Genomic DNA, 56,868 nt, shown 5'->3' on the forward strand with positions numbered 1-56,868 from the left:
CTTATAAATTTACGCAAAAGATTGAGGAAGACAGTACAGCCAGCCGGCTGCATCAGCTTTACAAAGAAAAATAGCGGAGTAAACAGCGTATGAATGGTTTTGACTCAGGCAGAAGACTTCCCCTTGTTGCCGGAGGTGCGTGTGAATGACGACAATAAAGATTGGGCGAAAAGCTTATACCTGCAGGACCATTCTGGTCATGCTTGCCCTTGTGCTGCTGATTTTTTTTGAATTGCGGGGCGGAAGAAGCTCCTTTGATGAAATCCTTGGGCTTTTGGCTATGGGATATGTGGGGACGCTGTGCATTCTGCACAGGCTGACAAAAGATGATTTGATCTCTGTTTTGTGTATGGCGGCAGCCATTCTGATAGGGCTTCTGTCAAATCTTGTAAGCGGCCTCAGTCATTCGGTATTCTCAATCTGCATTGATATCATAGCCGAGACAAAGTTTTTATGGTTTTATTTTGCACTGCGCTATTTTATAAATAAAAGAGTAAAGACAGAAATTGTAAATCTCATCAGGCCTTTTGTCGGTTTCTTTATTATTGGGGCGTTTGTTTGCGGGTGTGTCTCTCAGGTCGTCAGTATTGGCATGACAGATGGGGAAGGAAGCAGCCGCTACGGTCTAAAAAGTTTTCGCTTCTTTTTCCCGCTGTCGTTTCAGTTTTTAGCCGTTATGCTGGTTATTCTGGCGGTGCTGGTGTCTAGTGAGCAGATCAAACGAAAACGGTGGCTGTACCTGCTGGCCTGTGTAAGTTTATGCCTTACAACCAAAAGTTCCCCCATTCTGTTTTCGGCGATCTTTATCTTCTTGCTGTTTTATTTCAGGCGGAGAGAGAGGCTGAAAACCAGTACGGTCATGGTCCTTGCGGCGCTTGTTATTTGTTTAGGGACCTTTCAGATAAAAACATACTTGCTGAACGAAAACGCGCCCCGGTACTTATTCTTTTCTTATGGGGCAAAGACGGCAAATACCTACTTTCCCCTTGGTTCAGGATTTTCTACCTTTGGGTCAGACCAGGCCGCAAGGGTGTACTCGCCGTTGTATTATCAATATGGATTTCATCGGTTATTTGGAATGAATACAAAAGATGGTTCCTTTTTGAGTGATACCTTTTGGCCCATGGGCATTGCGCAGTTTGGTTGGATTGGATTTGTGCTGTATACAGCGGTGTATGTACGCATTTTCCTTTCCTTCAGAAAAACAGCTCTTGGCAGGGACGAAAAAGCCTTTGTTTATGCCGCATATTTGCAGTACATGGTCCATGCAGTGGGTTCGGCAATTTTATCCAGTGCGGCGGGAATGATTGGCGTTGTCGGGATTGCGCTGGTCATGTATTCCAGGCAAAATCAAAAGGCGGTGCAGCCCGGCAGCATTTAGGAAAACCATACGCGGCCGCTCTAGCGGCACTTTGCAGACAGGGGGTGTACACGTGGAAAAGTACAGATACCTGCTGAAAAATGTCGGCCTTATGACGATCAGCAGCTTTGGCAGCAAAATTCTTTCTTTTTTGCTTGTGCCGTTGTACACCAGTGTGCTCACTACTGCAGAGTACGGCACCTATGATTTTTGCGTGGCAACGATGTTTTTGATAGAGCCCCTGCTGTGCTCGAATATCGCGGAAGCGGTCGTGCGCTTTTCACTGGATAAAGACAGTGACCAAAGTGCTGTTTTTACGGTTGGCCTGAAAATAGACTTTCGGGCATGCCTGCTTTTTTCACTGGTCGTTTTTTTGAATTGGAAGTTCGGCCTTATTAGGGCCTTTGCCCCCTATTCCGGCTTCCTTGTCCTTTACTTCACATCAATGCTGTTTTCCGACCTGATGACCCAGCTTGCGCGGGGAAGTGAGCGTATGCTTGACTGCGCAGTTGCCGGCATTCTCGCTTCCGCCACCGTGCTCGTTTTGAATCTTCTTTTGCTGCTGGTCTTTCATGCGGGCCTCAGGGGATATTTTATCGCAAATGCGTGTGCAATGCTGCTGTCGGCGGCATATCTGGCTGTGCGGCTGAGGGTGTGGAAAAATATTCATTTCAAGGTTTCCGTAAAGTCTTTGCAGCAAAAAATGCTGCAGTACAGCCGACCTCTGGTCTTAAACAGCATTGGGTCGTGGATCAATAATGTTTCGGACAGATATGTGGTGACCTGGCTGTGCGGAGTTGCCGCAAATGGGGTTTATTCGGTCGCTTACAAAATCCCGGCTTTTTTAAATGTGTTTCAGACCATCTTCAATCAGGCGTGGATTTTATCTGCTGTCAATGAATTTGACAGCGGTCATACTGAATTTTATACAAGGATATACAATCTTTATAACGCTGGCATTGTTTTGCTGTGCTCTCTCTTGCTCTTGCTTGATAAAGGCATTGCGAAAGTGCTGTTTGCAAACGCCTTTTATGCGGCATGGAAGTATGCGCCTTTTTTGCTGATTTCCGTAGTATTTAGTTCTTTGTCCGGGCTGATTGGCGGGGTCTTCATTGCGGCAAAAAAGCCGAAGATCCTTGCAAAGACAACGGCGGTGGGCACAGCGGTCAATACGGTTTTAAATATCGTGCTTGTGTGGCGGTGGGGGCCGGCAGGGGCCGCGGCTGCTACCTTTGTTTCGTATGTACTGATTTGGGCGGCCTGCTTCTATTGTGTCAATAAGCTTGTCAAAATCGAAATTGATTTTTTGCGCGATATGCTTTCATACGGTATTCTGGTGGCGCAGGCTGTTTTGCTGCTTGCGGGGATGCCCACGGCCTTTTTGTATCTTTGTGAAGCGGCGTGTTTCGCGGGAGTTATGCTGCTGTACAGTAAAGATACAGCCGTCTATTTTCGTTTGATTTTAGGAAAAATCAAAGGGGATAAACAAAGTTGATTAGCATTATCATGCCTGCCTACAATGAAGAAAAATTCATCAGGAATGCAGTCACATCTATTTTAAAGCAGACCTGCCGGGATTTTGAGCTGCTCGTTGTTGATGACGGGTCCACTGACGCGACCGGCAAAATTCTGCAGGAGCTGTGCCGGCAAGACCGCCGGATAAAGGGGTACACGCAAAAAAACGCCGGCGTATCGGCCGCACGGAACCGGGCACTCACGAACGCAAAAGGTGACTTTGTGACAATGGCCGATGCAGACGATGCCCTGCCCCCTGACGCACTGGAAACGCTGCTTTCTTTCATGGGCAAGGGTGTTGACTTGGTTATCGGCTCCCATGAAGGAGTCAAGGGAAGAGCGGTGCCCGCTTTCAAAAAGCCCGCCAGATACGAAGCCCACGAAATTGTGCAGCATTTTGATGCAGTTGACCCGTGCCTGTATTTTCCGTGGGCAAAACTGTACCGGCGAAGCGTGATTGTACAGAATCATCTGCAGTTTGACCCAGGTATTTCCTTTGGGGAGGATCATATTTTCAACTTGCACTATGTCGGGGTGATGAGCGGTGCGGCCGTGGTTACAGACCAAATTGTCTATCGGTATTTTTATCTGCGCGGCGGGCTGTGCTCTAAATACTATGACAATATGAATCAACTGCAAAAGGCAGTGCTCCTGTGCGTCAGAAATTACCTGGACACCCGGAAGAGCGGCGCCGAAAAATGCAGAGAACACGAAACAGGCACTTATTTGACCGGCTGCTTCAATTACTACCTCGCATGGCTGCCGCTAAAAAAGGCAGAGCAGAAAATTCGGGAAACCCTTCTGCTCTTTTCCAATCTTTTAAGTGAGAATCTTTACAGCTCCTTCTTTACTATGCACCAAAGGGAAATGCTTCAAAAAGGACAGTACCATTCTTTTGCAGTCGCTTATAGGAGAGGACATTTCCGAGATACCCTTATCAGAAAATACAGAAGAAAGTGCCGAATGCTGTTAGAAAATGCCATTCGGCGGGATTTTGGGAAATAGTGCGCTGCTTTCTGCGTGCCATGAAAAAAGGCAGAGGGCCAATGCGGAAAGCTAAAAAATATTAAAGCGCTCTGCTTTTTCTGCATGGCTTTGGGCTTTTAAGGGATCTGTTTGGCGGGAAAAGGTTTGCCGGTATCCTGCCTTTTGCAGCAAAAGAGCGGCCTGTACTGCTGTGTACAAGCCGCTTTGAACTAGAAAGGATTCGTTATTTTTCGTCTTTTTCTGCTTTAGCACAGGACGGGCAAAGTCCGACAAGCAGCAGGCGGTGCCATTCGGTCTGAAATCCCGGCATGGCGTCTGGGGTTTGGTTCAGCGCTTCATTGTAGGCAAGCGGTGTGTCAAATACCCGGCTGCACCTGCGACAGAGAAAATGGTAGTGGCTTTCCAGATTGCAGTCAAAATGATCCGGGCCGCTGGGCATGGGCAGTTTTCGTATTTCGCCCAATTCCGCGAGCAGGTTGAGATTCCGGTAAACGGTGCCTCGGCTGATTTTCGGGTCTTTTGCCCGTGCCAATTCGTAGATTTCGTCGGCGGTAGGGTGACTGTAATTGTTTTTCAGCAGGCTCAGTACCAAGCTGCGCTGCGGGCTTTTTCGTGTCTGTGCCACATGGATTCCTCCTGGTTAGTTTTTCGGCGTTGTTGCCCTGTTGAGTTCGTCATTGCTGAGCTTGGAAAGCGCAACGACCTTTTCCAGGTCAAGCCCCATCGCCTTAGCTGCCCGCTCGCCGTATTCTTTGTCGGCAAGATAGCAGTGCGCCGCGTGGCGGTACTTGATGTTTTCTGTGACCGGGGCTATGTCGACCGCGGTATTGTGAATCAGCAGTTCTTTTTTGTCTTCAGTCATCACGCGCCACAAATCGCCGCCCGCGCGGAAATCATCGTTGGTGGGGTCGTCTTTCGGGTCATATCGCCACATTGCACCCTCAAGGTCAAGCGGCGGCTCCATGACTTCCGGCTGTGCGGTCCAGACGCCGGCGCTGTTTGGGGTATAGGCAGGTGCACGGCCGTAGTTGCCGTCGGTGCGCATGGCGCCGTCGCGGTGGTAGTCAGCCACACCGCCCTTTACGCCTTTTGCCTGGTTAACAGGAATCAGGCTGCTGTTGACACCGAGGCGGTAGCGCTGTGCGTCGCCGTAGACGAAAAGCCGCCCCTGCAGGAATTTGTCCGGAGAGAAGCCGATGCCGGGTACAACATGCGCCGGCGTAAAGGCAGCCTGCTCTACTTCTGCAAAGTAATTTTCCGGCCAGCGGTTCAGTTCCAGTTCACCCACCTCAATGAGCGGATATTCGGCGTGCCGCCAGATTTTGGTGATATCAAATGGATTTTCGTAGTGCTTTTTTGCCTGCTCTTCTGTCATAATCTGCACGTACATGGTCCATTTAGGGAAATCCCCGCGCTGAATGGCGTCAAACAAGTCGCGGCCTGCGCTTTCGCGGTCTGCGGCGTTTTTCTGTGCCGCTTCTTCATTGGTCAGGTTTTTAATGCCCTGCTGTGTCTTAAAGTGAAATTTGCACCAGACCCGCTCGTTTTTCGTGTTGTAGAAAGAGAAGGTGTGCTCACCAAACAGGTGCATATGGCGGAAGCCATCCGGAATGCCGCGGTCCGACATGACAACCGTGACTTGGTGAAAACATTCGGGCAGCAGCGTCCAAAAATCCCAGTTATTCTGCGCGCTGCGCATACCGGTGTATGGGTCACGTTTGACCGCACGGTTTAAATCGGGAAAATTGTGGACATCGCGGATAAAGAAAGTGGGCGTATTGTTGCCAACCAAGTCCCAGTTGCCGTCCGGTGTGTAAAACTTCATTGCCACGCCGCGGATATCGCGCTCTGCGTCTGCGGCGCCGCGCTCGCCGGCCACTGTGGAAAAGCGGACAAAGCAGTCAGTCACCGCGCTAGGCTGCAGCACTTTGGCCCGGGTGTACTGAGAAATGTCGTGCGTAATCGTCAGTTTGCCGTATGCGCCCCAGCCTTTGGCGTGCATGCGGCGCTCCGGAATGACCTCGCGGTCAAAGTGCGCCAGTTTTTCCATCAGCCATACGTCCTGCATCATGACCGGGCCGCGCGGCCCGGCAGTAATGGAATTTTCGTTGTCAGCCACCGGTGCGCCAACCTCATTTGTAAGTTTCTTGTACTTGTCGAATTCTGCCATAAAACAAACCTCCCTTTATGTGATATATAAAATTTACAAACCGAATCTTTAAAAATATCGGCGTGTACTGCAAAGGAACAATCTGCACAGGACTTTTACGCCTGTCCGCGGCGGGGCAGCTTTCTTATACAAAAGGGTATACCGAATGCTTTTTTGGCTCTGCTGTTCTGGCACAGGCCGCGTATATTCTTTGCCGGGAAAAGCAGAGCTTTCGCCTTTCAGAGCATCTTTGCTTATAGGACTTTGCTTTCTGCGCTAAGCATACCATAATGGAATCTCACTGTCAATAGCAGGACTCATTACTAATAACAAATAGTTTGTAAATTATCCGATAGTTTTGTCACAAGCAAAAAACAGCGGCCTAAATCCTGCTGTAGTACAGAATTCAGGCCGCTGGGCTGTGCGATGCCAAGGACTGGGCTGCTGTTGTGTTGCCTTACAAGCACTTGCGGCCAGAGCCGGCCTCAAAGTGGTACTTTACAATACCGAGGTCTATTTTGGAGTATGGCCCGCCGAGATTGACCGCTTTTGCGGTGTCACCGGAGAGCTCAAACCGGAATTTCTGCTGATTCATGGCGGTTGGGGCAAGGGCGGCCGCCTTTACGCCCGCTGTAAACCACGCCGGAAGGGTGCCCCCTGCCGGGCAAAATGCGGACAAGGGTTTCGACTGGTGCGGGATGCCCTGTGTTTCGCCGTAGCCGAGAGACAGCACGCAGACAAGGCTTTCGCCGGAAGTGACCGTGCAGCTCTTTTTGGCGGTGCCTTTGGAAAAGCTCATGGCGACCCAGCAGGTATTAAGCCCCAGGCACTGCGCTTTCAGGGCGGCACGTTCACCGTAATAGCCTAGCTTTTCCTCTAGGCCGGGGCTTTTTTTGCCAACGAGGGCAATGTAATTTTGTACTTCATGGAAATTTCCGTAATGCGCCATCATACTATCAAAGGCTTTCGGCTCATTTGTGACCAGCTGAATATGCAGGCCCCCCTCTTGGTTGCAGGCGGCGATTTCACGGTTTAGTTCCTGCACAAGGTCTGCGGGAATGGGCTTTTTAAGGTAACTGCGTACAGCGTGGCGCGCTTCGATTGATTCTAAAATTGTCATGTTTTTCTCCTGTCTGCTGTTTTACAGCGAAATGACCTGTTCTTTTACTTCGGGGTCGTGGTTGGCAAATAGGCCGATGCAGTTTGGGTCAGCGGCGAGGGCGAGCATATAATCCAATGATTTTTCTGCGAGTGCGCGGTCTACAGTAAAGCCGGGAATGATATGCTCACGCAGATTTTTCTGCGTATAGAAAGTGTCGCCCGCAATGGCGGCGTATTTGCCGCCGCTCTGTACGAGCGTTGTCACCAGCCCATGGGTGTGGCCTGGAGTATTGACAAAGACAACACTGCCGTCGCCAAATAAATCGTACGATTTCCCGACTGGGCCGATTCCTGTTTTCTGAAACACAAAAGGCTCGATTTTTGCAAAGGACCAGTTGCTTTTGACATAGCGGAAAAAGTACCGCTTTGAGTCCGCGTATTCTTCTGCCGAGGCCATCACGTGCTTTGCGCCTTTCAGCAGTTCCAGCCCGCTGGTGTGGTCAAAATCCATGTGGGAAAACACAATATAAGAAAGGTCGGCGGCGGTCATGCCCAGGGCCTCCAGCTTTTTGTCAATGGACTCACCCTTGTGGATGACCGGCGTGCTGATGCCGTTGAGCAGGCCGAAAAAGCGCTTTGGCGGTTCGGTAATATAGCGGGAGCTCCAGCCGGTGTCGATGAGAATATTGCCCTTTGGGTGCTCGATCAGATAAGCAGAGACTGCAAGCTCTGTCTTTTTATCCTTTCCGCGGAACCACCCGAGCGGCGCAAGCGGATTTTTTTCTTTATACGGAATGCTTTGGTCCACAATGACGCTTCCGGTATGAAAAATGTGTATTCGCATCATGGTGCTTCGTCCTCCTTCAGCCGCGGGTAGCCGAATGCGTTGGCGTGGGTAACCACCGCGTCCACGTGGTTAATCAGATTTTTCAGGCCGCCCCAGCAGCTTTTATCGGCGTCTACATAGTAAAAATTCATTGTCCCCACGCGGTGCATATTGATGAGCTTGGCGTCTTTTAAAATCTGCAGATGGTGAGAGACCGCAGGACGCGAAAGATGCGTGCATTTTGTGATTTCGGGCACACGCATGCCCACGGTTTCATTTTGCAGCAGAGCAACTACGATTTGCTGCCGGGTTTCGTCGCCGAGCGCAATAAAGACTTTGCGGTAATTTAAAAATTCCTTTGCCAGCTGCCGGCGCTGCTGTGCACATTCGTCCATCCCTTTCCCCTCCTGCACAATGGTTTTATTGTTTGAACCATTGTACCATATATTTTCTGTAAAAGCGCAATGGAAAAGAAAATCAAGACCATTGCGGCGTTGGTTTCAGTTTTGCTTGTGCTATCTGTCCTTTTTATAGTAAGATACAAAAAGAGTTATTTGAAACCCTGTACCAAACAAATGCTCTGTAAAAAGGACCAACTTTTTTATTTTTTCTGCGTGTAAAGAAATAGGCAGAAAAAATCGGAGAAGGAGGAGGAAACATTGAATGAAAAATCGCTGATAAAAGCCTGCCAAAAAGGCGACCGACAGGCGTTTGAGGAACTCATTCAATTATTCTATCCCTATGTTTCCAAATTCCTGCTCAAAACAACCTGCGACAGGCCTTTGTCAGAGGATTTGACACAGGAAACTTTTCTCAAAATGATACGCGGCATTGAAAAATACGACCCGGGCGGCGGTGCGGCGTTTGGCACATGGCTGGTGGCAATCGCAAAAAACTGCTATATCGACTACCTGCGCCGAAACCGCGCAGAGTTTGCCGATTTTGACGAGATGCAGCTAGAGGACACAGCAGACATGGTCGGCGGCGTGCTTCAGAAAATGCAGTATGAAGAAGCGCTGAAAGCCCTTGAAACCCTGCCCGAAGAGCAGAGGCTTGCCATTCGCCTGAAGTATGAGGAAAATCTGACGCTGGCAGAGATTGCAGAGCGGGTTGGCGTGCCGCCCAAAACCATTAAAAGCCGTATACATGACGGTACAGTAAAGCTGCGGCGTATTCTAAATGCGAAAGAGAGGACTGACGGTCATGGAAATGAATGCACAAAAAATGATTTCCCTGCTCACCCCGGAGATCGACCGAAAATGTGAGCAGATTCAACAGGCCAGAAAAGAAAAGACGCAGGTGCGGCTTTTTGTGCTGCTTTGCGCGGCGGCGCTGATTATTCCAACCGTCTTTGTGTTTTTTGGCATCAGCCTTGCGGCAATTCTGACACCGGTGCTGTTTTTAGCTGCCGCGTTTCTGCTGCTTTCGCCGATTCTGATTCGCCAACAAGGGGGAGAAATGTATGAACAGGCTCGTAAAACTTCTGTCTAAATGGAAATTTAAGAGAATTGCGATTATTTATGTGATTTTGCTTTTGGCGGCGGCAGTAGGCTGTGCCGCCTCTCTCGGAATTGTGTTTCAGGGGCGCATTTCCTTTGCCATGCAGTATGCAAACGTCAGCGAAGCGGCCGAAAAATCCACTTCTGCAGAATTGACCGCTGAAATCAATAAACTGGCTTCCTCTTCCTCTGATGTAGTGGACATTTTGGTACTCAACCATAAAAACGATGTCACCTATTCTGCAAAAAAATCTGTTTTCAACCAAAGCACCTTTAACCTGACAAAAAGCAGTGCAGATAAAAACTACCTTTCCAGCGCACAGAACCCCAATGTTGTTTTTAAGTACGTTAAAGGGGAAGAATTCCTGTTTTCCTCTGTCTTTAATAAGGATTTCGGCAGTGTCCGCAGCGAATACAAGGACGACAGTTTTTATGAAAACGGTTTTTCCGACAAGACCGTCTACATGCTCAGCTACCTTGGCGAAAAGCAGAGCGGCAATAAAGTGTATATCATTACAAGTCCGACTTCTGTGCCCGGCGGCACGCTGGCCTTAAAAATCACAGCAGCTGTCGCGATGCTGTTCTTTATGATTTACTGGGTGCTGCTGGCCCTGTGGGCGGTGCAGAATGCCGCCAAAGCAAAGCTGTATCCGCTCTTTTGGGGCATTATTGTCCTGCTGACAAACCTGGCGGGTGTTATTGTGTACCAGCTTTATAAACGCGGCAACGCGACCTGTGCACACTGCGGCGCTTCGCAGAGCAAGAGTCATCTCTACTGTACCAGCTGCGGAGAAAAAATGGGCGATACCTGCGCACACTGCGGTGCACATCTCTCGCCCCGCGACCGTTTCTGCCCCAGATGCGGAAAAGAAATTGAAAAATAAAGAAGTTCGTAAAAATACGGCCTGCATGACTGCCAAAGAATGCAGCGCAAAATCCCCGGTCCCTGTGGAACCGGGGATTTTTATGTTTTTTTACGCGAAATACCAACCTGCGGCAGCTTTCTGCGTATCACAAAGGAAAACAGCTGTAGAAGAATCAATATAGGCGGCCGGTGCATAAAGCCGCGGCAAAAGGGGTATTAGAAATGGTTTACAATTTGATCAGCGGATTCTGTATGGCACTTGCCGACAGCGTTCCCGGTGTTTCCGGCGGAACGATTGCCTTTGTCATGGGTTTTTACGATACGCTTATTACGTCCCTCAGCAATCTGTTTCACGGCACAAAAGAAGAGCGGCGAAACGGGCTGAAGTTTTTGGCGAAGCTGGGGCTTGGCTGGGTTGTCGGTATGGCGCTTGCCGTATCGCTTTTGGCAGGTGTGTTTACCAGTGGAATTTACTTGGTAAGTTCACTGTTTCTCGGCTTTGTGCTGGCCTCGATTCCGCTGATTGTTGCGGAGGAAAAGGAGTCGATTATCGGGCAGTACAAAAACATACCGTTTGCAGTGCTGGGCGCCGCGCTGGTGATACTGCTGTCGTCTTTCAATCTCTCTTCTTCCGTACACAACCTTGGCTTTACGCCCGGCACAGCGCTCTATACGGTGCTTGCCGGAATGCTCGCCATTTCCGCGATGGTGCTGCCGGGTATTTCCGGCTCAACGCTTCTCATGACCTTTGGTCTGTATGTGCCGGTTATTACCGGTGTGAAGGAAATTCTGCATCTTCATTTCAGCAGCCTGTGGCTGATTGTGTGCCTTGCAATTGGCATTTTGGCGGGTGTTGTGCTGACTATGCGCGGTATTAAAAACCTGCTGGACCACCACCGCAGCGCAGCGGTCTATGCAATTTTGGGGATGATGGTGGGTTCTCTTTACGCGATTGTATTGGGGCCGACAACCTTGAAAGTGCCGCAGCACAGCATGACGGTTTCAGATTTTAACATCTGGCTTTTCTTAGTCGGGTGCCTTGCCGTACTTGGGCTGTATGGCCTAAAGGTTTTCATGAAAAAACAAAAGGAGACAAACAAAGATGCTGAATTGGATTCAGAGTGCTGACTGGTTTCTTCTGCAGTGGGTGCATGCTCACCTGCAGTGCGGATTTTTAGATTTCATAATGCCTAAAATCAGTGCGCTGGGTAATGTTGGTGCGGTCTGGCTGCTCGCGGCCGCGGTCCTGCTTTTCACAAAAAAATACCGCAAATTCGGCCTGATGATCATTGTGGGAATTGCGGCGGATTTCGTGCTTGGCAATCTGATCTTAAAGACGCTGACTGCGCGCCCGCGCCCTTGCTGGATTGACACAAGCGTGCAGATGCTGGTTTCGGTGCCGACAGATTATTCTTTTCCGTCCGGGCATACGCTGGCTTCGGTGACTGCAGCTGTGCTGCTTATGAAAGCCAACCGAAAGTTTGCGTTTGCGGCAGTTCCGCTGGCCGTGCTGATTGCATTTTCGCGGCTCTACCTTTACCTGCATTTTCCGTCAGATGTTTTGGCGTCGGTGCTGTTTGGCATTCTGACCGCCGCAGCGGCTTTTTGGTGCGTCAATCAAGTTTACCCGCTTTTGGCAGGCGGATTTCCGCAGAAAGACAAACCCCGCGCGTGAAAGCTGTTTTTGGCTGCTGAGCGCATGCGCTGAAAAGATCAGGAAATTGAGAAATCGCACAAGGAAAGGACCCGGAAGCTTAGTGCGGCAGCTTCCGGGTCCTTTCCTATATTTGTTAAAAATTTATTTTTTTTCAGGAAGTGTAATGCTTGTTACCAAATCCATCACGCCGCTGATGCAGAGGCCAATGCCCACCGCGCGCACCAGCACAACAGCGGTCGAGAAGGGGTTTGCCATCATCACGATACCCAGAATTACATTGATGACTGCAAAAAGAATGACCATCCAGCCCTTTTTCTTTTCTATTTGAAAAGCGTCGGGGGCGTCCATAAATTCACGGACGCCGTTTATGACAATGAGAAGCCCGAGAATAAACGGCATAACGGAAATGACAGACTTCATGCATGCAAAAATGATAATGCTCAAAACAATTTGTATGATTCCTAAAACCAGACTGTTTTTTGGCGCGAGCGCATCGGTGCGGTGCGAGCAGTACGCAATGACATTAGAGATGCCCAGCACAGCAAGAATCACGCCGATGATAATGGCGATAACTTTCAGTGTGCCAGAGGGCGCCGCAATCAGCAAAATGCCGAGCAGAATGTACAAAATCGGGTTTGTGAAGTTTATGAATTGTTCCTTTTTCATGGATGATTTTCCTTTCAGCTTTGTTTGTCCCCACTGCAGGGCGCTTTTCTTAGAGCGGGGCCGCTTGGTCAGGTTTTCTGCTTTATTTTTTCTTTGTAGGCTTTGCCCCAGTCACACATGGAGTCGAGCACTGGCCTTAGACTGCGCCCGGTCTCTGTCAGGGAATACTCCACACGGGGCGGGACTTCGGCGTATGCTTTGCGGGAAACCAAACCATCCGCTTCCATACTGCGCAGGTTGGCGGTCAGTACTTTTTGTGAAACGCTGCCGATCGAGCGTTTCAGTTCTCCAAAGCGTTTGGTGCCGGGCAGCAGGTCGCGTAGAATTAAGACCTTCCAGCGGTCACTGATGAGGGAAAGCGTCGTTTCGATTGGGCAGTCAGGCAGTGCCTTTTTGTCAACCATTTTGGATTCCTTCTTTTTGTTTCTATAGAAAAGTATAGCCAGATAGCTCGCTGAAAGCAAGCAGATTATGCGAAAAAGTGCCGTAATACCGCAATAGTTTCTTTTTGGTGCTTATCATACAAAAAAGTGCCTAATTTACAAAGGAAACTTACAGACTTATAATAACTGCAGAAGGGAAAAAGTACCTATCAGCAAACGGAGGAATTAGCATGAATGAAGCAGTCACCTTTTTAAAGAAAAATCCCGTACAGTATTTGGCAACGGTCGGCCGGGACGGAAAAGCAAAAGTGCGGCCCTTTATGTTCAGCGGGGAGCTGGGCGGAAAACTTTGGTTTTGCACCAACGATACCAAAGAGGTTTACCGCGAAATGCAGGAAAATCCCGATGTTGAGGTTTGCACGGCAGACAAAACCTGTGCATGGCTGCGCCTTTCTGGAAAAGCCGTCTTTTGTGAGGACCGGGACGCAAAAGAAATGTGTATGAAAATTCCCATGGTAAAAGGAATTTACCATACAGCAGACAATCCAATTTTTAAAGTCTTTTATTTGGAAAACGCACATGCAGTCCTGGCTGATTTTTCCGGAAACCCGCCGAAGGCCTTTGCCTGGTAAAGGCGGCGGAAGGATACTGTTTTCCCGCCGTGGGCCGGGTTTAACAGTAGCTTTTTATATGCAAAAGGCAGCAGTGCAAGACAAATGTACAGCCGGAAAAGAATTTTTTCACAGGATGTAAATGGTGCGCGGCGGAAAAAAGCGCACAAAGCGCGCAGAAAAGTTTTCATGCTTTCCTGCGCGCCCTTTTGGGTTTTGCGTCGTTCGAATGTGCACAAAAGGCACAGCGGATTATTTCAATTTTGCGCCGACCTGAAAAGCATTTCCGACTTTTTCGCCGATTTTCAGGTATGCGTTGTTCACCGGGTCAAAAACGATTGGGTCAAATTTTGCGGGGTCAATTTTGCCGTTTTCGCCCAGTATCTTTTCATCTGCGCTGACGTTGACGATTTCCCCAACCAAGCGGCAGGACTTTTCATCATAAGAAACCAGCCGGCACTCTAAGGCCATCGGTAGCTCTGCAAGGATAGGGGCGTCTACATGAGCGGCCTTTACTGTATGAAATCCCGCTTTTGCCACTTTATCGGCAACTTTGTTTGCGGACTCTATTCCTACATAATCGCATTCTGTTACATGGGCGGCGTCCGCCATGCTGACCGTAAACGCTTTGCGGGCAAGTATGTTTTTAACGGTTTTGTGTCTGGCACTCAGGCACATGGAAATCTGCGTATTATCGCTGATTCCGCCCCAGGCGGCGTTCATAGCGTCTGGAATGCCGTCTTTGCCGTATGTGGCAATGATAAAAACTGGCTGCGGGTAAGTCCATGGCTGTGCACCAAAATCTTTTCTCATGAAAAATCCTCCGTTTCTGTTTTCTGTTTGCAGGGAGGATATCACTGCCCCCTGCTTTTCCCATTATAGGTTGTAATTTTCTGTATTGCAATATCCTGCAGAATACCCAAAAAGCAGTTTCTCAGTCACAGTAAGCGGACCGAATGCTGTCAATCCACGCGTTCACTTCTGCTGCTGGCGTTATCATCTGGTCCCCGCCGGTCGAATCAAACTGAATCTCTTTTTCATACGCAGATTTGGCGCCTTTACAGGCACTTTTCATGTCTTTGATAACATGCCCGGGCCATCCGCCGTTTGTCATAAAAGGAATAACGGTTTTGCCCTGCCAATGATTTGCGGTAAGAAAAGTCAGGACCGCCGGCGCCATAGTATACCACCAGGTAGGTGTCCCGACAATAACCGTGTCATAGTCTGCGGGATTTACAGGCAGGGGCTTGATTTTTGGCTGAAAGCCGCTGTTTACCTCTTCCTGTCCCTGTGCCACCACTTCGTCATAGGAGCCGGTGTAGGGAACGACTGTTTCAATTCTCATAATTTCTGCATTTGTCGCTTTTTGAAGCGCTTCTGCAATGCGCTTTGTATTTCCGTTGGAATAAGAATAATAGATGATCAAGATTTGATGTGCCAAATTCTTTTCTCCTTTAGTCTGCCGGTGTAAACTGGTTTAGGTTTCGTTCCTGCTCGGCCAGGCTCATTGTAAAGTAGCGGGTGTTTTTATCCAGCTTACGAATACGCTGCATTTCCTCATCGGTCAGAGCAAAATCAAAAATATCGATGTTGTCTTTCATGTGCTGCGGGTTGGTACTCTTGGGGAAGATGATGTTTCCCTCTTGAATATGCCAGCGCAGAATAATCTGCACATTGTTCTTGCCATATTTGGCCGCAAGTTCCGTAAACAACGGCTCATGAATCAGCGCGGCATCACCGTGCCCCAGCGGGTACCAGCATTCGACTGCTGTGTGATAGGGCGCAATCCTTTTTTTCAGTGCTGCCTGCTGATAGTACGGGTGGCACTCCACTTGCAAAACGGCGGGCTTTATTGTCGATGCGGAAAGAACTTCTTCCAGCCGGCCGGACTCAAAGTTGGAAAGGCCGATGGACTTAACCTTGCCTGCCGCCACCGCTTTTTCCATGTCCTTCCACGCGCCGAGATAATCCCCGAACTGCTGATGCAGAAGCAGTAGATCAAGATAGTCTGTGTCCAGGCGCTGCAGCATTTTGTCAATGCCCGCCATTGTTTTGCCCTCGCCGTACTCACTTGGCCAGAGTTTGGAAGTAACCCAGATTTCTTCTCTTGAAATGCCGCTCTTTTTCACGGCCGCCCCGACCCCGCGCTCATTTTGGTAGGCGTGCGCCGTATCAATGTGTCGATAGCCTAAATGCAGAGCCTGCGCACAGGCTTTTTCGGCTGCTGCGTCGCCCTGCACCATAAACACGCCAAGGCCGAACTGCGGGATCTTTTCTCCGTTGTTTAGGGTTATATAAGTTTGATTCATAATACATTCTCCTTTGCTGCGGCTTATTGCCGCCATATTTTCTCTTGTGGGTTGCCTTACAGCGGCAGCTCCTCTTTTATCCATTTTTCAATGGCCGATTTTGCGGCTGTCACTTGAGAGCCGCGAATAGCCAGGCCTTTTTGAAGGGTCGATTTGGGGCAGGCTTTTTTCAAGTCGCGCTCACTGTTTCCCATACCGCTTCCCTCGTTTGTACAGAAAGGCAGAATCACTTTACCAGAAAGGTCCTGTCCCTCTAAAAAAGTAAGGATCGGCATTGGCATGGTTCCCCACCAATTTGGGTAGCCGAGATAGAGCACATCATATCTGCCGGTATCAATCGTTTTTGCAAGTTTTGGTCTTGCTCCGGCCTGCAGTTCTTTTTGTGCTGCGGCGGTGCAGTCCTGGTAATGAAACGGATACTCCCGGGCCGGCTCGATTTCAAACAAGTCAGCCCCGGTAATGGCCGCAATCATTTCTGCAGCAACCGCTGTATTTCCTTTTTTGAGCTCTGTAATGCTTCCGTTTACGTAATTTTTCCCTGTGTGAGAAAAATAGACTACGAGCCCGTTTGTCGGTTCCATTTTTGTACCTCCCTGCAGTAGTTTCCTTTAGTATCCACTGTACAACTTAGAGTTGACTCTAAGTCAATAGAATTTTGAAAAAAACTTAAAAAATCAATGCGTATGCAGCTTGTTTTACTGCCTTTCCCCAAAAATGCGCAAGTGAAAGCGCTGCTGTCGTTTCCTGCAGAAATTTGTGTTATAATAACAAATCATTTAAAAAAATCTGCAAAGCAGGAGGGTATTCAAAATGCGGCGAAAAGACCGTGAAATTGTAGAGATCGAAAAAATAGAGGCTGTCATTGCTGAGGCAGACTGCTGTCACCTCGGCTTTTATGACGGCGGCGAGGTGTATATTGTGCCGCTCAGCTTTGGCTACCAAAGGGACGGCGGACAATCGGTTTTCTATTTCCATTCTGCGAAAGAGGGCCGAAAAATAGACCTGATAAAAACAAGCCCCAGGGTCGGGTTTGAGCTGGACACGCACTATAAAATTAACACAGGCGAAACTGCCTGTGCATATTCCGCGCGCTTTCGCAGCATTATCGGCACCGGCACCGTCACGATGATTGACAGCCCTGACGAAAAGGAAAAAGCTCTACATGCCCTGATGCTACATACCACACGGAAAGACGGCTGGATTTTCACAGACCAAATGGCTGCTGCGGTAGGTGTTTTTAAACTGGAAGTTGAAAAAATGTCATGCAAAGAGCATTTATAGGCTCTTGGGGCGGCAAAATAGATTGTCCCACAAAGGAGAGGCTCTCTCACTGTTTGGCTGTGGGGAGGGAGCCTCTTTTTTGAAAGTTTCTGCACGGTTTCTTGATTAAATGACTGATTTTGAACGGAACTGCAATAAATACAATAAACTTTGCTTTATTACAATGACTATATTCATAATTGTGCAGAATATCCAAACAAATTTTTAAAATTTATGAATATTATTGATTGATATTGAATGAATTTGAATGTATTATATAGGTGTTCCCAAAAAGGAGAGAGACAGATGCTTACAGAAGAACGTTTTGCCATTATTTTGCGCATCCTGCAGGAAAAGCACTCGGTTACCGTGCAGCAGCTGTGCGATGCACTTGACGCCAGCGAATCAACCGTGCGCCGTGACCTGCAGACTTTGGACAGCCGGGGCAGGCTCAGCCGGGTACATGGCGGCGCTACGTTGCCCGATAACCGCTTTGTTGCAGATGAAGAAAATATGACTGCAAAAGAGACGCAGGCTGTTGCACAAAAAGCCGCCATCGGTGCCCTTGCTGCGCAAATCGTTCGCCCAGAGGATTTTGTCTACATTGATGCGGGCAGCACCACCCTGCAGCTTGCAAAAAGCCTTTCCGGCGGGGCGCTGCACGCCGCCTATGTGACCAACGGCATTGCCCACGCGCGCATTTTGGCACAGAAAGGCTGCCGGGTGTATGTCCTTGCCGGTCAGGTGCGGCCCAGCACTGAGGCGATTGTAGGGGCAGGCGCTATGGCCAACCTGCAGCGCTATCACTTTACAAAGGCCTTTATGGGTGCCAACGGCGTGGCTTTAAAAGAGGGCTTTACCACACCAGACGTAGAGGAAGCTGAGCTGAAAAATACCGCGCTGAGCCGTGCATTGGAGACGTGGTTCCTTACAGATGACTCGAAATTCGGCAAAATTTACGCCGCGGTTATCTGTCCTCTCACAGAGGGCTCAATTTTTACGAACCATCTGCCAAATGAAAAATACCGGCAGTACACCCTGGTAAAGGAGAGTGACGCAAAATGATTTATACGGTAACTTTTAACCCGGCCATCGACTATGTGGTCCACCTAAAAGGCAATTTGCAGCCGGGAAAAATCAACCGCTGCGCCGATGAAACGTACCAATTCGGCGGGAAAGGCATTAATGTGGCCGCGTTGCTGCGAAATTTGGGTTATGACGCCATTGCACTGGGATTTATTGCCGGAGAGACCGGCAGCTGGCTGCAAAAAGGTCTGCGCAGTATGAATATTTTAACGGACTTTATCTCTTTGCCGTCCGGCATGACGCGCGTCAACGTAAAAGTAAAAGCCGGCGGGGAAACCGAAATCAACGGCAGCGGACCGGTCATTTCCCCTGCGGATATGGAGAAGCTCTATACCCGCCTGGACGCACTAAAAAGCGGCGATGTACTGGTACTGGCGGGAAGTATCCCCGCCTGCCTTGCAAACGACACCTACGAAAAAATCATGGCGCGGCTTGCCGGGCGCAGCATTCTCATTGCGGTGGACGCGACACAGGACTTGCTGGTAAATGTGCTGCGGTACCGCCCGTTTTTGATAAAACCCAACAACCATGAGCTGAGCGAGATCTTTGGCCGCGAGCTGCAGACAGACCGGGAGATTGCCGAATGTGCCCGAAAGCTGCAGGAGCGCGGTGCACGCAACGTACTGGTAAGCATGGGAAAAGACGGTGCCCTGCTGCTGGACGAAACCGGAAAGACAAGTCGAATGGCTGCGCCAAAGTGCACCGTACGCAACAGCGTGGGTGCGGGCGACAGTATGGTGGCCGGCTTTTTGGCCGGCTGGCTGCAGACCGGCAGCTACTTTGAGGCCCTGCGCTTAGGCAGCGCTGCCGGCAGCGCCACCGCCGCTTCACTGGGCCTGGCGACAAAAGACGAGATTGACGCAATGCTTGCAAAACTTTGAGCTTTTGCGGCCAAAGCCGCAGATGCCGTACAAATTTCTGTAATTCTATTGAAAATCCATTGGAAGGCAATGGGAGGAGTTTACCATGCGTATTACAGACCTGCTCAGTACAGAATCTATCGCACTGGATTTTCCTGTGGAAAACCAGACACAGGTGATCGACAAACTGGTCGCGCTGCAGGTGACCCACGGCAACATTACCGATGTGGCAGCCTACAAAAAGGCTATCTATGCCCGCGAGGCAGAGGCTTCCACTTATGTGGACTGCGGCATTACGGTGCCCCACGCAAAGTCCGTCTGTGTTACCCAGCCAAGTCTTGCGGCGCTGCGTCCGGCAGTGCCGGTGCAGTACAACCCCGAAGATGAAGAAAAAAGCAGCCTGTTTTTTATGATTGCTGCACCAAACAACGGCAGCCTGCATGTCGAGCTGTTGGCCCGCATGATGCAGATGCTGATGAATGAAGACTTTGTGGCAAAACTGTATGCTGCCAAAACCCCAAAAGAGTTCCTTGCCGCAATCGATGCACAGGAAGAAAAGCAGTTTGGCAGCGAGAGCGCCACTACCGAGGAAATCGCGCCCGGCGGATACCGGGTGCTGGCAGTTACAGCCTGCCCCACCGGCATTGCCCATACCTATATGGCGGCAGAGGCGCTGGAGAAAGCCGGGAAGAAGCTTGGGATTCCCTGCAAAGTCGAAACAAACGGATCCGGCGGGGCAAAAAATGTGCTGACTGCCGCCGAGATCGCCGCATGCGATGGTGTTGTCATTGCAGCGGATAAAAATGTAGAAACAGCCCGCTTTGACGGCAAACCGGTCCTTTTTACCCGTGTAGATGATGGGATTAAAAAGCCAGAGGAACTGCTGCAGAAAATTGAAAGCGGCAGTGTGGCGGTTTTCCATGCACAGGGCGGCGCGCCTGCCGCAGAGACACAGAGCGACAGCGTCGGCCACACGATTTATAAGCACCTGATGAACGGCATTTCGCACATGCTGCCCTTTGTCATTGGCGGCGGCATTCTCATTGCACTGGCATTTTTGTTTGATAATTACGCCATCAATCCCCAAAATTTCGGTATGAACACCCCGCTTGCAGCTTTCTTTAAGACCATTGGCAACGCGGCGTTCAGCTACATGCTGCCGATTCTCTCTGCATTTATTGCCATGTCCATTGCAGACCGGCCCGGCTTGGCAGTTGGTTTTGCGGGCGGCGTGCTGGCAATGACCGGCACCAACTTTGCCGGCTTGGCCACGGGATCTGCGACTGGCGTTTCCGGCGGTTTTTTGGCGGCACTGCTCGCTGGTTTTGTGGCAGGTTACCTTGTGAAATTTCTGGAGCGGATCACCGAAAAGATGCCGAAGAGCATGGACGGTATCCGGCCGATGCTGATTTACCCGCTGGGCGGCATTTTGTGTATCGGTGTTGTGATGTGTGCGATTAACCCACTGATGGGTATTATCAATTCCGGTATTTCTGCATGGCTCAATTCCATGGGCGGCGTTTCCAAAGTGCTGCTGGGTGCTATCTTAGGAGGCATGATGAGCGTAGATATGGGCGGCCCGGTAAACAAAGCAGCCTATGTTTTCGGTACGGCGGCCTTGGCCAGCGGCAGCTATGACGTTATGGCGGCGGTTATGGTGGGCGGCATGGTTCCTCCTTTGGCCATTGCGCTTTCCACTACTTTCTTCCCCAAAAAATGGACACCGGACGAGCGCAGAAACGGCATTGTCAACTATGTCATGGGCCTGTGCTTTATCTCTGAGGGTGCGATTCCCTACGCTGCGGCAGACCCGCTGCGTGTGCTGCCCAGCTGCATTGTCGGTTCTGCGGCGGCAGGTGCCCTTTCAATGCTGTTTGGCTGTACGCTTCGCGCCCCGCACGGCGGCATTTTCGTGTTCCCGGTGGTAGGCAATCCGCTGTTGTACGTGGTGGCTTTAGCTGTGGGCAGTGTCCTTGGCGCGCTGCTGCTCAGCGCACTGAAAAAGACCCGTACCGATACAGAATAAAAAACAATTCAGTATTGCAAAGCAGCACTAAAAAATAAAAAACAATATACGGAGGTACACAATATGAAAACCGTTTCTTATGTTATTACCGATGCAGCCGGCATTCACGCCCGCCCGGCGGGCCTGCTGGTAAAGTTGGCCAAAAGCTTTTCCAGTAAAGTGACGATTTCTTCGCAGGGCAGAAGCTGCGATATGAAGCGGCTCATGGCGCTGATGAGTTTGGGTATTCAGCAGGGCAGTCCCGTGCAGGTGACCATAGAAGGAGAAGACGAAGAAGCCTGCGCACAGGCTGTGCAGAAATTCTTGACTGAAAAGCTGTAATATCATCTGCAGAATCCAACATAAAAGGGGCGCTTCCCCGGCAGAGCCTGCCGGAAAGTGTCCCTTTTTTATATGTCCTATAAAAGACTGTACAGCAAAAGCATCGAGCTGGTCAGGCGTCCTTTTCCCGTTTCCACAGGCTGCGGTTCAGCAGCGACATCAGTGACGCCTGCGGCAGCGTTTGCGGACATACTGCCGCACAGGAAAGAGCACCGGCGCAGTCGCGGTACTGAGTCTTGAGATAGGCCTTTTTCAGTTCTTTTTTACGTTTCGGGTCTTTTTCTTGGCTGATAGTGCGGTACATGCTGTTTACGGCAAGGGCACTGCCAAAATTGTCCTTTCCCGTAAAACTGGGGCATACCTCCATGCAGCAGCCACACATCAGGCAGGTAGAGGCAAGGTACTGCCGCTCACAATCCTCGTAATCCGCGTCTGCACCCGCTGCCGGGTAAGCCTGCAGCTTTACAACAATATCGCGGATGATACTGCGGTCAACTCTCAGGTCACGAATCAGCGGAAACTTGCTCAGCGGTTCCAGGCGGATTTTCGCGCCGGTGTCCCGTACAAACGTGTTGCAGGCAAGGCGCGGCCGTCCGTTGATGACCATTGCACAGGCGCCACACATCTTTTGCCGGCAGCTGCATTCCCAGTCTACCGGGTCGGCCGCTTCCTGGTTGATTTTGTCCAGTAAAAAGGCAATGGTCGCGTTTTCGGAACACTCTATATGAAAACAGTCGTAGCGTCTGCCGCTTTTGCCCGCTTCTCCGCGTTTGATATTGATTTCAGCCAGCATCGAATGTCCTCCCAATCTCTTCTTTTTGGATACAAACACGGCCGTTTTGAAACTTTGCCGCACAGGTCGCCTTGAAATTGACATCGTCCCGCTGCGGGAAGTCGGTCCGGGCATGGCTGCCGCGGCTTTCCCGGCGGAAAAGCGCGCTGCTGAGCATTGCAGAGCCGAGCAGCCGCAAATCCTGTACCGCGAGCGCATCTGCGATATGTCCGGCCGAAAAATACGGCTTTCGGTCCCCTATCTGGGCGAGCAGCGTTTCGCCCGTTTCCAGTCCGTCTGCACTGCGGACAATGCCCAGGTGCTGACTGACTGCATTCTGTATATCCGAAAGGATTTGTCCGGGGCGCTCTTTGCCGGTGCCGGCTTTGCCCTGCAGGTCCCGCATAAGTGCGCGGGCCGATTCTTCGGCGGCATGGCCCGCATTTTCGCTCAGGTGGTGACACTGTCCGTCAGCAAATGCCGTTTCGGCTGCCGTCCTGCCGCCAAAAACTGCGCCCAGCGTGGAATTTCCGCCTAGGCGGTTGGCACCGTGGTAGATGCAGGCACACCCGCCCGCGGCGTAAATTCCCGGTATGGAGGTTCGGTGGTTCCGGTCAGTCAAGATACCGCCCATGAAGTAGTGCACACCCGGGTAAACGGGAATAACCTCTTTTTTGGGGTCCAGTCCCAGATAAGTCTGTGTAATGTCTGCAATTTCTTTCAGTTTTCCGTGTACAATATCGTCGCTTAAAAAGGAAAGGTCCAGCCCAACCTGATTTTTTCCGTCAAGCCCCAGCTTCATGTCGTGGCACACTTTATAAATGGACTGCGAAACGATATCCCGCGGCATTAGGTTCCCATTTTTTCCGTACCATTCCTCCATGAAGTACCAGCGCTGTCCATTGCGAATGGTAAAGAGCCTGCCGCCCTCTCCGCGGGCGGCTTCTGAAATCAGCATTCGCTTCTGCGGGGTTTCAAAGGTTGTCGGGTGGTACTGAATCATTTCCAGATTGCCCATTTCTATACCGGAAGCAAAAAGCGACGCGGAAACAGAGCCGCTGCTGACACAGGAACCGGTCGTTTTTGGAAAAAGGCCGGACATTCCCCCGCTGCCGACAATGAGCGCATCTGCAGAGAGATACTCCAATGTGCCGCTGACAGTGTTTTCCACAACTGCACCCGCAAAGCGCTCCCCTGCGGGAATAAACCGCAGGAACTTTCGGTGCAGCAGGAGCTGAATTTTTCCCTCTGCTTCATATCTTCTTGCAATAGCTGTAAGCCCGCTGACCAGCTGCTTTCCGATGCCGGCTTTCGCGTAGACTGTGCGCATTTTACGTTGTCCCCCAAAATAGCGCAGGTCGGGATTTCCCTCTTTGTCGCGGCTGAAAACAATGCCCGCGGCGGCCAGCTCACGGATAAGTGCCGGTGCGTGCTCTGTCAAGTTTCGCACAGCGGCTTCGTCCGCCAGGTCTGCGCCTGCTTTCATGGTGTCACGGAAGTGCTGCTGCCAGCTGTCGTCCTGTCCTTTTGTGTTGAGCGCCGCGTTGATTCCTCCCGCGGCCAAAACCGATTCAGAGCGTTCGGGTGGCAGCGGGGCAAGGACAGACGCGGTGCAGCCCGCTTTTGCTGCGGTAATTGCTGCCGAAAGTCCAGCAAGACCGCAGCCGATGATTAAAATATGCAAATTTCTTCCTCCTTTCTCAGCCTTGACAGATTTGCAGAAAATAGCAGCAGAAAGCGGCCATAAAAAATACCGTAGAAAGAACTGCGATAAAGAAAGAAATGCGCTTTGCAGCTGTCATATCTTTTTCTTTGCGAAGCAGGCCGAGCGTCACACACGCTTTTGGCAGCCCTAGGAAAAGATGCACGCCAAAGAAAGCCAGCATTATTAAAATGAAAATCAGCGCCGGCACGGTTGGCCGGCGGATGAGGTAATTCGTATGTACAGCGGCAAAGACCAGCAGCAGAACGCCGGAAACCAGCTGCAGCAGAGTGGAGCGGTTTTCACGGATATAAAGTTTTTTTCCGGCAGCCATGCGGTAAAGAACAAACGGAAACCCGAGCAGCGCGTGGACTGCCAGCACAGTCAATACTCCCCGCCCAAGGACCAGCAGTATCTTTGCCGGGGCAGCATGGCTTATCATCAAAATTCCCGCATAGATACCGTGAACCATAAAAAGAATGGTGCATAAAACGCCGCATAAAGAACAAATTCGTTTGCGCATGCCTGTCTCCTCGTTAATTAGGCTCTTTTCAAATGCCGCTCTGCCGTCATTCTGTACAAGAGCGCTCATTTCCCGCCGCAAAATATTTTTATAATGAACAATGTTCATTATATCTTCTGCCCTATCCCTTGTCAATAGAAGCAGAGACTGGCAGATACAGAATACAGTGTGACTTTCGGTTTTCAACCAAATACGGAAATTGTGTGAAAAACTTTTGTGTTCGGTTCTGTTTCAAGTTTGAGCAGGCGCACCCGCAGAAATGGAAAGCAGAACAAAAGAGAACAGTACCCCGATCGAAAAAAATGGTGTAAAAAAGCCGCTGTTCTATCACAGCGGCTCCTATGACACTTGTACCCGTGCATTTGATGATGATTTTCGAGCAGCGCCTCGGCGTATCGCGAAAGCAAGACTGCTAGTCCTGCAAACAGGCTTCGCCGGTATCGAGCAGAGGCTCGATATACTTCTGTATAAATGCAATACGGTCAAATATACGTGGCTGAAAGGTTGCGGCGACCGCAACAGTAATGTTGGCATCTGGATTGACATAAATCACATTTCCGCCGTCGCCAATGGCAGCGTAACTGTGCTTTTGTGTGTCTGTTATCCACCACAGACAGCCATACGACAGATTGCCAAATCGCTCACCACACTGGCAGTGCGGCTTTGTGCTTTGCGCAATCCATTCCTGTGACACAATTCTTTTTCCATTGTACATTCCGCAGTTTAGGCACATCTGGCCAAGTTTCGCCATATCTGCCGCGGACAGACAGAGCCCCCAGCCGGCTGTATTTACGCCCTGCGGGTCTGCAACCCAAATATTATCTTTAGGCTGTTTCGACAGCAAAAAGGCCTTTTGCTCCGATGCAGAATGGATCTCTGCATTTCGGTGGGAAGCAATTCCGAGCGGCTCAAACAAAAACCGGTTGGCAAAATCGATCACCGACAGTTTGCTGGCTTTTGTGATGACGCCTGTCAAAATTTGAATGCCGAGCGTGGAATACTTGAATTCGCCGGTAATGCCGGCTCTGCCGCCCAGCAGGTCGAGCGCGGCTTTTGTCCAGTCGCCGCTTGTGCAGACCTTTGTCCACGGCTCGGATTTGTATTTATAGGGTGCAGTCATGGTCAGCAGATGTGCAAGCGTGACCTGCTGAATTGTTTTTTCCCCGCGCTTTACAGGATAATCCGGGAAAAAATCCAGCACAGGTTGATGAATGTCGCGAATACAGCCCTTATCCAAGGCGATACCGACCAGCAGGGACACAACGCTTTTTGTCACTGACATCACATTCAGCGTATCGCACGGCTTAAATCCGTGCCAAGTATCCCTATAGCGTATTTTTCCGTCTTTCAAGGCCTCTATTTCACAGATATTGCCGCACTGTTCGGCAATTTGTTCGTGCAGGGTATAATTCATCATGCGATTTCCTTTGCATAGCCATGCTTTGTTTTGTGCCTTGCCTTTCCGGCAAAGCGGCGTTTTCTGCTGCTTTTGTTTCGTCATTATAGTACCAAACGCCTGTTAAATCAATTCTGTCGTTGTATGATTCTGCCTGTACAGAAACGGGAAAATTTAAAAACCTGCCAAAGAAAAGGCCAGTACCCGGTGATATGGGGTACTGACCTTTTGAAGTGCTTTTCGGAAATCAAAGGACAGGAGGATTCTCTGTCATTTTATGCGTGAATTTTGGAATACGCTAAACCCGCCAGGGGCATTTTCAAGCTGTTGCTTCGCTTCATTTTTGCTTTCTTTTAGCCCATTTGTCATGCAGCTGCTGTGGCACGCACCACGTCCCTGTGAAAATTTCAATATGGTTTTGCTGCTGGCTTTTGCACCAGCTTTTGGGCGAAAAATCCGATCCATACAAAAGCAGCCATCATAGCTGCCTGCTGTACAAAAACAAGGACAGCAGGGCGGGAATAATCAAAAAATACAAATTGCGTATGCAGAAAGAGATAGCCGGCAATGTGATTCTGAAAAAATAAAACGGCACCATAACACGCGACTGCACAGGCGGCAATACGTAGAAAAAGAGATAACCAGGCCGGCGTGCGTGCAGGATTTACCTTTCTGAAAATGTCGAGCACCATGCGCCAATGGAACCCAAGGTGCAGGCCCGTCAGCAGAAATCCCCAGTAGGAAGCGAGCAGATGCGCTGTCCTTGCGAAAGCCAGCCCGTCCCGCAGATTTATAAATGTAAAAACTGTTTTTGATAGAATCATTCCGCTTACCATCAGCAGGACCATGCAGACGAAAAGCAGCAGGTTCAAGGCGGCCTGCACCGCGCGCAGCCGGGCATACTTTCCCTGCGGTAGCGCCCGGTACCAAGCTCTGCTGCATACCTGGTGTATAAGAAAACACGCAAACATACCGGTGCCAAGCCATTCGTGGGCTGCGCCGCCTACAGCGGGATAAGCCATAAGGACGAAAAGAAGCAGAGCCATTGCCAGATCCAGCACGGGCTTGCAGCTGCGTTTGAAATTCATATTTTCCAGCCTTTCCCTGTCAGGCGTATTTTCTCTTATTGCTTTTCACGGCCGGGTCTATTTTGAAAGGGGTGCTGACCATCGAAAAAATTTATTTGTAATAGACCCTTTCTGTGTAGATGCTGCTGCTTCCTAGCGGCCCGCTTTTGATTTATGAAGCAAGCCCAATGCTGGTCAGCCACTTCTTTACTGCGCTTGCCGGCGCCTTTGCCTCGCTGCTGCCCAGAGCCAGGCCGTCTAAAACAGCCGCATTTGGCTCTAGGTCTGCTATGGTGCTGCGCGTATTGGAAAAACCGCTGCCCCCGCTGGTCACAAACGGCACCAGCTTTTTGCCGGACAGTTCATATCTGTCAAAGAAAGTGTACAGAATCATGGGCATATCGCCCCACCAAATGGGGAAGCCGACAAACACCGTGGTGTAATCTTTCATGTTTTCCACCCGGTTTGCAACAGCAGGCCGGGAATGGGGGTCGTTCATCTCTAGTGTGCTGCGTGACTTTTTGTCTGTCCAGTCGAGGTCTGCAGCGGTGTAGGGCTTTGCCGGCTGAATAGCAAAGAGATCTGCGTCTGCAGCCTCTGCTAGTGTTGCTGCTGCTTTTGCGGTTATGCCGGTGGCAGAAAAATAGACCACTAAGGTTTTTTGTTTGTTCATGGTATCGTTCTCCTTTCATGTTTTGTCCGGGCTTTTCAGGAAAGAGTCTTTCCTTTCAGTCAGATTCCTTTGTTTCCTTAAAAATAATGAAATCCAGCTGATCGAGCAGTTCCTGCTTTGCGTGAATCGTATCCAGCAGCCGCAGCCGCTGGCAGCGCAGAAACTTCAGCTTTTCTTCTGTAGAGATGCCGTTTTGCATCAATCGCAGCAGGAAGCTGCGCAGTGTATCAGCTGATGCGCCTGCCTCTAGCAGAAGATTGATTATGCCCACATAGTCCAGCAGCTCTTTACAGTAATCAATGGTGCCGTCTGGCTTTTTGCGGCAGTCAAAAAAACCCTGTACTTCATAGTCATGCAGCTTTTCCGGCGCAATACCGAACTTTTCGCTGGCTTCGGTAATTGTCATGATGCTCTCCTAATAATAAAAAAGTGAGTGTATAGGCAGGCGGAAAATCCGCTCAACCGGTACACTCACATTGTAACTTGCAGGTAATTCTTTGTAAAATACTTAGTTTCTCTGGCTATCATGCTCGATAGGCATGTTTGATTTCCTCTATGAATTTTTGTACGGCCGGGCTGAAAGGCTGGTACTTTTTCCAGACAAGGACCGAGGTGCTGGTAATGGCAGGCGACAGCGGCCGGAAGCAGACGTTGTTGTAGTTGGCAACTGCACCCGCAATGGTAAACGCGACGCCCAGCCCCTGCTCCACCAGAAGGGCTGCGTTGGCCGCCAGGTCACAGGTGCAGTACACGTTCAGATGCTCCGTGTCACCGCCAAACCAGGCCTTGGCTTCTCGCTCTTTCATTCTCTGCGTTACAATCAGCCGACGTGCGCGCAGATCATTCCGTACAATGCAGTCTTTTTCTGTCAGCGGGTCTCCAAATGGAAGAAGAACGCCCCAGACTTCCTTTTGCGGCAGGCGGACGAAATCATATTTCTCAATTTCCACCGGCTCAATCAGCAGCCCGATATCTAAAAGCCCTTTGTCCAGCTTGTCCCGAATAGCGGTTGCAACGCCGGTGTGCAGTTCAAACTGCACCTGCGGAAAGCGGGCAGAATAACTGCGCAGCAGCTTCGGCAGCTCTGTGGCGGCTGCCGATTCTCCGCTGCCAATGGATACTACGCCCGCTATATCGCCATCGTGGCTGGAAAATTCTCGTTCCGTTTTGTCGGCTAAGGAGATCAGTTCTTCGGCGCGGCGGCGCAGCAGCAACCCGGATTCTGTCAGTACGATTTTGCGCTTGCCGCGTTCAAAAAGCTGCGTCCCCAATTCGGCCTCAAGCGCCGAAATCTGGCGGCTGAGAGTCGGCTGGGTGATGTGCAGAATTTCTGCCGCACGGGTGATGTTTTCCTCCCGGACAACCGTCAGATAATAGCGCAGAACCCGAAGTTCCATGATCTTTCCTCCTAGTGTAAAAAGATGAATTGATTATAGCATAAAAATGCCTGTAACAGAAGATTTTTCGTTTATCATGCCTTTTAAGCTCTTATAATAGACAATTTGTTTTTGCCAAGGGAAGCTTTTGTTCCGTGAATAAAGGCGCCGCGGTTTCTCAAAAACCGTGCGCTTGATTCATGGGGGGTACCAGAAAAAGAAAAAGCCGGAGAGCCCTGTTTTCACAAGACTTTCCGGTACTTCTTTTGGTGTCCCTGGGGCGATTCGAACGCCCGGCCTACCGCTTAGGAGAGCCGCCAATCAGCATTTTAGCCGTTATGAATAATCCACTGAATCGCTCAAAGTCCAGTGTTTAACGGTATTTCCAGCAACTCGGATTCTGAATCTTACTGAGGTGTTACGGCGATTTGAAGGTCCTTTGAGCTTTCCGATTGGTGGTTTGTTTGCCGCTCTGCGAAAAAACGGCAGAAGGTTCAAATACAATCTGGTGCAGATATGCACGCCTCATTTCAACTTATCTGTAAGCATTATAGAGGTTCCAGCGGCTTAAAGCAAGGAGCAGTCTCATGAAATGAGGCTGCTCCTTCTAATTTTATACGCTTCCGACGAAAGACTTGATGAGCGTTGCAAATTCAGGATTTGACAAGAGTTGGATGAACTTTGCTTTGTCGCTGTCAGTCAGCTCCGAAGCAGGTGCAGCCGATGCGGCAGGTACTTCCGGCACTTCTGACTTGGAATAAAACTCTGCTTCAAAGCGTTGTGCGTTTGTTGCCCTGTCCTCGTCTAAGATATGTGAATAGACATCCTCAATCATCCGCATCTGTGCATGACCGGAATCACCTTGGACTGACTTCATGTCTCCGCCGTTGAGCTTGAGCTTATAGGTAATGCTTGAATGTCTCAAGCTGTGAAAGACCACCTTGGGAAGACCATTTTCACGGATCAGCTTCGAGAAGCCGCGGTTGATGTAGCTGGCTTCAAGAGGATGCCCGTTTGAGGAACAGAATACCAAATCATAATCGAGATACTCATCTCCAAATAGGTCCTTCATCTCATCAAGGCTTGCCTTCCTTTTCCGCAGCATCTCAGCAACTGTTTTCGGAAGGTAGATACGCCTGACACTGGTTTTGGTCTTGGGCTGTTTCAGAACGAGAGAAGTATTGGTACTTGCGAGCGCAGGCGGGAATTTCTTGATAACGTCTTTCCCGTTCAGAGCCTCCAGTGCCGAGCGGCTCACACGTTGAAGTTCTTTGTTGACATAGATATTTGCGTGGCCTTCGTCGATGCTTTGCTGTGTAATGTCGATACAGTCCCATGTCAAAGCCAGTAGTTCTCCCATTCTGAGAGAACAAGAGAACGCCAAATTGATTGCCAGTGCAATAATATCATCATCGCAGACTTCCAGTGCCTTGAACAGTGTTTCGGCGGTCCAGATTTCACGCTTTTCATGTTCCTCTTTGGGGATGGTGCAATTCACAACAGGATTTCGGGACATCATTTCCCATTTTACCGCCTGGTTAAAAGCATTACGAAGGAGTTTGAAAACCTCACGGATGATATGCACTGAAAGGTATTCATTCTTAGCGTGGACGTATCTGCTGGTGACGCTTTTGACTTTTTGGAGGCTCTGAAAATACTGATCCATAACACGGGTATTGATGTCGTCCAGCTTCATGTCACCGATGATTGGTGATATGTAATTGGTAATCAGCGCCTTGTGGGATTCGTAAGTTGACATTGCCCATGTGTTTACACCGTATATTGACATGTATTCTCGGAGAAGATCATCCAGCGTCTTGGCAGTCGGGACGATGAATGTCCCGCTATCTTGTTGAAACTCAACCTCGGATTTTCTCTTTTTAGCTTCAGCATTGGTGTTAAAGGTTTCCCAACGCTGTCGCTGGACACCGTTTTCATCTACAAAGCGGTAAACAACAGAAAACTTATTTCTACGCTTAATAATAGAAGCCATCTCTTATTCCTCCTTCCCCAAGTCTACGGACGCGACTTTGTGGTAGTGCGACTGTGCTGCATACCACTTTTCAAAACTGTCGATCATGATACGCATTTTTTTATCCACGATGATAATTTCAAATGGTTTCTTTTTGATAAGCCAATACGCATCAGTTTTCCCAATCCCCAGCAACTTGCCCATTTCCATAACGGACATACTGGTTTTTACTCTATGTTCGTTCATGCTGACCTCCTATGTACCAGTTCTGAACCTTATATGTTTTTGTCCAGCCACTCGTCAAAACTCTTTTTTGAAATTCTAATGCTGTTGCCGATTCGCACGGTACGGAACAGACCTTGCTTTACGAAACTGTATGCCGCGGTATGACTGATGCCAAGAATGTCCTGAATCTCGGAAACAGTATATGTCCGTTTTTCAAAGCTCCCAGCCTCGCTTTGCCTTTCACCAGAATCAATCTCCCGATTCAGAGTTTCAATTTTATCTTCAAACATGGCGTATCCTCCTTTCCACCAGAACTTGAATATAGCCAGGTTTCATCCTGGCTATATTCTACGTTCCAACGGCAGAGGCATAAAGGATGCCGATTTTCAAAACGACATCCTTGACATACTCAAAGTTGCTTGTCCAGCCACTCGTCAAAGCTCTTTTTGGAAATTCGGATGCTGCCACCCACGCGGACCGTGCGGAAAAGTCCCTGCTTCACGAAGTTATATGCGGAGGATCGGCTAATACCAAGAATGTCCTGAATTTCATCGACCGTATATGTGCGCTTGATAAAAGGGCTTTCCGAATCAGCACAAATCGCCGGTGTCACGGCAACGTTATTCATCTTTTCTATTTTTTCTTCAAACATCGTTTTTTCCTCCTTTACGGTGCTTCAATTTCTTCAGGGATGTAAATGCCGAGACTGACCTGCAGCGCCTCATCAATCCCGTCCATCTGTTCGCGGGTGACTTTTCCGATATAGCGATCAACGCGCCGTTTGTCGATTGTCTTGATCTGCTCCAGTAGTACTATCGACTGACCTCGCAGGCCGCGTATGCCATCCAGCAAGTAATGTGTAGGTTGCTCTGCTTTCTTCCAAATATTGCTCGTCAATGGTGCGACGATCAGCGTCGGGCAAAAGTAATTGCCCACATCATTTTGAAGGACAAGAACCGGGCGGTTGCCACCCTGTTCGGAGCCAAAAAAAGGATTCAGATTGGCATAGTAAATATCGCCGCGATGAAACGCCCATTCGTTCTTTAACATAAAAGCCTCCGATCTGCTTTCTAAGTAAAGAGGATTCCGGGACGCAATGCCTTCCAGCGCTGCGCCCGGATGTCCTCACATTTTTTATGATTCTGCTCAAATTTGTCCTCGACGCCCTGAGCAAAAGGAAATCATCAGGCGGCAGGTTGCTCCTGCCTCATGGGAATCACTCCCCTCCGAGGATCGCTCCGAGCCGCCCCCATCGCGTGCAGCTGTGGCTGGGCGGAAGTATCGTTGGACTGCTGCGTTTCATGGCCATATTGGGAGCAGCCCAATATTCGCGGCAGGTGTTGATCGCTCCCCTCATAAGAGGATTGTGGCGCACCGCCGAGGTGGCTGGCATTGACTTGCCCGCAGCAGGATAGTACCTGATGATCTGATATTCAGTTTTCAAAGAACAGCGGTTCAAATGAACCGGAGAAAACAAGAACAGAATTTGCATAATTGTTTTGTCCTCTCACTTTCCATTGGGTAATTTTTTGGGAAAAAGATGGATGTCAATCGAAATATTTTTTCAATTCTCTCAAAGCTTGCATTCGTCTATCCTTAAACGCCACGACACTCACAGAGAGAAGCAAGGCAATTTCAGAGTCACTTTTTTCAGGGTATCTAAAATATTTCAAAGTGATAGCTTCCCTGCGCTTTGGGCTCAGCATACTAATCGCATATGGCAGCATATAAACCATGACATTTTCCATGGCTGTCCCTACCACATCGACACTGACATCTTCGATAATTTCATGAAGCGAACCGATTTCCTGATCGCTCAACGACATATCAAGCGAAAGAATACCTGTTTTCGGAAACAGGCGATTTAAATAGCAGTGGTGGCAATATTCTTTGTACCATTCGTTGTACTGGTCTTCAGTTGCTTCGATAAAAATCACATCGTCATCGAGGCAAACATCGTTGTCCAGAAGAACGAAATATCTGCCTTTGCTCTCGTTGGAATTCAGAAAGTGAAAAAAGTCATTTCCATTCATATCAATCCATTCGATATTCTGACCGTTGCAGGAAGCGTCTTTCCAGACTAAATATTTGTAAGACATTATTCGTAATCTCCTTTGAATTTTTGATTTTTTTGAAAGTCAAAAATCCAGAGACTACGGGTATTCAGCCATATAGGGCAGCCAATAAAACATAAAGCCTTCTCCGTTCTGCTCGGAGGCAGTGGAAAAGGCTAAAAAAAGAGCCGTATGAAATCGCTGACGTGCCGTGAAACAGGTATAGTTGTAGAACTATACACAGATTTCATACGGCACTTGGGATGTCAGCGATTTTCATCGGCTCCGGGGCTCATAATGATGTATTCAGTTTTAAGATAATGCTTTTGAGGTCTTAACAGGCCCTCGTTGTCAAAGACAAACGGTAACTCACGATTCTGAACGCGATGTTGTAATCGGACACCTGCCCGCATCGTTTACACTTGGTCTGGACATGGCCTTTTGCGTCGGAGTATATGATTAAGCTCTGGTGATTGCAATATGGGCAATACAGGCTTCGGCTTTCCAGGCCGTCAACCTCTTTTTTTACACGCTTTATCCGGTCGAGGACATCCGGCGGCACACCATTGCTGAAGTCGAGCTTCATTAGAATACCTCCCCCGGATCAGGAAACACATCCAGCGGGTCGCAGTATTCCGATTCCGGGCGCTGGCAGATATAGCCCAGCTGTGTCAGGCGAATAACCAGTGCAGTTCTTGATACTGCAAGAGCATTTGTCAGGTTGTCCAGCACACCGTGATCCATATAGTTAAACCTGCGTCCGTAACGGACCAGAACTTTATTCCCATTAAAGCGGTACATCCAGAAATGCACGGTGCGCGCTGGCATAAGCAGCGCAGCTCCCAGTGTATTTGCCTGCCATTCGCACCAGTCCTCCGCACCATGCAACTCACGGAGCGAATAGCTCTGCTTGTTTGGCAGGTGCTTGAGATAATTCATCTGTGCAGTGCCGCTGCGGTCGGCGCGGAACACAATCTGATGTGCAGCCTCGTGTGCTACAGTGAAACGGCGTCTGCCGTTATGCCCGGTAAGAAGCTCCTTCTCCAAAATGACCGAATCCTTCTTTACCGCGACAATTTCATTTTTCCCATAGCGGTTAAATTCGACATTCACATCCGCATAGGTGGTCAACCCAAGAATGCTGCCATCCTCAGACAGTCTCATGTATGAAACATTCAAGCCCAGATATTTTTCTGCCAGCAAATCAATATTTGTAGGCATGTGATCTTTCTCGTAACCGTCCGCGAAGCAGTCAAGAAGGATTGTGTCGGCCAATTTCTCCAAATCCTGTCTTGCCCAAAATTCCATTGCTTGTCCTCCTTTTCACAGGTCGTGCCTCCCGGCATGGACCCAAACGGAAGCTATTGATATGCTTCCACAAACCATTTACCCTCATCGCAGTAAATATGCGTTTCTTTCCCACGAACCATGATGGTATACCGGATGCCGGTGCCGCCGACCTTAGACGCAACGGCCTGCCGTACATCTTTTACCTTATCAATTTCGTAGGTGTGCCCGTCAGTCCAGGTAATATCCACAGGGCGAATCCGGCCATCGCTGTCCACTTTAAGCGTTACCGGCACAAACACTTTTCTTGCCATATTCCTATGCTCCTTGCTTCAATTCGGATGCCATCAGGCAAACATCAGACCCGGCATGGTAACATTCTGCGCACCGATCTCATGGACCTTGATGTCACCCATCAGGCATGCGTTATATACGGCCCGTTTGCCATAGCGTCTGCGAATGTCTTCAATGGCAGCGTCCATTTTATCCTGCTTTTCCCGTCTGACAGGATCGTCGAAAATTGTCAGCTGCTGCGGACACTTTTCCGGAACGAGGCTGATTGCCCGGACGCAAAGGGCGCGAACCTTGTTCTGCCAGCGGTAGTTGGTCTTAAAAAGATCAAAGCACTGTTCCGCAATCTCTTTCGGGCTGCGTGTCGCCATCTCCAATGTTGTCTGATACTGCTTATAAAACAAGCTGTTGTCTCTGAGCATGATCTGAACGCCTTTGGCCAAAAAGCCATTCACACGGAGGCGGTGACCAACATCCTGAGAAAGTTCCAATATTACACGCCAGACTTCCTCATTATCCAGAAGATCAGATACGCAGGTCACGCCGTGGCCAACTGATTTAATTGGTGCTTCCCAGCCATCCGTCATAACGCGGGAAGTATCCGTGCCGGACGCATAATGCCAGAGAGCTATTCCATTGACGCCGAGCCAGCCTCGCAGATACTCCGGCGCTGTGGCAGCGATGTCCCCGATAGTGTGTATACCATAATTGGCAAGTTTTTTGGTTGTGGCAGGGCCGCAGTAAAGAAGATCAGAGGCAGGCAACGGCCAGACCAGTTCCCGGAAGTTGCCATGTGTGATGACTGTCATTGCATCAGGTTTCTTCATATCACTGCCGAGTTTTGCGAAGATTTTATTGAAAGAGACGCCAATGCTAACCGTAAGGCCAAGCTCGCTTTTGGTTGTTGCCCGAATTTCTTCTGCCGTAGCGACCGGGTCAAGGCGGCAGCCGGTGAGGTCAAGCCAGCACTCATCCATGCCATACGGCTCCATTCGGTCTGTGTACCGGAGATAGATTTCGTGGGCAAGCTTGGAATACTTGAGATACTGGTCGTACTGGGGCGGTACGACGATCAGATCACGGCAGCATTCCCGCGCCTGCCAGATAGCCATTCCAGTTTTCACACCGGCTTTCTTCGCCAGTTGGGATTTTGCAAGTACGATGCCGTGCCGTGTCTCCTGACTGCCGCAGACAGCTATTGCTTTCCCGCGCAGGGTCGGGTCAAGCATCTGCTCAACAGAAGCATAAAAGCAGTTCATGTCACTATGCAGGATTGCTCTTTCCAATGTCAGCCCTCCTCTCGTAACTGCCGGTCAAATCGGAAGTTTTATTCTGCGCGTCTATTGACAGAAGCAAACTTCCGATATACTATTAACACGAAGTCATCTTCCGGTGCTTTTCATTATAGCAACATACGGAAGTTTGTCAACATATAATCGGAAGTTACGACAAAATTTTTTTGAAAGGCAGGACAACATGATGACATTTGGTGAGAAGGTCAAGGAAGCGCGTCTGGCCCTGAATATGTCCCAGACGGAGCTTTCTCAGATTACCGGCATTTCAGAGCGTTCTCTCTATACCTATGAACAACTTGGAACGATCCCTCGCTCCAGTAACATCAAAAAGATTGCCGAGGCTTTGAAGGTTTCCGTCACTTATCTGATGGATGAAGATGAAGCTGATAAGAATAAACACATCGAGCAGGATCAATTCATTGCAGATGCCAAAAAGGAATTTGGCAGCAAGGGGGCCAGAGAGGCGCATGAGATTCTGAACCGCACCGGAGCTTTGCTGGCTGGCGGTGAGTTGGACGACAGCGCCAAAGAGGTTTTCTTTCAGGCACTCATGGAAGTCTATCTTGATTCCAAGCAAACGGCACGCGATAAATTCACACCGAAGAAATACCGGAAGCACCGCAGCAAGTCCTGAATATGGTACAGCACTTCTGAGATAATCAGAATGTAGCCGTGGGGGTATTACCCTCTTTTTCAGTAGAACGGCCCTAAATACCTGAAGGCAGGAGGTGGTTTGTTTGGCTGCTACTGCGTACATCATTGATGTCGTAAACAAGTTGGTTGAAAAGTATGGAACCAGGGACCCATACGAATTGTGCCGTGCACTCGGCATCAAGATTCATTACATAGATATGCAGAAAAAGCTAAAGGGCTTTTTCTTTTACCAGTCACGCCAAAAAAACATTGTTATTGACTGCAACGTTAATAAGGTTCTTGAACTTATCCTTGTGGCTCATGAGCTGGGACATGCCGTGTTGCATACCGAGGTTGCGCTCATGCATGGTTTTCAAGAGATGGAAGTGCTCGAAAACCGTCAGGACATGCCGGAGGAAAATGAAGCCAATATATTTGCTGCCGAGCTCCTTCTTGATGACAAAACTGTTTTGGAGCATCTCAGCGAAGAATCATTTTTTGAGGCCGCCAGTGCGCTTTATGTTCCAGCGGCACTTTTGGATTACAAATTTATGATATTGCGTTCAAAGGGGTATAGGCTAAACACGGTCAATATGCGGAAAAGCGATTTTCTGCGCGAAGATTTGGGCGCATACGACGCAAATATAGACCGCTTTCAGGATTGAAAAAGAAAGGCATATTTATGATCTACGCATGTGAGAATTGCCATTTTCTCTTTAATGATGGCAAAGAGGCAGACCGTTGCCCAGACTGCGGGAAACGGAATATTCGCCCAGCCACGGCAGATGAGCAGGCAGAGTATTGGCGCTATCAGAAGGAATTCAGCCGAGGGAAGCCCACAGCAGAACGTCTGATTCATGAAAGCAGATGGTAACATGACGGAAGAAATGACTATTCCAGATGAACAGCTTGGAATCATTGTAACAGAAAGAACGCCGGTAGAATGCCTGGATATTCCGGTTCGCGCAATGCGCGTTCTTAAGCAAAATGGATTCCAAACCGTCTCCGATGTGATCGGCAGGACCAGTTCGGATTTATATATGCTGGACTTCTTCGGTTGGAGAAGTTTTGAGAAACTCGTAGAAGAGCTTGATGGCAATGGCTTTGATTTAATGGACTGCAATAAAGAGCTATATCCGACAATTAACGACTATCTCACAGAATGCCGAAATAATTATGTCCAATATTTCTACGTTGAGAGTGAGATGTCTTAAACATAAAGGTTTTATGATTCGCGAAATGCTGCGATAACGCAGCAAATTAAATATTATTCTTGCATTATTGCAGCACAAGTGATAAAATAATATTGGGGTGCAGTAATGGAAAATATAGGAATATTTTTACGACAAATAAGGCTATCGCAACAGCTTAGCCTAAAAAATGTGTATAAGCAGACAGGGATCAGTGATTCTATACTCAGCCGGATAGAGAATGGGGATAATAAGGAACCTTCACCCACGGTGCTTCGCCAACTTTCAAATCTCTACGGAATAAAGATTGTTGAATTATATATTATGTGCGGATACATAAAGCGAGAAGACCTTGCAGACTATCAACAATGCTTTCATGGTATGGAATCCCTTACTGATGAGGAAAAAGATCTAATTCAAAACGAGATCATCATTTTTGGCAAAAAGAATGGAGCGGTATCAAAATGATCTACAGATTAGGTGAATTGTTTTGCGGCCCAGGTGGCTTGGCTTGGGGTGCAACACATGCTGATATTGGCGACCCGGAATATGGTATTGTTCATCAATGGGCAAATGATTATGACGAAAACACATGTAAGACTTACAGGAATAATATATGCCCAGAAAATCCCGCAAGCGTCTACCACGCCGATATTCGTAAATTCGATTTGACAAACCTTGCGCCTATAGATGCGCTTGCATTTGGTTTCCCATGCAATGATTATAGCGTTGTAGGAGAGCAGAAGGGAATGGACGGTGTATTCGGCCCTTTGTACTCTTATGGTGTAAAAGTGCTGAAGCAATATCAGCCGATGTGGTTTCTCGCAGAAAACGTTGGTGGATTACGAAATGCAAATGACGGGAAAGCATTCACAAAAATATTGGATGAAATGAGGAAAGCAGGCTATACGCTGTATCCGAATCTATATAAATTTGAGACTTATGGTATCCCGCAGGCGCGCCACCGTATAATTATCGTAGGAATTCGAAATGACATAGATGTTGTTTTTCATGTTCCATCTAATGTGCCATATGCAAATGTCGATAACAGTTGCCGGACAGCATTAGAGGTGCCGCCCATTCCTGAAGATGCGCCAAACAACGATCTGACAAAGCAGTCAGCAACGGTTGTCGAAAGGTTACAGCACATACTTCCTGGCCAAAATGCGTTCACTGCTGATTTACCTGAACGTTTGAAGTTGAACATTTCAGGTGCCCAAATTAGTCAGATATACAAACGCCTTGATCCCAATAAACCTGCGTATACTGTGACTGGAAGCGGCGGCGGCGGAACCCATATTTATCATTGGGCTGAGCCACGCGCATTGACAAACAGGGAACGTGCACGTCTCCAAACCTTCCCAGATGATTATATTTTTGAGGGAAACAAAGAAAGTGTGCGCAAACAAATAGGCATGGCTGTTCCCTGCAGAGGAGCAAAGATTATCTTTGAGGCTATTTTGAAATCCTTTGCAGGCGTGCCTTATGATTCGATGCCAGCAAATATTGACGAATAAAAGAAGTGCCTGTAGAATGAAATCTGCAGGCACCTCTTTTATTTTAGTTATAGGGCGGTGAAAGAATGATAACTGAGCGTCTGGCAGAAACAATATTATTCTCTCCTCTGGCTGGGGATGTAAATGAATTATATATTTTGTCGGGATATGCTACCCCCAATATGCTCTCTTGGTATATTAAGAACATATACCATCGAACAAGGATTCCAATTAAAATTCATCTGATCGTAGGTATGGTTCCTTTTGATCGGTTGAGCGTAAGCGTTCACGAAGGATTTGTCCAGATTATTTCATCTGAGCTTCCACATGAGGTGGAAACGCTTGAATGTAGCTATATCTGTGAACCCCCAGCAGTACATTCGAATCTATACATATGGGCAAAAGATGGAATTCCAACACGAGCATTTATGGGATCAGCAAATTTTGTGCAAAGCTCATTCGTAGGCCATCATCGACAAGAAGTGATGGATGATTGTAATCCCATTGATGCTATGCAGTACTATCAAACGCAGGTTGGAAGAAGCATATACTGTAATCATGGTGAAATTGAAGAATACATAATTCTTCAGCCCACGCATCCCGTTCTCGATATGGAAAGTAATCTAATCGATGATGTTACACATCTTGCCAATGAGGGTATTGCAAGCGTGACATTAAGTCTGATAACACGACTTGGTGAACCGGGACGGCATTCTGGACTAAACTGGGGCCAGCGCCAAGGCCGTGAACCAAATGAAGCATATATTTCACTTCCAGCTAAAATAGCAAGAAGTGGTTTTTTCCCTCTGGAGAAACGTCACTTTACAGCTCTTACCGATGACCGAAAGCAACTGACACTTCGTATTGAGCAACAAAACGATAAAGCTATAACTACACCTGTAAGGAATAGTGATCTTGGGGAGTATTTCCGAAATCGCCTTGGCCTTGCAAATGGAGCTTTTATTACTCGTCAAGATTTGGAGCGTTATGGAAGAACGGATGTCGTGTTTTATAAATTAGATGATGAAACATATTATATGGATTTTTCCAACTAAAAAGCAGTGCCGAGTTTATTCTCGGCACTGCTTTTATCGCACAACATCGTGTTACATCAATGCGGAATGTAGTTTAGAATATTTCTTAATTTTGCGAAAATGCCGTTTGGCGTTACTTCTTGGTTCAGTTGATCATTAGAATCGTGAGGGGCTTGTTCTACTGATGACGGAATACTGTCAATGATTTCAAGAGTACTTAGCTCAGTATAGGGATTGCGATAATTGTCTGTTAAAGCAGAAGGTGGTTCATGAGAAGTAACGTAGTCAACCAATGATTAAGGTGTTTATATAAATGCTTGAATTCTATTCCGTAATTATCTGCTTGCAGAATCGTGTGAGTTCCCGGAAGAATCGTCCCCTTTGAAAGTTCTATGGTGGTTGCACATCCTTTGCAGAGCTTTTTAAGAGAAACGGCTCCTTCATAGCTCACCTCACCGGTGGGCTTATCTGTTTTTCTATCCCACGAAACGGAGAACATTACATATAGATGAGACAAATTGTTGCCCCGCTGGCGGAAATTGAGCTTATTCCACTCAATAAGCATCCAGCGTCCGCCCTTCCGTGTGCCTTTTACATCAATGCGCCATCCATTGATGACGGCATCTTGATCGTCCCACTTCCCGCGAGGGTAGTAGTTGAAATCCAATGGGACATCTATTCCGTAATTCTCTTTAAGCATTTTGGCAAAAGCGATTTCTGCAATCTTGCCAATCAGATTATCCCGTGCTATCTCCGAAGTTGATCGAGCTTTGGTTGTGATCTGGCCAAATTCTATTGACTGCTGAGTTGGGGCGCTTTTAAAAGAAAACTCCATGCACTGTTGAAGTTCCTGCTGGGTGAGCACGATGTTTTTAACATTGAGCACGGCTCTTCATCTCTCTTCCGCTTTGCAGCAGTTCACCGCCTTGATAATTTCGGCAATGCAGTCTGGCAAGTGCTTCCTGATCTGCCACTCCCAGAACCGCAAAACACTCCAGCCGGATTCTTCCAGCTGTCGGTTGACCTCTTGATCTCGTTCCATATTGCGTTCAATCTTGGGTACCCAGTAATCACGGTTTGATTTTATGCGATTTTGCCGGTTTTCCCAGTCATAGCCGTGCCAGTAATCAGAATCACAGAAAACTGCAATTTTATATTTTGTAAGCACTATATCAGGTTTTCCTGGCAGAATCTTATAATTTTTTCTGTAATGGATTCCCTCGTGCCAGAGAGCCTTGCGAAGCGCCAACTCAATGGTGGTATCTTTGCTTTTAATTGCCTGCATATTTCTGCGGCGTTGCTCGGGAGTAAGATCGTCCATGACAATTATTCACCTTCCGGTTCCTGTTGTTCGTCTTTCACATCGTAATACACAACATTGTCGGGAAGCTTTATGTTTGGTACCCAAAGTTCTCTACCGCCCCATCCTTTTCTGCCGGTCATTTTGTAAAGCGTCAAAACGACCTGTTTGGAATAGGAAGCCCCCAATGACCAGTCGTTCGGTGACAGCAAAGCGCCCGTACCTTTTGCAACGTCTCTGCCGCGCCGCACAATAAGGATGCCCTGTGCGGCAGGTGCCTCTGCAAGCATTGTGTCCAGAACTGAAACAAAGCTGGCAGTATTAAAATCGTCATCTGATGTAATGTGGCTGAAAATCTCTTTCATTAGCCGCAGATTGACTTGATAAGACGGCTCTGCATCTGCAAAGGGTGCCAGCAGGCTGTCCAAATCGGTAATGGTGTTATTATCTGGGTTGAAGGGATAGTAATTGGTGCCGCCGGACAGCATGAATACTCTTTTGTTGTCCAAAACATTTGCGCGGGTTGGATTAAGTCCCTGCGGATAGTATATTTTGATATGCTCACTGCCGCTTTCGACTTGAGCAATAATCGAATTGTTGGTTGCGTTAATATCCGAAAAGAGCTTATACAGTGGCTCATCAATGTAAACCCGCATCATGCCGGGATCACGGTCATAGCCAAACATACGGCTGTGCTGCCACATGGTATCAGCCTGCGGTTTTTTGCTGGTACGGGTATAGTAAATTGTGTGCAGGGATGGAAACGTGACACCACGGCCAAGGGTGTTGCCGCCTATCACGATATTGGAGCCTGCCGAGTATTCCTCACTGGAAATATCGGTTTTTCCATTCATCACAAGTACCTTGATGCTACCGCTGTTTAGGAGCAGTACTACCTGAGCATATACAGCTTCAAAGCTGCTCTTATCTGATTTCTGCGGACTAAGCGCATCATACTCTTGTCTTAACTCTTCTTTGAAATCATTCTCCAAATGCTCACGGCACCATTGCAGTTCGTCCAACGCTTCTTTGGCATAACGGCTGTGAACGGCCTGACGGACACTGGGGTGAATTAGGCAGTTTGAGACTGTACCCCCGCAAGATAATATCTGTCCGGACACAGCCAAGTGATGAAGCACGACGTTGTGTATGGGATTCTTAAGCTTTTCCAAGAAGCTGATGCAGTCCGCAGTTTTGTTTTTAGGAAAGAAAAAGTCACCGCCGAGGTATCCATCTCCCGGCTCGAAATAGTAGGTAAAATAGGGCCTCCAGCCAGAAGCGAGTGTCTGAAGAAGAACTGCTTGTGGTGTACCTGTAACTTGTAGATAAATACTGCTGGATGCCCCATTTTTTATCGAATCCAGATACCTGTTTATTGATGACTGCCGACCTCGATTTACAAGTGTGTTGAGTGAGGCCGCATCTGCCTCGTCATCTACAATAAACAGTGGATTTCCTTTCATGAAACCAGTTGAAGCAAATACATTTGCCCATAAGCGCAGGGTCCTATAATTCTTTTTAAGAACAATTATTGCCGGACGCAGAAGACTATTCTCAATAAAAAGACCAGAATCATTTTCACCGCAAATGCAAAAATCCGGCAGATCGGCCTTCACACGTGATAAGGTCTGCTGTTGAAGTGCAACATTGTCAGTTGTCAATAAAACAAAGGCGGGAAATCCCAAATCGGCCGCCTTGCACATAATGCCAAACATTTGCCCGGTTTTTCCTGACTGAACATTTCCAAACAGCAACCCTATCTCATGACTGCAGAAAGAAAATGATCTTATATAATTTTCTCCAATATTTTCAGCTGTTGAAGAAATAGATTCAGCCAGTTTTGGATTTCCACGGTCAGTAATCAGTTTTAAGTATTTTTTTAAGAATGGCATTTATTTAATCGGCCTCCTCACTGTTGGCACCAGCATCATCTGGCGCAGCTTCGAAGGATAACAACCAAACATCGAGAAGGGCACCTTCTTCATCTTCTCTTTTTTGATTGGTTTTCGTTAATACAATTGTGTTACACCCATAGGCAGTTAACATTTCTTTGGTTATCATACCCACGCGATCAGTATCGGCTTGTGTGTCATTCACAGGTGTAACAAGCCCGGCAGATGCAAGCCGCCCTTTGATCCAGCGGCCCATAATTAGTTCGTCGCCCACAGCACTAAACTGCTTATTGCCGTCACTTGTTGTGTGTGCTTTGAATGTATATCCATCGTCTGTTACAACAAAAAAGGGAACGTTTTTAATTGGATAACCATCAAGTTGTGTGATCTGCTTACTCACCGTAAATTGAGTTTCATACCAGTCTCTTGACTTTCTTGCACTTCTGGGTGCCGCATAACTTACATTCAAATTTGACTTTGTAAAATGCTTACCATCATCCATTTTCCGTTCTGCAAAAGCAGGTACTTTTATTGGTAGTTGAAATGAAACAGGTGTCTTGTGATGCTGATAAATGTCAACCTCTGCCTGGGGAATCTGCGAAACCATTTCTATACCGGTCAACGATGTATTAACTTCACGGATAAGTGGCATGTCTGTCGTGTCAATAATGTTTGAAGAACACGTCGGAGCATTTATCTTCTGCATAAATGTTGCGGCTTCTGCGCATTCTTCGGAATCATTTGATGTTGCCGACAGCTCATATTGGCGCCGATTTGTTGCCTCTAATTTGATTACACCAAGATTTGCGGAGCCGATAATACAGGAGAATGGTGTACCGTTCTTGTAAAAAAGATAAAGCTTTCCATGATATTTGAATGCCTTTACAATACGGACTTCTCCATGCCCGGATTGTTTCAACTTTTCATCTAAAGCAATTGCAGCATGGTATGAACTTTCGGGCATTCCATCTACATAATACATACCTATTGTAAGGTGAATATCGAGATTCCTGTATTCATCCGATAGACGGCTTAATTCTTCGACAGATGCCCGAGAAACGTATCCGACTGCTATATCGACACGATCCGATGCTTCTATTTCTCTGTGAAAGCAATCAGCAATGGATTCCCGGTCTGTTGGCATCCCCAGAGGGAGGATACTTGAATATAAGAACTTCATGGTCAATCTCCTTCCCGAAAATACGTATACTTATTTTTATTATACAGCAGTTTGTTTCATAGGCATAGCACTATTTCACTATTACAGTTCGGCAAGCAGGGCAAGGTGGTACCAACCTTGCCTTTTGCTTGTTGTGGGCGACGCCCCCAATCCCCTTTGATCGCATGATTTCATCATGCGGCTGCGCATCCTTCGGACGCTATAATGCTGAGCTTGCTGAGCTGAGAAAAGCAAAAAAAGAACGCGGATGTCTGCATCAGGAATGATACAGACATCCACGCTCTTTTTTAAGGTTTATTGTCTTCCGTGTTCCGGTTCCTTTTCATCGACCCGATCTGTTCTCTCCAGGATTCGATCAATATTGGCTTTGGCCATTGTCAGTTCTTTCATTTCTTTTCTGGCTGTCTGGTAATTCGGGTATGCCGTTTTCTTTGCGGCCAGAAGCTCCGCGTACTCGGCGCGAAGGCTTTTTATGGTTGGCAATTTTTTCAGGCCCAGTTCATCAAAAGCTTTCTTTGCCGCCTTATGCAAAAGAATATCTGCCTCATGCTCAACAAGATATTTTTTCGAGTAGCCCGACTTTTGATAACCGTCAACGACCGCGTGTGTGCGCGCATAATTGGCGACATGCGTTTCAAGGACGGCGATCTCCGCCATACGCTTTTCTGCCGACTTGATCTGCGCCGCCAAGGCATTGTAGCGGTCAACAGATTCGGCAGTTTTTGCGGCAAGATCATCATATTGCAGCAGCTTTTTTTCGGTGAGGTAGTTGACCGTTTTGGCCATTTCCTTGAGATTATATTTCCCAGCATACCTCTTGAAGCCGCCGCCTTTTCCGGAGCGCATCTGCGCTTCAATGTCGATCAGCAGATTAAACGGGCGCACCGTCTGCTGATATGCCATTTTCTTCTTAGGCGTATGCTGACGTTCACCAGCGATGACCGCTTTAATTTCCGCCTCCGAGTAACCATCGCCGAGGGAGCGAAGTCGTATACTCTGCTTTTGGCCATGGCCGGTGAAAGATACGTTTGCCCCTTGCTTTACTCCATACCCATCAGCCTGAATCAAGGACAAAAAAGCCTCGTAGGATTCCGGCTTCTTAGCAAGAGCTTTATCGATGGCTTCTCGCAGCTGCTCACGATGAGAGGGCTTCACCTGCTCACCGAGCCATTTGTTATAGCTGTTCCGCGCATGGCGTTTCGGCTGCTCGATGATAGAGTATCCATGCTCAAAGCAAATGATGTCACTGAGCTTTGCCACGGCGCGGCCGGAGCCAAGAAAGTCCCGGAACTTGTACCGGCAGTCAATCGTCGTAGAATTCCAGATGATGTGATTGTGGATGTGGTGTTTATCAACGTGGGTGCAGACCAAGAAAGCGTGCTTTCCCTTTAGAAAACGCGAGGCAAATTCATAGCCGAGCTTGTTTGCATCTTCCGGCGTGATCTCTCCCGGACGGAAAGACTGGCGTACCTGGTAAGCGATCACATCGCTTTTCTGCTCTCGACCAGTTATAGATTTATACTGCCTTTTGGCAAAAAGGAATTCGGCGTCGGCAGTATGCGGATCGCATCCATACGAAGAAATAAAAGCCCCGCCGTCGGTCTTTTCCGGATTCTTTGCATAATCTGTCCTGTCGCTGAGACACTGTGCGACGGTTGCTCCCTTGTTCACGTGCATGGAGATAATTCGAGTGGTCGCCAAATTTCTTTCCCCTCTTTCAAAAATAATTGTCCAGAAACAGCCTCCAAAAGACATATAGATATTGGAGGCGATTTAGATGAAATACGATTTCCGCGAAATGCCAGTGCTGAGATTCGCAGTTTGCTGCGGCAGGACATTGACGGCCCCAATATTTTCGCAACCGAAGAAATCATGGAGGCTATGACGGTTCGCACAAAACGGGACCCAGCGAAAATGTCAGAAATTAACATACAAAAAAGCTGGCAGGAATTTCTTATGTATTACAAACCGGATATGTAAAAAAGGCGGGAGGCTCACACCTCTCGTCTTTTGCTGACAGCCTGATTATTGATAAACTCTGTCCTGTATTGCAAACCTGATCTGCTGGATGATGCCCAGCAGCCACGCCGCAGCCATGGGAATGCCAACAGGACTTACCAGGAAAGCAATCACCAGAAGAATGATGCCGTTCTTTGGAGAATAGGTTGCCAGAACCGCTATTCCCAAGATACCGATCAGGGCGGAGAAAATTCCGAAGACCCAGGCGGTACAATAGAGCAGGCCGGAACAGAACCAGACAAAAATACAGAGCACTGCAATCACCGGCGCGCAAAGGATTTTCAGCAGTATCTTCATATTCAAAACCTCCTATTTCTTCTCTTGAACTGAGCATATCGAAATACCGGATGGATTGCAAGGATGTCAAAAGAAGAAGACGGGGACGCTCTGCACTTCTGCAACCGTCCCCGTCAGATGGATTAAATAGTCCATTATCGGATGTTTGCAAGTCGAGTGAGGATAGCATTCGCCGCCCGCCAGATGAGTTCCTGATTCCGGAGAATATCCTCCATGTCCGTATCGTAGGCGCGGCCTGACGCATTCATGCGCCGTGCCATCTGGTTGATATTGTTACTGGTACGCCGGAGCAGCGAAATCATCGAGCCAAGTTCCGGAAGTTCAAGCTTAACGACATAACCGTCCATTGCCATCTTCCGAAGATATGCTCCCATGTTCTGTGTACCAAACTGGCGCATTTTTTGGTCTATCAATGAACGTTCCTCCGGCGTAACCCAGAATTTCACTTGAACATTTCGCGGTTGATTCTCCATCTTATCGCTCCAGCTCCTTGCTCTTTACCACGGGCGTCGGCTTTGCGACGGCAGGCGCAGCCTGCAGCTTATCCCGCACCGAAGGCTTGTGCTGGCGCAGAGGATGAAATCTGTCCTCATCCGCAGTGATCGTGGCAAACAGCCCCTTGCGACCATCAAGGCCGGTAAAGCCGATACTCTGGAACGGCAGCATGTCCATGAGCCTGTCCATGTGCTTTGACGTTGCACGCGCGGCAAAATCGGGTGAAATCTGCGCCATGAAATGTGTGCCGTTGGGGCTGTTCGGCTTCATCGGTTCCTGCAGCTTTGCCAGAATCTGTGTTGCCTCATGCTGCACATCTTCTTTCGTCAGCGGCTGGGTCAGCAGGAAATCATGCCTCGCCTGCGTCGTGAACAAATCTACAAGGCCGGGATGCGCTCTATCGACAACAAACTCACGATTACGATCATCGCCCCAGGCATCCTTATCCTCATAGACCGGGACCGTCATTGCCCATCTTTTGTTGTCGTCGGAAATACGGCCGTCCCAATCTTTGCAGCGCACCGTGTTGGACAGCACAAAAAGAGTACGGTCATAACCGTACTGATCGACCACCTGCTTGACAGCGCCATGTCCAAGAGCATTGTTCCGGTAATTGTCTGCAATCGCCGTGTCTACGGCATCCCGGCAGGCAATATTGGTTTTGTGGGAAGCTCTGTACTGTTCCAGTTCTCCATGCTCATGAGCATAGGACGCCGGATAGCGATACACGGGCATATTCAGGATAGCAAGCTGCCGTTCCTTCTCCTGCTGGAGAAGCGAATCCGCTCTTGAGGAAACACAGGCCTGGACAATCGCCATGTGGTCGGTTTCAATCTTTTCAAAATCCTGAAACACATCATCCAGCGGAGCTTTGGAAACCAGCAGCGCGGACGCCTGCTCCATGCTGAGATCGTTGTATTCCAGCGACAGGAGAATATCTTCGCGCACCGTATATTCATAAGTGCGCTTCAGAATTTCCTCCGGCGGCTGCGAGAGAAGCCATGAACGATACGTCTCCTGCTCCGCATACATTTTCTCATACAGCGCCGTGTTCAAACCTTCCAGCGCCTTTTCCTGATGCTCGGCGTCGCTGCTTTGGTAATAAGCGATTTCATGCTCATTCGTGTCTCCGAACTCACCGATGACAATATCATCAATGGCCTTGCGCGTTTCCGGGTCAGCGGCCATAACCTTGAACATAAAACCGGAGGAGCCGCGGTCCGGCAGCTCCTCATGGACGGTTTTGATAAACTCCTTGGGATCAGTAAAAAACTGCTGTTCCCCATTGGAATAGGATGCGGTGCCAACAACAATAGACATTTATAATACCTCCTCATGAGATTTTTGCTTTTTCTCTGTGCCAGCAGCAGGAAGGGTGCGTTTTAACCCATCCAAAACAGAAGGACGGTCACTTTTTGCGAGAACCTGTTCCGGCTCCCGTGAGTGACCGTCCATGTTCAGAATGGAATCCAGTTCAACGAGCCGCGCGGTTTTCTCCCGTAGCTCCGCTTCCTGCGGAAACGGTTTGCCGACCTCGGCTTTGGCTGCTGCCTGCTGCTGAAACAGGTTTTCAAGCTGTGCTTTTACGCTTGCAAGTCTCTGCGGCATTTGCGCGAGCGCATTGTCGATGCGGATGAGATTGCCGCGCGGGTCCTTGCCCAGTTCCACGCGATGGGTCATTTCGCCCTTGAGCGTGAGTACATAGACATTCTGAAAGGCATCAAATGCAAGCTGCATCTTAAATCCGCGATAGCTGCCCACTTCCACGGGGTCATGGCCCTTGACCTCCTTGCAGGCATCCATCAGTGCAGCGCCAGCGTTTTCCTTGTCAATCAGATGATCTCCCCGCACCTCCATCCCAGCAAAACCGTCTTCCGGGTGGGGATGCGCCGCCAGAGTTGCCATATCGGCCTCTAACCCTTTGATGAAGCCTTTGTTCTGTTCGATCTGCTCCGGGAAGTATTCGAGCAGATTATCCTCCATGCGGTACTGCTTGCTCTGGTGGTCGGCTTTCATGATTTTGAGCTTGCTGACCTCAACATCCAAATCCATACGCTCTTTGATGCGTGGATCACCGGCGCACAGCGCCTTGATCTCCGCGAACGACAGCGCCGTTTCATCCACATCCTCACAGGAACGCACCGGTGATTTTGAAGTCATGATCTGTGCGATAAATTTTTGCTTGTTTTCGACAGTCTGCCACAGATAGGCGTCAAACGTGCCTTCAGTGACATATCGGCAGACATGAACTTTTTTGTTGTGGTTTCCTTGACGCTCAATGCGGCCTTTGCGCTGAATCAGATCTCGCGGCCTCCACGGGCAGTCCAAATCATGGCTGGCAATCAGACGATCCTGGACGTTGGTGCCCGCGCCCATTTTGGCGGTGCTGCCGATCAGAACACGCACCTGCCCGCTGCGAACTTTCCCGAATAGCTCTTTCTTCTGAACGTCCGTGTTGGCATCATGAATAAATGCTACCTGTTCGGCGGGAATCCCTTTCTCGATGAGTTTTTGCCGAATGTCGGTATAGACTGTAAACGCTGGTTCGGGGTCAGGCAGTTCAATATCGGTTTCCAAAGCGTGGATTTCCGGGCTGTCCAGATTACCTCCCGCCGTCTTGGCTGCACGGTTCACCGAAGTCGCCGCCCTGGGCGTGGAAATATCGCAAAAAACGAGTTGGGTCAGCTTGTCGGCCTCGCCATCTTTCCAGAACTGAACGATGTTGTCCACACACTGGTTTACTTTTGTTCCCGGTTCATCCGGCAGCATATCATTGAGAATACGCTGGTCGAGGCCGAGCTTTCGCCCATCGGAGGTAATCTTGAGCATATTGTCAACGGATGGGTCAACCGCGCCGCTGTGTACCACTGCGGCGCGCTCTGACAGCGCCTGCACCATTTCCTGTTGGTGTTCCGTAGGCTTGGAGGCATAGGTGTGATACTCAACCTCCGGTGTAGGCAAATGGAGCTGATCGGCTGTCTTGATGTCGGCAACTTCCTTGAACATATTCATAAGCTCCGGCAGATTGAAAAACTTTGCAAACCGTGTACGCGCCCGATAGCCGGTGCCTTCCGGGGCAAGCTCCAGCGCCGTGACCGTTTCGCCAAAGCGTGAGGCCCAGCAGTCAAAATGGCTCATACCGAGTTCCTTCAGCCGGTCGTACTGTAAATATCGCTGGATAGTATACATCTCGGTCATGCTGTTTGAGATCGGCGTGCCTGTGGCGAACACTGTGCCGCGATTGCCGGTCAGCTCGTCAAGATACCGGCACTTGGAGAACATATCACTGGACTTCTGCGCATCTGTGGTGGAAAGCCCGGCCACATTACGCATTTTGGTATAGAGAAAAAGGTTCTTAAAATTGTCTGATTCATCCACGAACATGCGGTCGCAGCCGAGCTGCTCAAAGGTCACAACATTGTCTTTCCGAGAATCCGCCTGCAGCTTTTCCAGCCGTGCTTCCAGCCCTTTGCGGGTGCGCTCCAACTGCTTAACCGTAAACCGTTCTCCGCCGCTGCTCTGCACTTCGTCTATACCGTCCGTGATCTCGTCGATCTGCTCTTGAAGGAGCCGTTCCTGACGCTCAGGGCTGATGGGAATTTTCTCAAACTGCGAGTGGCCGATGATAATGGCGTCGTAGTCGCCGGTAGCGATGCGGGCGCAGAACTTCTTGCGATTGTGGGTTTCAAAATCTTTTTTGGTGGTAACAAGGAGGTTTGCGGAGTGGTAGAGCCGCAGAAACTCTGATGCCCATTGCTCTGTCAGATGGTTCGGCACCACGAAAATGCTTTTCTGCGACAAACCGAGGCGTTTGGATTCCATACAGGCCGCCACCATTTCAAAAGTCTTGCCTGCGCCAACTTCGTGTGCCAGCAGTGTATTACCACCGTAAAGCACATGAGCGACGGCGTTTTTCTGATGGTCGCGGAGTTGGATTTCCGGGTTCATACCGGCAAACGTGATATGGCTTCCGTCGTATTCGCGGGGGCGGGTGCTGTTCATTTCCTCGTTATACTGCCGCACCAGTGCCTGACGGCGTTCCGTGTCCTGCCAAATCCAATCTTTGAAAGCATCCCGGATTGCCTGCTGCTTTTGGGCGGCGAGTGTGGTTTCTTTGGCGTTGAGAACGCGCCGTTCCTTGCCGTCCGGGTCCTCCACGGTGTCGTAAATGCGGACATCGCGCAGATTCAGAGAATCTTCGAGGATGCGGTAGGCATTTGCCCGGTCGGTGCCGTAGGTGACAGTGGCCGCCACATTGCCGTAACCGACATTGCTCTTGCCGCTGATGTTCCACTCGGCTGTATAGGAGGAGTAGTGTACCTGAATGTTTCTGCGAAGATAAAAGGGCGGGTTGAAGGTTTCCTCCATGAATTGCTGGATATACTGCTTGTCGATCCACGTAGCGCCAAGACGGACTTCAATTTCAGAGGCGTCCAAATCCTTGGGTTGCGCCTTTTCCAACGCCTCCACATTGATCCGGTATGCCGGGTCCTTATCGGCAGCACGTTTGGCCTCCCGCAGTTTCTGCCGCACATTTCCAGACAGATATTCGTCGCTGGTCTGCCAGTTGTTGCGTATGGGGTCATGGAAAATCACGCCGGTGAGATCGGATATAATTTCATCCTCATTTTTGCCGGTGAGCTGCTCCATATAGAGCAGATCTACTTTGGCGTGTTCCGCGATAGAAACAGCAAGCGCTTCGCTGGCAGTATCTACTGTGGAAACGGCGGTATGCTGCTTGATGGTGCGCTTGGTGAACATATCCGCCTTGCGTTCCAGCCTGCCGTCATCGTCCAGCACTTCCAGAGAACACAGAAGGTAGTAGGACGAATCGTCCGAAAAGGCAAGCCGGTTGGCGCGGTCATTGATAAGACCATATTTTGTGGAGAACTCGTCGTAAAGCCGGTTGAGCTTGTGCTGCTCCCCGATGATGGAAAGCGGGTCGCTCTCATCCATCTGAAGGTCGATTAGGCGGTGAACGCAGTCCCGCAGTTCTACCATGCCCTTAACGCGTTCCTGTGCGGTGGCGTTCAGTTCCGGACGCACCATGCGGGAATTTTCGCGGTAGTAGACGCTGCCGTCCACTACGGTGTAAGAATAGTTTTTGACGCTGGGGTCTGCCGGAATGGAGGTGTCGATTGGCTCATCTTCGCCCAGCTCCGGAAGCTCTGCTTCTGTGTATTTGCCGCCGATAGACTGCACGGCGTCATGGAGCTGATCCGCAAGGCTCAGCCCTTCAATCGGCTCCACGGTGAAATCCTGCTTGCCGTACTGGGTGCTTTCGGAGGTCTGCCGTCCGAGAATCATTTCCGGGTGGTCGATGAAATAGCTGTTTATGCCAAAGCCGTCGTTGTTCTGCCCCAGATGCACCCAGTCCGGCTCAATGTCGATGGGGCGGTCACGCTTTTGGAGAAAGATAATGTCGGAGACAACATCCGTTCCTGCGTTGGCGCGGAAAGCGTTGTTGGGAAGCCGGATGGCTCCCAGCAGCTCCGCCCGCTGTGCGATGTACTTGCGGACTTCCGGAGACTGCTTATCCATCGTGTAGCGGGAAGTGACGAAAGCCACCACGCCGCCAGGACGCACCTGGTCGAGAGATTTTGCGAAAAAGTAGTCATGAATCGAAAAGCCGAGCTTGTTGTAAGCCCGGTCGTTTACCTGATATTGTCCGAACGGCACATTGCCGATGGCGAGGTCAAAGAAGTCACGCCGGTCGGTGGTTTCAAAGCCAGCCACGGTGATGTTGGCCTGCGGATAAAGCTGTTTTGCGATGCGCCCTGTGATGCTGTCCAGCTCAACGCCGTAAAGATTGCTGCTTTTCATTGCCTCCGGCAGAAGGCCGAAGAAATTGCCAACGCCCATCGCCGGTTCCAGAATGTTCCCGGCTTTGAAGCCCATATTGCCGACTGCTTCATAGATAGCCTTGATAACGGTGGGACTGGTGTAATGCGCGTTCAGGGTTGAGGAACGGGCCGAAGCGTATTCTTCCGGGGTCAGCAGTGATTGCAGCTCTTTATATTCAGCTGACCATGACGTTTTGGTTTCATCGAAAGCATCAGGAATGCCGCCCCAACCGACATAACGGGAAAGAACTTTCTGTTCTTCCGATGTGGCGGGCCGGTTTTCCTGCTCGACCGAGTGCAGTGTTCGGATTGCTGCAATGTTTGCCTGATACTTGGCCTTTGGTCCTCCGACGCCAAGATTGTCGTCGGTAATGCGGAAGTTTTCAGACTGCGGGACAATCTCCGGCGAGGTATGCTCCGGTTCTGTGTGCAACTGTTCCACCACAATGTCATAGGGCATATTGTTTTCGTCTGCTGGGTAGACCGCGACAGTTTCAGCGGTCATTTCCGGTTGGGCTGGGACTTGTGCCGCTGGCGCTGGTTTCCCAGGCTGTGGGTAACGCTCCATGAGACGCGAAAAACTCTCGCTGCTTTCTGCGCGGAAGATCGGATAGCGCAGCGTGGGATCGCGGAGCTGAATGGAAGAATCCCTGACCTGCGTAATAATAAACGGCTTGCCGTTCTCCAAATAAACCGTGTCACCTACGGAAAACGGAAATACTTGGGCGGGCTCATCTTCTGCCTGTGTCACATTCTCGGCATCCGCCACAACCTGCTGGATGAAAGGATTCTGGCTCAGTGCAGCCGGGTCTACCACTTCACCGTTTACGATACCGGCCTGCGCCAGACGGCCCCGCAGATCGTCCGGGTCGACGTCATCCAGATTGTCATGTTCTTCCTGCGTGTAAAAGGTATCCTCTTTGACCATCCGGGCAATTCGGCGCTGCGCCTTTGTCCAGGAAAGCTCTACCGGTTCTGCACCCTCAATGGCTACGGTGAAGGACGTCTTGCCGCCGCCAAACTCATTTTGCAGCCATGCGGCGGTTTCCTTGTCACGGGCATGGGTAAGCATATAGCTGTTGGTGTGCTGCTTGCTTTTCAGATTACCGTTCCAGCGTTGAAGGGCAGCGTCAATTTCGGCGTCTGAAACAGCACGAAGCGGTTTCGGCATTGCCTGTTCTCTTTCAGGAGCAGACTGCAGCAGTGAAGGTTCCTCTGTTTCCTTTGCGCCAGCGGCCTCAAGAATTTTCTTCTGCGCAACAACTTCACGCACCTGATACAGATAATCGTTGGCCTGCCATTCGCTGGTGAATTCTTCGCTGATGCCGTCATCGTCCACATAGTAAGCATTATGCAGCTCATCCCAAACGGCATAGCCGTTCTCGCTCTCGATAACAGCAAACCGTTCGTTATTATCAGCGTATTCTTCAAGGGCACGGTTTTCTGCTGCCGCAGCCTGCTCAGGGGCCGGGAACGCGGCCGCGGGTGCAGGCATCGGAATGCCGCCAAAACCGGCATATTGCTGCTCCAACGCCGCGTATTCTGCCTTCTCGCCCTCGGAAAGATAAGTACCTTCCCGAATCAGCTCACGGAGCCGTTTTTCTACTGCAGCCCACTTTACAACTGTTTTTGCGTGTTCCTGATAGGTGTCAAAAGTGATTCCATCGCTGGGGCGATAGTCCACAAAGCCGTGGGAGCCGTCCAGAAATTCTGCGCTGTGGCCTCCGGTGCCATATTCGCTTTTCAGGAAAGCCGCAGCGTCTTTTGCATCCGCGCCGTGCTGATACATGGCATAAATGCGGAGCTTTCCGTTTTCAAAACCGGAGCCGCGTCGAAGTTCGGTGTCAATATCCGCCTGTGAGATAGAAAAAGCGGAGGGCGCTTTCACGCTCTCCGCTGCATAAATGTGCTTGATCTGTGCCTGCTCCGTGGGGAAAAGGCTTAGCTGAACACTATTTCCTTCAGGATCATTTCTTCCGCCTGCTCCTTGCAGTTGTTCATCAGGCCCACCCATTTCATCGGGTCGGACGCCTTCAGCGCCTCCGTCGCGCCCGCCGCCTTCGCCAGCTCCGGCATCATCTGCTCCAAGCGGTTCTGTGCTGTCTGCTCGGTTTCCAGCAGATGCGGGTACAGTTTCTCCGAGAGAAGCATTTGGCTGTAAATCACGGGACGGTGCTCCTTCAGGTAGTTCCTGCGCATCCTCCCGTACTTGCCCAGAGGTGTTTCCGGCTGGCTGCTCAGCTTCAGGTCGGGAATCAGATAATCCCCGTTCTTCGTGTATGTCAGGCTGTTGCTCATGGTTCTGGCTCCTTTCCGCGATTTTCTCGCGCTCCGCGTTTTGAATGGTAATTCCGATCTGCCGAAGCACCTCCTGGCAGGATTGGCTGACAGCTGTGCCAAGGGAAGCTATGGTTTCCGGGGTGCTAAAGTCGAAAATCGACATGAAGTCCTCATAGCCAAAATATTGTTCCGGCTCCAGTCCGCAGCGGGACATAATCGCGTAGGTGATGCTGATTGCGGCGGCTGAACGGAACTGCATCGCTATGTTGAGTTCATCGTACTCCTCAAGAAAAGAGCCGTCAACGATGCGGAGAATGTCATCGCGGTTATCGTTCCAATACCGATTTGCGAGCACTCCGGCAATATTTGCAATCTGCTGCGGCAGGCTCTGGTCGGCAATGCCATACCGGTTTTCCAGCATGGCGGACACCAACTCGTGATGCTCCTGTTCCATAGACCATAGGGTCAGATTGCGGGAATTGGGGCGTGTTCCGGTGTCTGAAATGTCAAAGACATACCGCAGGCGGGGCCGGTCGCCGGAATCATCCAAAAGCGCAATGCCCTGTGAACCGCGCTTTACATATCGGCCCATTTTGTCATTCCACAGGTCATATTCCGCACAGGCCGTTGCCTCCGGCCGCTGGGCATAGATCATGAGCTGCTCCTGATACGGGTACTTGTATAACCTCGCGGCAGTCGTTAAAAAGGCTGCCCAGTCCTGCCAGCTTCCGGTAAGCCGCGTAGCCACGCTGTTGGCCATCTGTGCGTACATTTCTGCTTTGGTCGGCATAAATATCTTTCCTCCTTCTTGCTAAGGTAAAAAGGAAAGAGCAGCCCACAAAAGGCTGCTCTCTCAAAGTAGTTGTTATTCTTCAAAATCTGGTATAAGCTCCAATGCAGCATATTCCTTGTCGGTAATCGCGCCGAGCTTTTTGATTGCGGAATCCGTGAGCGTGCGAAGCTCTGCTTCATCCGCATCGAGATAGGCGCGCATGGCCGTCATCTCGTCGATCAATCCTTGTCTGGTTCCCGAACCGTTGTAAATGCTCATCAGGGTCAATTCATCCTGGGTGAAATCATTCATGTCAAATCTCT

62 protein-coding genes (2 of these 62 cut by a window edge) are annotated in these 56,868 nt (G+C 49.3%); 22 read left to right on the forward strand and 40 right to left on the reverse strand.

The annotated features are described in order from the left end of the window. The 4 genes from LKE53_10595 to LKE53_10610 all read left to right on the forward strand — a co-directional run. Window positions 1-74, forward strand: the 3' end of a protein-coding gene (locus LKE53_10595) for a capsular polysaccharide synthesis protein (protein ID MCH3973182.1). Its footprint begins 835 nt before the window's first position; the window shows 74 of its 909 coding nt (coding positions 836-909); its start codon lies beyond the left edge, outside the window; it ends in the stop codon at window positions 72-74. 71 nt (window positions 75-145) lie between these two features. After that, entirely contained in the window at window positions 146-1,381 is a 1,236-nt protein-coding gene (locus LKE53_10600) for a hypothetical protein (protein ID MCH3973183.1), read from the forward strand. Between the two features lie 52 nt (window positions 1,382-1,433). Next, a complete protein-coding gene (locus LKE53_10605) occupies window positions 1,434-2,855 on the forward strand; it encodes an oligosaccharide flippase family protein (GenBank protein MCH3973184.1) in 1,422 nt (473 codons plus the stop codon). After that, window positions 2,852-3,880 (forward strand): glycosyltransferase, encoded by a 1,029-nt coding sequence (locus LKE53_10610; protein ID MCH3973185.1) that lies wholly within the window; start codon window positions 2,852-2,854, stop codon window positions 3,878-3,880. Before LKE53_10605 ends, LKE53_10610 begins: the two co-directional genes overlap by 4 nt. Before the next feature lie 205 nt (window positions 3,881-4,085). Here the strand turns inward: LKE53_10610 and LKE53_10615 are convergent, their stop codons facing one another. The 5 genes from LKE53_10615 to LKE53_10635 all read right to left on the reverse strand — a co-directional run bounded on the left by LKE53_10615 (window position 4,086) and on the right by LKE53_10635 (window position 8,333). Next, window positions 4,086-4,487: a transcriptional repressor gene (locus tag LKE53_10615; protein ID MCH3973186.1), complete on the reverse strand. Its 402-nt coding sequence runs from the start codon at window positions 4,485-4,487 to the stop codon at window positions 4,086-4,088. Between the two features lie 15 nt (window positions 4,488-4,502). Next, complete coding sequence (locus LKE53_10620; GenBank protein ID MCH3973187.1) at window positions 4,503-6,032, reverse strand: catalase; 1,530 nt, start codon at window positions 6,030-6,032, stop codon at window positions 4,503-4,505. Between the two features lie 436 nt (window positions 6,033-6,468). After that, window positions 6,469-7,131, reverse strand: a complete 663-nt coding sequence (locus LKE53_10625; GenBank protein ID MCH3973188.1) for a nitroreductase — start codon at window positions 7,129-7,131, stop codon at window positions 6,469-6,471. Window positions 7,132-7,152: 21 nt separating this feature from the next. Continuing rightward, on the reverse strand, window positions 7,153-7,959 hold the full coding sequence (locus tag LKE53_10630; GenBank protein ID MCH3973189.1) for an N-acyl homoserine lactonase family protein: 807 nt from the start codon (window positions 7,957-7,959) through the stop codon (window positions 7,153-7,155). After that, a complete protein-coding gene (locus tag LKE53_10635) occupies window positions 7,956-8,333 on the reverse strand; it encodes a metalloregulator ArsR/SmtB family transcription factor (GenBank protein MCH3973190.1) in 378 nt (125 codons plus the stop codon). Before LKE53_10635 ends, LKE53_10630 begins: the two co-directional genes overlap by 4 nt. Window positions 8,334-8,597: 264 nt before the next feature. Here LKE53_10635 and LKE53_10640 point away from each other — a divergent pair, with 264 nt between their 5' ends. The 5 genes from LKE53_10640 to LKE53_10660 all read left to right on the forward strand — a co-directional run bounded on the left by LKE53_10640 (window position 8,598) and on the right by LKE53_10660 (window position 11,977). Then, entirely contained in the window at window positions 8,598-9,203 is a 606-nt protein-coding gene (locus LKE53_10640; protein MCH3973191.1) for an RNA polymerase sigma factor, read from the forward strand. Continuing rightward, window positions 9,148-9,429, forward strand: a complete 282-nt coding sequence (locus LKE53_10645) for a hypothetical protein (GenBank protein ID MCH3973192.1) — start codon at window positions 9,148-9,150, stop codon at window positions 9,427-9,429. The genes LKE53_10640 and LKE53_10645 overlap by 56 nt, the downstream gene beginning before the upstream one ends. Beyond that, window positions 9,401-10,321 (forward strand): zinc ribbon domain-containing protein, encoded by a 921-nt coding sequence (locus tag LKE53_10650; protein MCH3973193.1) that lies wholly within the window; start codon window positions 9,401-9,403, stop codon window positions 10,319-10,321. The genes LKE53_10645 and LKE53_10650 overlap by 29 nt, the downstream gene beginning before the upstream one ends. 203 nt (window positions 10,322-10,524) lie before the next feature. Next, window positions 10,525-11,430, forward strand: coding sequence for a DUF368 domain-containing protein (locus tag LKE53_10655; protein ID MCH3973194.1), 906 nt, complete (start codon window positions 10,525-10,527; stop codon window positions 11,428-11,430). After that, window positions 11,405-11,977 carry a phosphatase PAP2 family protein gene (locus LKE53_10660; GenBank protein MCH3973195.1) on the forward strand — a complete coding sequence of 191 codons (573 nt, stop codon included), beginning with the start codon at window positions 11,405-11,407 and terminating at the stop codon, window positions 11,975-11,977. The genes LKE53_10655 and LKE53_10660 overlap by 26 nt, the downstream gene beginning before the upstream one ends. 123 nt (window positions 11,978-12,100) lie before the next feature. Here LKE53_10660 and LKE53_10665 read toward each other — a convergent pair whose 3' ends face one another. After that, the gene (locus tag LKE53_10665; protein MCH3973196.1) at window positions 12,101-12,625 is read right to left on the reverse strand and encodes a DUF308 domain-containing protein; all 525 of its coding nucleotides are present in this window, start codon (window positions 12,623-12,625) and stop codon (window positions 12,101-12,103) included. Window positions 12,626-12,693: 68 nt separating this feature from the next. Beyond that, window positions 12,694-13,029, reverse strand: a complete 336-nt coding sequence (locus tag LKE53_10670) for a helix-turn-helix transcriptional regulator (protein ID MCH3973197.1) — start codon at window positions 13,027-13,029, stop codon at window positions 12,694-12,696. Between the two features lie 209 nt (window positions 13,030-13,238). Between LKE53_10670 and LKE53_10675 the strand changes: the two genes are divergently transcribed. Then, a complete protein-coding gene (locus LKE53_10675) occupies window positions 13,239-13,640 on the forward strand; it encodes a pyridoxamine 5'-phosphate oxidase family protein (protein ID MCH3973198.1) in 402 nt (133 codons plus the stop codon). Window positions 13,641-13,871: 231 nt separating this feature from the next. On the opposite strand, the gene LKE53_10680 is transcribed toward LKE53_10675, so the two are convergent. From LKE53_10680 to LKE53_10695, 4 genes are all read right to left on the reverse strand, one after another. Beyond that, window positions 13,872-14,432, reverse strand: a complete 561-nt coding sequence (locus tag LKE53_10680) for a flavin reductase family protein (protein ID MCH3973199.1) — start codon at window positions 14,430-14,432, stop codon at window positions 13,872-13,874. Between the two features lie 121 nt (window positions 14,433-14,553). Beyond that, complete coding sequence (locus tag LKE53_10685; GenBank protein ID MCH3973200.1) at window positions 14,554-15,060, reverse strand: NAD(P)H-dependent oxidoreductase; 507 nt, start codon at window positions 15,058-15,060, stop codon at window positions 14,554-14,556. 13 nt (window positions 15,061-15,073) lie between these two features. Next, complete coding sequence (locus LKE53_10690) at window positions 15,074-15,928, reverse strand: aldo/keto reductase (GenBank protein MCH3973201.1); 855 nt, start codon at window positions 15,926-15,928, stop codon at window positions 15,074-15,076. A gap of 56 nt (window positions 15,929-15,984) precedes the next feature. Then, the gene (locus LKE53_10695; protein ID MCH3973202.1) at window positions 15,985-16,509 is read right to left on the reverse strand and encodes a flavodoxin; all 525 of its coding nucleotides are present in this window, start codon (window positions 16,507-16,509) and stop codon (window positions 15,985-15,987) included. Window positions 16,510-16,738: 229 nt separating this feature from the next. Here LKE53_10695 and LKE53_10700 point away from each other — a divergent pair, with 229 nt between their 5' ends. From LKE53_10700 to LKE53_10720, 5 genes are all read left to right on the forward strand, one after another. Further along, window positions 16,739-17,209, forward strand: coding sequence for a pyridoxamine 5'-phosphate oxidase family protein (locus LKE53_10700; protein MCH3973203.1), 471 nt, complete (start codon window positions 16,739-16,741; stop codon window positions 17,207-17,209). Window positions 17,210-17,494: 285 nt separating this feature from the next. Then, the gene (locus LKE53_10705) at window positions 17,495-18,253 is read left to right on the forward strand and encodes a DeoR/GlpR family DNA-binding transcription regulator (protein ID MCH3973204.1); all 759 of its coding nucleotides are present in this window, start codon (window positions 17,495-17,497) and stop codon (window positions 18,251-18,253) included. Further along, complete coding sequence (pfkB, locus tag LKE53_10710; GenBank protein ID MCH3973205.1) at window positions 18,250-19,155, forward strand: 1-phosphofructokinase; 906 nt, start codon at window positions 18,250-18,252, stop codon at window positions 19,153-19,155. The genes LKE53_10705 and pfkB overlap by 4 nt, the downstream gene beginning before the upstream one ends. Window positions 19,156-19,240: 85 nt before the next feature. Next, a complete protein-coding gene (locus LKE53_10715) occupies window positions 19,241-21,160 on the forward strand; it encodes a fructose-specific PTS transporter subunit EIIC (GenBank protein MCH3973206.1) in 1,920 nt (639 codons plus the stop codon). 63 nt (window positions 21,161-21,223) lie between these two features. Further along, window positions 21,224-21,481 carry an HPr family phosphocarrier protein gene (locus LKE53_10720; GenBank protein ID MCH3973207.1) on the forward strand — a complete coding sequence of 86 codons (258 nt, stop codon included), beginning with the start codon at window positions 21,224-21,226 and terminating at the stop codon, window positions 21,479-21,481. A 112-nt stretch (window positions 21,482-21,593) separates the two neighbouring features. On the opposite strand, the gene LKE53_10725 is transcribed toward LKE53_10720, so the two are convergent. From LKE53_10725 to LKE53_10805, 17 genes are all read right to left on the reverse strand, one after another. Continuing rightward, a complete protein-coding gene (locus LKE53_10725; GenBank protein ID MCH3973208.1) occupies window positions 21,594-22,274 on the reverse strand; it encodes a 2Fe-2S iron-sulfur cluster-binding protein in 681 nt (226 codons plus the stop codon). Then, window positions 22,264-23,937, reverse strand: a complete 1,674-nt coding sequence (locus LKE53_10730) for an FAD-binding protein (GenBank protein ID MCH3973209.1) — start codon at window positions 23,935-23,937, stop codon at window positions 22,264-22,266. The genes LKE53_10725 and LKE53_10730 overlap by 11 nt, the downstream gene beginning before the upstream one ends. Before the next feature lie 16 nt (window positions 23,938-23,953). Beyond that, window positions 23,954-24,586 carry a hypothetical protein gene (locus tag LKE53_10735; GenBank protein ID MCH3973210.1) on the reverse strand — a complete coding sequence of 211 codons (633 nt, stop codon included), beginning with the start codon at window positions 24,584-24,586 and terminating at the stop codon, window positions 23,954-23,956. A gap of 304 nt (window positions 24,587-24,890) precedes the next feature. Next, entirely contained in the window at window positions 24,891-25,979 is a 1,089-nt protein-coding gene (locus tag LKE53_10740; protein ID MCH3973211.1) for a beta-lactamase family protein, read from the reverse strand. 302 nt (window positions 25,980-26,281) lie between these two features. Next, window positions 26,282-26,962 (reverse strand): DUF4405 domain-containing protein, encoded by a 681-nt coding sequence (locus tag LKE53_10745; protein MCH3973212.1) that lies wholly within the window; start codon window positions 26,960-26,962, stop codon window positions 26,282-26,284. Between the two features lie 151 nt (window positions 26,963-27,113). Continuing rightward, window positions 27,114-27,614: a flavodoxin gene (locus LKE53_10750; protein MCH3973213.1), complete on the reverse strand. Its 501-nt coding sequence runs from the start codon at window positions 27,612-27,614 to the stop codon at window positions 27,114-27,116. 55 nt (window positions 27,615-27,669) lie between these two features. Next, window positions 27,670-28,020, reverse strand: a complete 351-nt coding sequence (locus tag LKE53_10755) for a MerR family transcriptional regulator (protein MCH3973214.1) — start codon at window positions 28,018-28,020, stop codon at window positions 27,670-27,672. A 118-nt stretch (window positions 28,021-28,138) separates the two neighbouring features. Then, the gene (locus tag LKE53_10760; protein MCH3973215.1) at window positions 28,139-29,011 is read right to left on the reverse strand and encodes a LysR family transcriptional regulator; all 873 of its coding nucleotides are present in this window, start codon (window positions 29,009-29,011) and stop codon (window positions 28,139-28,141) included. Window positions 29,012-29,603: 592 nt separating this feature from the next. Further along, the gene (locus LKE53_10765) at window positions 29,604-30,983 is read right to left on the reverse strand and encodes a site-specific integrase (protein MCH3973216.1); all 1,380 of its coding nucleotides are present in this window, start codon (window positions 30,981-30,983) and stop codon (window positions 29,604-29,606) included. Between the two features lie 3 nt (window positions 30,984-30,986). Continuing rightward, window positions 30,987-31,208, reverse strand: coding sequence for a helix-turn-helix domain-containing protein (locus LKE53_10770; GenBank protein ID MCH3973217.1), 222 nt, complete (start codon window positions 31,206-31,208; stop codon window positions 30,987-30,989). Between the two features lie 29 nt (window positions 31,209-31,237). Continuing rightward, window positions 31,238-31,477 carry a helix-turn-helix domain-containing protein gene (locus tag LKE53_10775; GenBank protein ID MCH3973218.1) on the reverse strand — a complete coding sequence of 80 codons (240 nt, stop codon included), beginning with the start codon at window positions 31,475-31,477 and terminating at the stop codon, window positions 31,238-31,240. 119 nt (window positions 31,478-31,596) lie between these two features. After that, window positions 31,597-31,815 (reverse strand): helix-turn-helix domain-containing protein, encoded by a 219-nt coding sequence (locus tag LKE53_10780; GenBank protein ID MCH3973219.1) that lies wholly within the window; start codon window positions 31,813-31,815, stop codon window positions 31,597-31,599. Window positions 31,816-31,853: 38 nt separating this feature from the next. Next, entirely contained in the window at window positions 31,854-32,237 is a 384-nt protein-coding gene (locus LKE53_10785; GenBank protein ID MCH3973220.1) for a type II toxin-antitoxin system PemK/MazF family toxin, read from the reverse strand. 497 nt (window positions 32,238-32,734) lie between these two features. Continuing rightward, the gene (locus LKE53_10790) at window positions 32,735-33,286 is read right to left on the reverse strand and encodes a hypothetical protein (GenBank protein ID MCH3973221.1); all 552 of its coding nucleotides are present in this window, start codon (window positions 33,284-33,286) and stop codon (window positions 32,735-32,737) included. A 540-nt stretch (window positions 33,287-33,826) separates the two neighbouring features. After that, the gene (locus LKE53_10795) at window positions 33,827-34,549 is read right to left on the reverse strand and encodes an ImmA/IrrE family metallo-endopeptidase (GenBank protein MCH3973222.1); all 723 of its coding nucleotides are present in this window, start codon (window positions 34,547-34,549) and stop codon (window positions 33,827-33,829) included. A gap of 53 nt (window positions 34,550-34,602) precedes the next feature. After that, window positions 34,603-34,842 carry a hypothetical protein gene (locus LKE53_10800; protein ID MCH3973223.1) on the reverse strand — a complete coding sequence of 80 codons (240 nt, stop codon included), beginning with the start codon at window positions 34,840-34,842 and terminating at the stop codon, window positions 34,603-34,605. A gap of 33 nt (window positions 34,843-34,875) precedes the next feature. Beyond that, window positions 34,876-36,105, reverse strand: coding sequence for a DNA polymerase IV (locus tag LKE53_10805; protein MCH3973224.1), 1,230 nt, complete (start codon window positions 36,103-36,105; stop codon window positions 34,876-34,878). Between the two features lie 190 nt (window positions 36,106-36,295). On the opposite strand from LKE53_10805, the gene LKE53_10810 reads away from it, so the two are divergent. The 7 genes from LKE53_10810 to LKE53_10840 all read left to right on the forward strand — a co-directional run bounded on the left by LKE53_10810 (window position 36,296) and on the right by LKE53_10840 (window position 40,488). Next, window positions 36,296-36,748, forward strand: a complete 453-nt coding sequence (locus LKE53_10810) for a helix-turn-helix domain-containing protein (GenBank protein ID MCH3973225.1) — start codon at window positions 36,296-36,298, stop codon at window positions 36,746-36,748. Between the two features lie 103 nt (window positions 36,749-36,851). Next, a complete protein-coding gene (locus LKE53_10815; protein ID MCH3973226.1) occupies window positions 36,852-37,412 on the forward strand; it encodes an ImmA/IrrE family metallo-endopeptidase in 561 nt (186 codons plus the stop codon). 17 nt (window positions 37,413-37,429) lie between these two features. Beyond that, the gene (locus LKE53_10820) at window positions 37,430-37,621 is read left to right on the forward strand and encodes a hypothetical protein (GenBank protein MCH3973227.1); all 192 of its coding nucleotides are present in this window, start codon (window positions 37,430-37,432) and stop codon (window positions 37,619-37,621) included. Then, complete coding sequence (locus LKE53_10825) at window positions 37,605-37,961, forward strand: hypothetical protein (GenBank protein ID MCH3973228.1); 357 nt, start codon at window positions 37,605-37,607, stop codon at window positions 37,959-37,961. Before LKE53_10820 ends, LKE53_10825 begins: the two co-directional genes overlap by 17 nt. A gap of 105 nt (window positions 37,962-38,066) precedes the next feature. Further along, a complete protein-coding gene (locus tag LKE53_10830) occupies window positions 38,067-38,405 on the forward strand; it encodes a helix-turn-helix transcriptional regulator (protein MCH3973229.1) in 339 nt (112 codons plus the stop codon). After that, window positions 38,402-39,454: a DNA cytosine methyltransferase gene (locus tag LKE53_10835; protein ID MCH3973230.1), complete on the forward strand. Its 1,053-nt coding sequence runs from the start codon at window positions 38,402-38,404 to the stop codon at window positions 39,452-39,454. Before LKE53_10830 ends, LKE53_10835 begins: the two co-directional genes overlap by 4 nt. 65 nt (window positions 39,455-39,519) lie before the next feature. Then, window positions 39,520-40,488, forward strand: coding sequence for an NgoFVII family restriction endonuclease (locus LKE53_10840; GenBank protein MCH3973231.1), 969 nt, complete (start codon window positions 39,520-39,522; stop codon window positions 40,486-40,488). A 229-nt stretch (window positions 40,489-40,717) separates the two neighbouring features. On the opposite strand, the gene LKE53_10845 is transcribed toward LKE53_10840, so the two are convergent. The 12 genes from LKE53_10845 to LKE53_10900 form a co-directional block, all read right to left on the reverse strand. Beyond that, window positions 40,718-41,353 (reverse strand): hypothetical protein, encoded by a 636-nt coding sequence (locus tag LKE53_10845; GenBank protein MCH3973232.1) that lies wholly within the window; start codon window positions 41,351-41,353, stop codon window positions 40,718-40,720. Window positions 41,354-41,359: 6 nt separating this feature from the next. Next, window positions 41,360-41,788, reverse strand: coding sequence for a very short patch repair endonuclease (locus LKE53_10850; protein ID MCH3973233.1), 429 nt, complete (start codon window positions 41,786-41,788; stop codon window positions 41,360-41,362). A gap of 5 nt (window positions 41,789-41,793) precedes the next feature. After that, complete coding sequence (locus LKE53_10855) at window positions 41,794-43,659, reverse strand: Z1 domain-containing protein (GenBank protein ID MCH3973234.1); 1,866 nt, start codon at window positions 43,657-43,659, stop codon at window positions 41,794-41,796. Window positions 43,660-43,663: 4 nt separating this feature from the next. Continuing rightward, window positions 43,664-44,839 (reverse strand): NgoFVII family restriction endonuclease, encoded by a 1,176-nt coding sequence (locus tag LKE53_10860; GenBank protein MCH3973235.1) that lies wholly within the window; start codon window positions 44,837-44,839, stop codon window positions 43,664-43,666. 294 nt (window positions 44,840-45,133) lie between these two features. Continuing rightward, complete coding sequence (locus tag LKE53_10865) at window positions 45,134-46,540, reverse strand: relaxase/mobilization nuclease domain-containing protein (GenBank protein ID MCH3973236.1); 1,407 nt, start codon at window positions 46,538-46,540, stop codon at window positions 45,134-45,136. Between the two features lie 324 nt (window positions 46,541-46,864). Continuing rightward, complete coding sequence (locus LKE53_10870; GenBank protein MCH3973237.1) at window positions 46,865-47,155, reverse strand: CD1845 family protein; 291 nt, start codon at window positions 47,153-47,155, stop codon at window positions 46,865-46,867. Between the two features lie 134 nt (window positions 47,156-47,289). Continuing rightward, window positions 47,290-47,628: a MobC family plasmid mobilization relaxosome protein gene (locus LKE53_10875; protein ID MCH3973238.1), complete on the reverse strand. Its 339-nt coding sequence runs from the start codon at window positions 47,626-47,628 to the stop codon at window positions 47,290-47,292. 1 nt (window position 47,629) lies between these two features. Beyond that, window positions 47,630-48,970 (reverse strand): DUF3849 domain-containing protein, encoded by a 1,341-nt coding sequence (locus LKE53_10880; GenBank protein ID MCH3973239.1) that lies wholly within the window; start codon window positions 48,968-48,970, stop codon window positions 47,630-47,632. After that, the gene (locus tag LKE53_10885; protein MCH3973240.1) at window positions 48,971-54,565 is read right to left on the reverse strand and encodes an SNF2-related protein; all 5,595 of its coding nucleotides are present in this window, start codon (window positions 54,563-54,565) and stop codon (window positions 48,971-48,973) included. 869 nt (window positions 54,566-55,434) lie between these two features. After that, entirely contained in the window at window positions 55,435-55,791 is a 357-nt protein-coding gene (locus tag LKE53_10890) for a TnpV protein (protein ID MCH3973241.1), read from the reverse strand. An 847-nt stretch (window positions 55,792-56,638) separates the two neighbouring features. Beyond that, entirely contained in the window at window positions 56,639-56,857 is a 219-nt protein-coding gene (locus LKE53_10895; GenBank protein MCH3973242.1) for a transposon-transfer assisting family protein, read from the reverse strand. Window position 56,858: 1 nt separating this feature from the next. After that, a protein-coding gene (locus LKE53_10900) for a YodL domain-containing protein (GenBank protein ID MCH3973243.1) crosses the window boundary here: on the reverse strand, window positions 56,859-56,868 show its 3' portion. It continues 2,237 nt past the right edge of the window; only the last 10 of its 2,247 coding nucleotides appear in the window; its start codon lies beyond the right edge, outside the window — the gene reads right to left on this strand; its stop codon occupies window positions 56,859-56,861.

It is taken from the genome of Oscillospiraceae bacterium (assembly GCA_022483045.1).
Taxonomy (GTDB): Bacteria; Bacillota; Clostridia; order Oscillospirales; family Acutalibacteraceae; genus Caproicibacterium.

Bases quoted from the DNA above. Each gene is read 5' to 3' on its own strand.
- LKE53_10600 (MCH3973183.1), top strand. From the start codon at position 146: ATGACGACAATAAAGATTGGGCGAAAAGCTTATACCTGCAGGACCATT.
- LKE53_10620 (MCH3973187.1), bottom strand. From the start codon at position 6,032: ATGGCAGAATTCGACAAGTACAAGAAACTTACAAATGAGGTTGGCGCA.
- LKE53_10625 (MCH3973188.1), bottom strand. From the start codon at position 7,131: ATGACAATTTTAGAATCAATCGAAGCGCGCCACGCTGTACGCAGTTAC.
- LKE53_10630 (MCH3973189.1), bottom strand. From the start codon at position 7,959: ATGATGCGAATACACATTTTTCATACCGGAAGCGTCATTGTGGACCAA.
- LKE53_10635 (MCH3973190.1), bottom strand. From the start codon at position 8,333: ATGGACGAATGTGCACAGCAGCGCCGGCAGCTGGCAAAGGAATTTTTA.
- LKE53_10645 (MCH3973192.1), top strand. From the start codon at position 9,148: ATGAATGCACAAAAAATGATTTCCCTGCTCACCCCGGAGATCGACCGA.
- LKE53_10650 (MCH3973193.1), top strand. From the start codon at position 9,401: ATGAACAGGCTCGTAAAACTTCTGTCTAAATGGAAATTTAAGAGAATT.
- LKE53_10655 (MCH3973194.1), top strand. From the start codon at position 10,525: ATGGTTTACAATTTGATCAGCGGATTCTGTATGGCACTTGCCGACAGC.
- LKE53_10660 (MCH3973195.1), top strand. From the start codon at position 11,405: ATGCTGAATTGGATTCAGAGTGCTGACTGGTTTCTTCTGCAGTGGGTG.
- LKE53_10665 (MCH3973196.1), bottom strand. From the start codon at position 12,625: ATGAAAAAGGAACAATTCATAAACTTCACAAACCCGATTTTGTACATT.
- LKE53_10670 (MCH3973197.1), bottom strand. From the start codon at position 13,029: ATGGTTGACAAAAAGGCACTGCCTGACTGCCCAATCGAAACGACGCTT.
- LKE53_10675 (MCH3973198.1), top strand. From the start codon at position 13,239: ATGAATGAAGCAGTCACCTTTTTAAAGAAAAATCCCGTACAGTATTTG.
- LKE53_10680 (MCH3973199.1), bottom strand. From the start codon at position 14,432: ATGAGAAAAGATTTTGGTGCACAGCCATGGACTTACCCGCAGCCAGTT.
- LKE53_10690 (MCH3973201.1), bottom strand. From the start codon at position 15,928: ATGAATCAAACTTATATAACCCTAAACAACGGAGAAAAGATCCCGCAG.
- LKE53_10695 (MCH3973202.1), bottom strand. From the start codon at position 16,509: ATGGAACCGACAAACGGGCTCGTAGTCTATTTTTCTCACACAGGGAAA.
- LKE53_10700 (MCH3973203.1), top strand. From the start codon at position 16,739: ATGCGGCGAAAAGACCGTGAAATTGTAGAGATCGAAAAAATAGAGGCT.
- LKE53_10705 (MCH3973204.1), top strand. From the start codon at position 17,495: ATGCTTACAGAAGAACGTTTTGCCATTATTTTGCGCATCCTGCAGGAA.
- pfkB (MCH3973205.1), top strand. From the start codon at position 18,250: ATGATTTATACGGTAACTTTTAACCCGGCCATCGACTATGTGGTCCAC.
- LKE53_10715 (MCH3973206.1), top strand. From the start codon at position 19,241: ATGCGTATTACAGACCTGCTCAGTACAGAATCTATCGCACTGGATTTT.
- LKE53_10720 (MCH3973207.1), top strand. From the start codon at position 21,224: ATGAAAACCGTTTCTTATGTTATTACCGATGCAGCCGGCATTCACGCC.
- LKE53_10725 (MCH3973208.1), bottom strand. From the start codon at position 22,274: ATGCTGGCTGAAATCAATATCAAACGCGGAGAAGCGGGCAAAAGCGGC.
- LKE53_10735 (MCH3973210.1), bottom strand. From the start codon at position 24,586: ATGAACATTGTTCATTATAAAAATATTTTGCGGCGGGAAATGAGCGCT.
- LKE53_10740 (MCH3973211.1), bottom strand. From the start codon at position 25,979: ATGACGAAACAAAAGCAGCAGAAAACGCCGCTTTGCCGGAAAGGCAAG.
- LKE53_10745 (MCH3973212.1), bottom strand. From the start codon at position 26,962: ATGAATTTCAAACGCAGCTGCAAGCCCGTGCTGGATCTGGCAATGGCT.
- LKE53_10750 (MCH3973213.1), bottom strand. From the start codon at position 27,614: ATGAACAAACAAAAAACCTTAGTGGTCTATTTTTCTGCCACCGGCATA.
- LKE53_10755 (MCH3973214.1), bottom strand. From the start codon at position 28,020: ATGACAATTACCGAAGCCAGCGAAAAGTTCGGTATTGCGCCGGAAAAG.
- LKE53_10760 (MCH3973215.1), bottom strand. From the start codon at position 29,011: ATGGAACTTCGGGTTCTGCGCTATTATCTGACGGTTGTCCGGGAGGAA.
- LKE53_10765 (MCH3973216.1), bottom strand. From the start codon at position 30,983: ATGGCTTCTATTATTAAGCGTAGAAATAAGTTTTCTGTTGTTTACCGC.
- LKE53_10770 (MCH3973217.1), bottom strand. From the start codon at position 31,208: ATGAACGAACATAGAGTAAAAACCAGTATGTCCGTTATGGAAATGGGC.
- LKE53_10775 (MCH3973218.1), bottom strand. From the start codon at position 31,477: ATGTTTGAAGATAAAATTGAAACTCTGAATCGGGAGATTGATTCTGGT.
- LKE53_10780 (MCH3973219.1), bottom strand. From the start codon at position 31,815: ATGAATAACGTTGCCGTGACACCGGCGATTTGTGCTGATTCGGAAAGC.
- LKE53_10785 (MCH3973220.1), bottom strand. From the start codon at position 32,237: ATGTTAAAGAACGAATGGGCGTTTCATCGCGGCGATATTTACTATGCC.
- LKE53_10790 (MCH3973221.1), bottom strand. From the start codon at position 33,286: ATGTCTTACAAATATTTAGTCTGGAAAGACGCTTCCTGCAACGGTCAG.
- LKE53_10795 (MCH3973222.1), bottom strand. From the start codon at position 34,549: ATGGAATTTTGGGCAAGACAGGATTTGGAGAAATTGGCCGACACAATC.
- LKE53_10800 (MCH3973223.1), bottom strand. From the start codon at position 34,842: ATGGCAAGAAAAGTGTTTGTGCCGGTAACGCTTAAAGTGGACAGCGAT.
- LKE53_10810 (MCH3973225.1), top strand. From the start codon at position 36,296: ATGATGACATTTGGTGAGAAGGTCAAGGAAGCGCGTCTGGCCCTGAAT.
- LKE53_10820 (MCH3973227.1), top strand. From the start codon at position 37,430: ATGATCTACGCATGTGAGAATTGCCATTTTCTCTTTAATGATGGCAAA.
- LKE53_10825 (MCH3973228.1), top strand. From the start codon at position 37,605: ATGAAAGCAGATGGTAACATGACGGAAGAAATGACTATTCCAGATGAA.
- LKE53_10830 (MCH3973229.1), top strand. From the start codon at position 38,067: ATGGAAAATATAGGAATATTTTTACGACAAATAAGGCTATCGCAACAG.
- LKE53_10835 (MCH3973230.1), top strand. From the start codon at position 38,402: ATGATCTACAGATTAGGTGAATTGTTTTGCGGCCCAGGTGGCTTGGCT.
- LKE53_10840 (MCH3973231.1), top strand. From the start codon at position 39,520: ATGATAACTGAGCGTCTGGCAGAAACAATATTATTCTCTCCTCTGGCT.
- LKE53_10850 (MCH3973233.1), bottom strand. From the start codon at position 41,788: ATGGACGATCTTACTCCCGAGCAACGCCGCAGAAATATGCAGGCAATT.
- LKE53_10855 (MCH3973234.1), bottom strand. From the start codon at position 43,659: ATGCCATTCTTAAAAAAATACTTAAAACTGATTACTGACCGTGGAAAT.
- LKE53_10860 (MCH3973235.1), bottom strand. From the start codon at position 44,839: ATGAAGTTCTTATATTCAAGTATCCTCCCTCTGGGGATGCCAACAGAC.
- LKE53_10870 (MCH3973237.1), bottom strand. From the start codon at position 47,155: ATGAAGATACTGCTGAAAATCCTTTGCGCGCCGGTGATTGCAGTGCTC.
- LKE53_10875 (MCH3973238.1), bottom strand. From the start codon at position 47,628: ATGGAGAATCAACCGCGAAATGTTCAAGTGAAATTCTGGGTTACGCCG.
- LKE53_10880 (MCH3973239.1), bottom strand. From the start codon at position 48,970: ATGTCTATTGTTGTTGGCACCGCATCCTATTCCAATGGGGAACAGCAG.
- LKE53_10885 (MCH3973240.1), bottom strand. From the start codon at position 54,565: ATGCTTACCCATGCCCGTGACAAGGAAACCGCCGCATGGCTGCAAAAT.
- LKE53_10890 (MCH3973241.1), bottom strand. From the start codon at position 55,791: ATGAGCAACAGCCTGACATACACGAAGAACGGGGATTATCTGATTCCC.
- LKE53_10895 (MCH3973242.1), bottom strand. From the start codon at position 56,857: ATGAATGATTTCACCCAGGATGAATTGACCCTGATGAGCATTTACAAC.